At 60.3% G+C, this 57,671-nt stretch carries 50 protein-coding genes and 2 tRNA genes (1 of these 52 only partly in view); 42 read left to right on the top strand and 10 right to left on the bottom strand.

The annotated features are described in order from the left end of the window. Window positions 1-58 precede the first annotated feature (58 nt). The 4 genes from dapB (at window position 59) to greA (ending at window position 6,094) form a co-directional block, all read left to right on the top strand. Window positions 59-862 carry a 4-hydroxy-tetrahydrodipicolinate reductase gene (dapB, locus tag NJC38_RS18500; protein ID WP_253116384.1) on the top strand — a complete coding sequence of 268 codons (804 nt, stop codon included), beginning with the start codon at window positions 59-61 and terminating at the stop codon, window positions 860-862. Between the two features lie 250 nt (window positions 863-1,112). Then, window positions 1,113-2,249 carry a glutamine-hydrolyzing carbamoyl-phosphate synthase small subunit gene (gene carA / locus NJC38_RS18495; protein ID WP_045487702.1) on the top strand — a complete coding sequence of 379 codons (1,137 nt, stop codon included), beginning with the start codon at window positions 1,113-1,115 and terminating at the stop codon, window positions 2,247-2,249. A gap of 147 nt (window positions 2,250-2,396) precedes the next feature. Beyond that, complete coding sequence (carB, locus tag NJC38_RS18490) at window positions 2,397-5,618, top strand: carbamoyl-phosphate synthase large subunit (protein ID WP_253116382.1); 3,222 nt, start codon at window positions 2,397-2,399, stop codon at window positions 5,616-5,618. Beyond that, entirely contained in the window at window positions 5,615-6,094 is a 480-nt protein-coding gene (greA, locus tag NJC38_RS18485; protein ID WP_253116380.1) for a transcription elongation factor GreA, read from the top strand. The genes carB and greA overlap by 4 nt, the downstream gene beginning before the upstream one ends. Window positions 6,095-6,311: 217 nt before the next feature. Here the strand turns inward: greA and NJC38_RS18480 are convergent, their stop codons facing one another. Then, on the bottom strand, window positions 6,312-6,620 hold the full coding sequence (locus tag NJC38_RS18480; RefSeq protein ID WP_045487708.1) for a YhbY family RNA-binding protein: 309 nt from the start codon (window positions 6,618-6,620) through the stop codon (window positions 6,312-6,314). A gap of 104 nt (window positions 6,621-6,724) precedes the next feature. Between NJC38_RS18480 and rlmE the strand changes: the two genes are divergently transcribed. The 19 genes from rlmE to NJC38_RS18385 all read left to right on the top strand — a co-directional run bounded on the left by rlmE (window position 6,725) and on the right by NJC38_RS18385 (window position 26,925). Continuing rightward, entirely contained in the window at window positions 6,725-7,375 is a 651-nt protein-coding gene (gene rlmE, locus NJC38_RS18475) for a 23S rRNA (uridine(2552)-2'-O)-methyltransferase RlmE (protein ID WP_045487710.1), read from the top strand. 213 nt (window positions 7,376-7,588) lie between these two features. Beyond that, window positions 7,589-9,490, top strand: coding sequence for an ATP-dependent zinc metalloprotease FtsH (ftsH, locus tag NJC38_RS18470; RefSeq protein WP_045487713.1), 1,902 nt, complete (start codon window positions 7,589-7,591; stop codon window positions 9,488-9,490). An 8-nt stretch (window positions 9,491-9,498) separates the two neighbouring features. Next, a complete protein-coding gene (gene folP / locus NJC38_RS18465; protein WP_253116379.1) occupies window positions 9,499-10,350 on the top strand; it encodes a dihydropteroate synthase in 852 nt (283 codons plus the stop codon). A gap of 18 nt (window positions 10,351-10,368) precedes the next feature. Next, window positions 10,369-11,709 carry a phosphoglucosamine mutase gene (glmM, locus tag NJC38_RS18460; protein ID WP_045487719.1) on the top strand — a complete coding sequence of 447 codons (1,341 nt, stop codon included), beginning with the start codon at window positions 10,369-10,371 and terminating at the stop codon, window positions 11,707-11,709. Window positions 11,710-11,775: 66 nt separating this feature from the next. Continuing rightward, entirely contained in the window at window positions 11,776-12,531 is a 756-nt protein-coding gene (gene tpiA, locus NJC38_RS18455) for a triose-phosphate isomerase (protein WP_253116376.1), read from the top strand. Between the two features lie 4 nt (window positions 12,532-12,535). Then, complete coding sequence (gene secG / locus NJC38_RS18450; protein ID WP_084709964.1) at window positions 12,536-12,916, top strand: preprotein translocase subunit SecG; 381 nt, start codon at window positions 12,536-12,538, stop codon at window positions 12,914-12,916. 44 nt (window positions 12,917-12,960) lie between these two features. Further along, window positions 12,961-13,046, top strand: a tRNA-Leu gene (locus tag NJC38_RS18445). A 97-nt stretch (window positions 13,047-13,143) separates the two neighbouring features. After that, window positions 13,144-13,220, top strand: a tRNA-Met gene (locus NJC38_RS18440). Between the two features lie 169 nt (window positions 13,221-13,389). Further along, window positions 13,390-13,848, top strand: a complete 459-nt coding sequence (rimP, locus tag NJC38_RS18435; RefSeq protein ID WP_045494307.1) for a ribosome maturation factor RimP — start codon at window positions 13,390-13,392, stop codon at window positions 13,846-13,848. A gap of 60 nt (window positions 13,849-13,908) precedes the next feature. Further along, a complete protein-coding gene (gene nusA, locus NJC38_RS18430; RefSeq protein ID WP_045487725.1) occupies window positions 13,909-15,390 on the top strand; it encodes a transcription termination factor NusA in 1,482 nt (493 codons plus the stop codon). 27 nt (window positions 15,391-15,417) lie between these two features. Further along, window positions 15,418-17,979, top strand: a complete 2,562-nt coding sequence (infB, locus tag NJC38_RS18425) for a translation initiation factor IF-2 (protein WP_253116374.1) — start codon at window positions 15,418-15,420, stop codon at window positions 17,977-17,979. Window positions 17,980-18,114: 135 nt separating this feature from the next. Further along, a complete protein-coding gene (gene rbfA / locus NJC38_RS18420; RefSeq protein ID WP_253116372.1) occupies window positions 18,115-18,516 on the top strand; it encodes a 30S ribosome-binding factor RbfA in 402 nt (133 codons plus the stop codon). Window positions 18,517-18,519: 3 nt separating this feature from the next. Next, a complete protein-coding gene (gene truB, locus NJC38_RS18415; RefSeq protein WP_045487733.1) occupies window positions 18,520-19,437 on the top strand; it encodes a tRNA pseudouridine(55) synthase TruB in 918 nt (305 codons plus the stop codon). A 148-nt stretch (window positions 19,438-19,585) separates the two neighbouring features. After that, the gene (gene rpsO, locus NJC38_RS18410) at window positions 19,586-19,855 is read left to right on the top strand and encodes a 30S ribosomal protein S15 (RefSeq protein WP_027900329.1); all 270 of its coding nucleotides are present in this window, start codon (window positions 19,586-19,588) and stop codon (window positions 19,853-19,855) included. Between the two features lie 242 nt (window positions 19,856-20,097). After that, window positions 20,098-22,203 (top strand): polyribonucleotide nucleotidyltransferase, encoded by a 2,106-nt coding sequence (gene pnp, locus NJC38_RS18405; protein ID WP_045487737.1) that lies wholly within the window; start codon window positions 20,098-20,100, stop codon window positions 22,201-22,203. A 190-nt stretch (window positions 22,204-22,393) separates the two neighbouring features. Continuing rightward, a complete protein-coding gene (locus tag NJC38_RS18400) occupies window positions 22,394-22,909 on the top strand; it encodes a sigma-70 family RNA polymerase sigma factor (RefSeq protein WP_253116370.1) in 516 nt (171 codons plus the stop codon). Next, window positions 22,906-23,868, top strand: coding sequence for a FecR domain-containing protein (locus NJC38_RS18395; RefSeq protein ID WP_084710235.1), 963 nt, complete (start codon window positions 22,906-22,908; stop codon window positions 23,866-23,868). The genes NJC38_RS18400 and NJC38_RS18395 overlap by 4 nt, the downstream gene beginning before the upstream one ends. Window positions 23,869-23,946: 78 nt before the next feature. Continuing rightward, entirely contained in the window at window positions 23,947-26,328 is a 2,382-nt protein-coding gene (locus NJC38_RS18390; protein ID WP_253116368.1) for a TonB-dependent receptor, read from the top strand. Window positions 26,329-26,574: 246 nt separating this feature from the next. Further along, complete coding sequence (locus NJC38_RS18385) at window positions 26,575-26,925, top strand: BON domain-containing protein (RefSeq protein ID WP_253116366.1); 351 nt, start codon at window positions 26,575-26,577, stop codon at window positions 26,923-26,925. A gap of 157 nt (window positions 26,926-27,082) precedes the next feature. Here the strand turns inward: NJC38_RS18385 and NJC38_RS18380 are convergent, their stop codons facing one another. The 4 genes from NJC38_RS18380 to NJC38_RS18365 all read right to left on the bottom strand — a co-directional run bounded on the left by NJC38_RS18380 (window position 27,083) and on the right by NJC38_RS18365 (window position 32,116). Then, on the bottom strand, window positions 27,083-27,394 hold the full coding sequence (locus NJC38_RS18380; protein WP_253116364.1) for a DUF2845 domain-containing protein: 312 nt from the start codon (window positions 27,392-27,394) through the stop codon (window positions 27,083-27,085). 3 nt (window positions 27,395-27,397) lie between these two features. After that, a complete protein-coding gene (locus NJC38_RS18375) occupies window positions 27,398-30,349 on the bottom strand; it encodes a DUF748 domain-containing protein (protein ID WP_253116362.1) in 2,952 nt (983 codons plus the stop codon). 109 nt (window positions 30,350-30,458) lie between these two features. Further along, complete coding sequence (locus NJC38_RS18370; protein ID WP_253116360.1) at window positions 30,459-31,475, bottom strand: class I SAM-dependent methyltransferase; 1,017 nt, start codon at window positions 31,473-31,475, stop codon at window positions 30,459-30,461. Between the two features lie 95 nt (window positions 31,476-31,570). Next, on the bottom strand, window positions 31,571-32,116 hold the full coding sequence (locus tag NJC38_RS18365; RefSeq protein ID WP_045487759.1) for a DUF1523 family protein: 546 nt from the start codon (window positions 32,114-32,116) through the stop codon (window positions 31,571-31,573). Window positions 32,117-32,274: 158 nt separating this feature from the next. On the opposite strand from NJC38_RS18365, the gene NJC38_RS18360 reads away from it, so the two are divergent. The 13 genes from NJC38_RS18360 (at window position 32,275) to NJC38_RS18300 (ending at window position 43,993) form a co-directional block, all read left to right on the top strand. Continuing rightward, a complete protein-coding gene (locus NJC38_RS18360; protein WP_253116357.1) occupies window positions 32,275-33,273 on the top strand; it encodes an ATP-grasp domain-containing protein in 999 nt (332 codons plus the stop codon). A 58-nt stretch (window positions 33,274-33,331) separates the two neighbouring features. Further along, the gene (locus NJC38_RS18355; RefSeq protein WP_253116355.1) at window positions 33,332-34,474 is read left to right on the top strand and encodes a trypsin-like peptidase domain-containing protein; all 1,143 of its coding nucleotides are present in this window, start codon (window positions 33,332-33,334) and stop codon (window positions 34,472-34,474) included. Window positions 34,475-34,529: 55 nt separating this feature from the next. Beyond that, window positions 34,530-35,663, top strand: coding sequence for a phosphoribosyltransferase domain-containing protein (locus NJC38_RS18350; RefSeq protein ID WP_253116353.1), 1,134 nt, complete (start codon window positions 34,530-34,532; stop codon window positions 35,661-35,663). Then, window positions 35,656-36,414: a trehalose phosphatase gene (locus NJC38_RS18345; protein ID WP_253116351.1), complete on the top strand. Its 759-nt coding sequence runs from the start codon at window positions 35,656-35,658 to the stop codon at window positions 36,412-36,414. The genes NJC38_RS18350 and NJC38_RS18345 overlap by 8 nt, the downstream gene beginning before the upstream one ends. Before the next feature lie 16 nt (window positions 36,415-36,430). Then, complete coding sequence (locus NJC38_RS18340; RefSeq protein ID WP_253116406.1) at window positions 36,431-37,525, top strand: cysteine protease StiP domain-containing protein; 1,095 nt, start codon at window positions 36,431-36,433, stop codon at window positions 37,523-37,525. Continuing rightward, the gene (locus tag NJC38_RS18335; RefSeq protein ID WP_253116349.1) at window positions 37,525-38,475 is read left to right on the top strand and encodes an HpcH/HpaI aldolase/citrate lyase family protein; all 951 of its coding nucleotides are present in this window, start codon (window positions 37,525-37,527) and stop codon (window positions 38,473-38,475) included. The genes NJC38_RS18340 and NJC38_RS18335 overlap by 1 nt, the downstream gene beginning before the upstream one ends. Continuing rightward, window positions 38,476-39,216, top strand: a complete 741-nt coding sequence (locus NJC38_RS18330) for an HAD-IB family hydrolase (RefSeq protein WP_253116347.1) — start codon at window positions 38,476-38,478, stop codon at window positions 39,214-39,216. 47 nt (window positions 39,217-39,263) lie between these two features. Continuing rightward, complete coding sequence (locus NJC38_RS18325) at window positions 39,264-39,854, top strand: TerD family protein (RefSeq protein ID WP_045487778.1); 591 nt, start codon at window positions 39,264-39,266, stop codon at window positions 39,852-39,854. Then, the gene (locus NJC38_RS18320) at window positions 39,851-41,044 is read left to right on the top strand and encodes a TerD family protein (RefSeq protein WP_253116345.1); all 1,194 of its coding nucleotides are present in this window, start codon (window positions 39,851-39,853) and stop codon (window positions 41,042-41,044) included. Before NJC38_RS18325 ends, NJC38_RS18320 begins: the two co-directional genes overlap by 4 nt. A 215-nt stretch (window positions 41,045-41,259) precedes the next feature. Next, the gene (locus NJC38_RS18315) at window positions 41,260-41,709 is read left to right on the top strand and encodes a tellurite resistance TerB family protein (protein ID WP_045487784.1); all 450 of its coding nucleotides are present in this window, start codon (window positions 41,260-41,262) and stop codon (window positions 41,707-41,709) included. Between the two features lie 27 nt (window positions 41,710-41,736). Further along, on the top strand, window positions 41,737-42,774 hold the full coding sequence (locus tag NJC38_RS18310) for a TerC/Alx family metal homeostasis membrane protein (RefSeq protein ID WP_045487787.1): 1,038 nt from the start codon (window positions 41,737-41,739) through the stop codon (window positions 42,772-42,774). 27 nt (window positions 42,775-42,801) lie between these two features. Beyond that, window positions 42,802-43,377 carry a TerD family protein gene (locus NJC38_RS18305; protein ID WP_045487790.1) on the top strand — a complete coding sequence of 192 codons (576 nt, stop codon included), beginning with the start codon at window positions 42,802-42,804 and terminating at the stop codon, window positions 43,375-43,377. 37 nt (window positions 43,378-43,414) lie between these two features. Then, complete coding sequence (locus NJC38_RS18300; RefSeq protein ID WP_045487792.1) at window positions 43,415-43,993, top strand: TerD family protein; 579 nt, start codon at window positions 43,415-43,417, stop codon at window positions 43,991-43,993. A gap of 47 nt (window positions 43,994-44,040) precedes the next feature. On the opposite strand, the gene NJC38_RS18295 is transcribed toward NJC38_RS18300, so the two are convergent. The 3 genes from NJC38_RS18295 to nadC are packed head-to-tail and all read right to left on the bottom strand — an operon-like array spanning window position 44,041 to window position 47,286. Further along, window positions 44,041-45,288, bottom strand: a complete 1,248-nt coding sequence (locus tag NJC38_RS18295) for a VWA domain-containing protein (protein WP_253116343.1) — start codon at window positions 45,286-45,288, stop codon at window positions 44,041-44,043. Between the two features lie 41 nt (window positions 45,289-45,329). Then, entirely contained in the window at window positions 45,330-46,403 is a 1,074-nt protein-coding gene (locus NJC38_RS18290; RefSeq protein WP_253116342.1) for a TIGR00266 family protein, read from the bottom strand. Between the two features lie 34 nt (window positions 46,404-46,437). After that, complete coding sequence (gene nadC / locus NJC38_RS18285; RefSeq protein WP_045487801.1) at window positions 46,438-47,286, bottom strand: carboxylating nicotinate-nucleotide diphosphorylase; 849 nt, start codon at window positions 47,284-47,286, stop codon at window positions 46,438-46,440. Window positions 47,287-47,644: 358 nt separating this feature from the next. Here nadC and NJC38_RS18280 point away from each other — a divergent pair, with 358 nt between their 5' ends. The 3 genes from NJC38_RS18280 (at window position 47,645) to ampE (ending at window position 51,364) form a co-directional block, all read left to right on the top strand. Continuing rightward, entirely contained in the window at window positions 47,645-49,876 is a 2,232-nt protein-coding gene (locus NJC38_RS18280) for a DUF1631 domain-containing protein (protein ID WP_253116339.1), read from the top strand. A gap of 88 nt (window positions 49,877-49,964) precedes the next feature. Next, complete coding sequence (gene ampD, locus NJC38_RS18275; RefSeq protein WP_253116337.1) at window positions 49,965-50,531, top strand: 1,6-anhydro-N-acetylmuramyl-L-alanine amidase AmpD; 567 nt, start codon at window positions 49,965-49,967, stop codon at window positions 50,529-50,531. After that, window positions 50,528-51,364 (top strand): regulatory signaling modulator protein AmpE, encoded by an 837-nt coding sequence (ampE, locus tag NJC38_RS18270; RefSeq protein WP_253116335.1) that lies wholly within the window; start codon window positions 50,528-50,530, stop codon window positions 51,362-51,364. Before ampD ends, ampE begins: the two co-directional genes overlap by 4 nt. Window position 51,365: 1 nt before the next feature. Here ampE and NJC38_RS18265 read toward each other — a convergent pair whose 3' ends face one another. Both NJC38_RS18265 and cra read right to left on the bottom strand, forming a co-directional pair. Continuing rightward, window positions 51,366-52,175 (bottom strand): TatD family hydrolase, encoded by an 810-nt coding sequence (locus NJC38_RS18265; RefSeq protein WP_253116404.1) that lies wholly within the window; start codon window positions 52,173-52,175, stop codon window positions 51,366-51,368. Continuing rightward, window positions 52,172-53,155 (bottom strand): catabolite repressor/activator, encoded by a 984-nt coding sequence (cra, locus tag NJC38_RS18260; protein WP_045487817.1) that lies wholly within the window; start codon window positions 53,153-53,155, stop codon window positions 52,172-52,174. The genes NJC38_RS18265 and cra overlap by 4 nt, the downstream gene beginning before the upstream one ends. A 335-nt stretch (window positions 53,156-53,490) precedes the next feature. On the opposite strand from cra, the gene ptsP reads away from it, so the two are divergent. The 3 genes in view from ptsP to NJC38_RS18245 are tightly spaced (at most 15 nt apart) and all read left to right on the top strand, a layout consistent with a single transcriptional unit that may run on beyond the window. After that, window positions 53,491-56,355 (top strand): phosphoenolpyruvate--protein phosphotransferase, encoded by a 2,865-nt coding sequence (gene ptsP / locus NJC38_RS18255; protein WP_253116333.1) that lies wholly within the window; start codon window positions 53,491-53,493, stop codon window positions 56,353-56,355. Next, window positions 56,356-57,297: a 1-phosphofructokinase gene (gene pfkB, locus NJC38_RS18250; protein ID WP_253116331.1), complete on the top strand. Its 942-nt coding sequence runs from the start codon at window positions 56,356-56,358 to the stop codon at window positions 57,295-57,297. It begins immediately after the preceding gene. A 15-nt stretch (window positions 57,298-57,312) separates the two neighbouring features. Then, window positions 57,313-57,671 carry the start of a PTS fructose-like transporter subunit IIB gene (locus tag NJC38_RS18245; RefSeq protein ID WP_045487825.1) on the top strand. Its footprint extends 1,378 nt past the window's final position, so only the first 359 of its 1,737 coding nucleotides appear in the window; its start codon is at window positions 57,313-57,315; the stop codon falls past the right edge of the window.

Here is a 57,671-nt window from a genome sequence, read left to right as displayed (position 1 = left end):
CACCAACCAGAAGCCCTCGTGAGAGCGTCGCTTTCCCGAGGGCTGGCAGGAGCAGAATATGCGACGTATAGCTATTACCGGTGCCGCTGGGCGCATGGGCAAGATTCTTATCGAGGCGGTTGGTCAGGCGCAGGGTGCCGGGCTTACCGCAGCAGTTGATCGTCCTGACAGCACGCTGGTTGGTGCTGATGCCGGCGAGCTGGCTGGGCAGGGGCGCATTGGCGTGCCGCTGTCGGGCGACCTGGCTCGTGTGGCGGAAGAGTTTGATGTGCTGATCGACTTCACTCACCCATCGGTGACCCTGAAGAACCTGGCGTTTTGCCGCAAGGCTGGCAAGGCCATGGTCATCGGCACCACGGGTTTCAGCGCCGAAGAAAAGCAGCGTATCGAAGAGGCGGCCAAGGACATTCCGATTGTCTTTGCGGCTAACTACAGTGTCGGTGTCAACCTGTGCCTGAAGTTGCTGGATACCGCCGCGCGGGTGCTGGGGGATGAGGTCGATATCGAGATCAGCGAGGCGCACCATCGGCACAAGGTCGACGCACCGTCGGGGACCGCGCTGCGCATGGGTGAGGTGGTTGCCGCTGCGCTGGGCCGCGATCTCGAGAAGGTGGCGGTGTATGGTCGTGAAGGCCAGACAGGCGCCCGTGATCGGCAGACCATTGGTTTTGCGACCACCCGTGCCGGTGACATTGTCGGTGATCATACCGTGCTGTTTGCCGCTGATGGCGAGCGTGTGGAGATTACCCACAAGGCTTCCAGCCGGATGACCTTTGCCCGTGGTGCGGTGCGTGCTGCGCTGTGGCTGGACGGCAAGATACCCGGTCTGTATGACATGCAGGACGTGCTCGAACTGCGTTGAGCCGTTGTCATTTTTAGTGAAAAAACCAGGCCGTTCTTGATTCTTTGCTCAGTGACGGCCTTGTTTAACCAGTCTTGGGCCGATTGGTGGTAGACCAAAACAGCCCTTTTCTGTAAGCTACAGCTTTAGTGTGTCCACTAAAAGCGCGCAGATGAATCTATCCAAGAAAGCGGGGTGACGTATCGAAACGTCACTCCGCTTTTTTGCAACCTGCGAACGCCCTTTCAGGCTTTAACTACGGGAGGTCTTCTTGACTAAGCCAGCCATACTCGCCCTTGCTGATGGCAGCATTTTTCGCGGCGAAGCCATTGGAGCCGACGGCCAGACCGTTGGAGAGGTGGTGTTCAACACCGCAATGACCGGCTATCAGGAAATCCTTACCGATCCTTCCTATGCCCAACAAATCGTTACCCTGACCTACCCGCATGTCGGCAACACGGGCACCACGCCTGAAGACGCCGAGTCTGATCGTGTATGGTCGGCTGGCCTGGTCATTCGTGACCTGCCGCTGGTGGCCAGCAACTGGCGTAACAAGCTGTCGCTGCAAGACTATCTCAAGGCCAACAACGTGGTGGCCATTGCCGGGATCGACACTCGCCGCCTGACCCGCATCCTGCGTGAGAAGGGCGCTCAGAACGGCTGCATCCTGGCCGGCGACAACATCAGCGAAGAAGCGGCGATTGCTGCTGCGCGTGGTTTCCCTGGCCTCAAAGGCATGGACCTGGCCAAGGTTGTCAGCACCAAAGAGCGTTACGAGTGGCGCTCCAGTGTCTGGGAACTGAAAACCGACAGCCATCCGGAAATTCCGGCGGCCGATCTGCCTTACCATGTCGTGGCGTTCGACTATGGCGTCAAGGTCAATATCCTGCGCATGCTGGTGGCTCGCGGCTGCCGCGTCACCGTGGTGCCTGCCCAGACCCCGGCCAGTGAAGTGCTGGCGCTTAATCCTGACGGCGTGTTCCTGTCCAACGGCCCTGGCGATCCAGAGCCTTGTGACTACGCCATCGCTGCCATCAAGCAAGTGCTGGAAACCGAAATTCCGGTGTTCGGTATCTGCCTGGGTCACCAGTTGCTGGCCCTGGCTTCGGGCGCCAAGACCGTCAAAATGGGGCATGGCCACCACGGCGCCAACCACCCGGTCCAGGATCTGGACACTGGTGTGGTCATGATCACCAGCCAGAACCACGGTTTTGCGGTAGACGAAGCGACCCTGCCGGGCAACGTTCGCGCCATCCACAAATCGCTGTTCGACGGTACCCTGCAGGGTATCGAGCGCACCGACAAGAGCGCGTTCAGCTTCCAGGGTCACCCTGAAGCCAGCCCTGGCCCGACTGACGTGGCGCCACTGTTCGACCGCTTTATCGATGCGATGGCCAAGCGTCGCTGACCGGTTGCCTTGAGAATGAAGTAATCAGGTGTCAGGGTGGCCCCGGCAATCTCTGTAGCAGGAGTTGCGCCAGGCGCTGCCACCCGGTACCGCAATGAATTGATCAAGACGGCTTGCCGACTGACCTGCGGATTTGAGTGACAACCCATGCCAAAACGTACAGACATTAAAAGTATCCTGATTCTCGGCGCCGGCCCCATCGTGATCGGCCAGGCCTGTGAATTCGACTACTCCGGCGCCCAGGCCTGTAAAGCCCTGCGCGAAGAGGGTTACCGGGTTATCCTGGTGAACTCCAACCCGGCCACCATCATGACCGACCCGGCCATGGCGGACGCGACCTACATCGAGCCGATCAAGTGGCAGAGTGTTGCCAAGATCATCGAGAAAGAGCGTCCAGATGCCGTATTGCCGACCATGGGCGGCCAGACTGCACTGAACTGCGCTTTGGACCTGGAGCGCGAAGGCGTTCTGGAAAAGTTCGGCGTGGAAATGATCGGTGCCAATGCTGACACCATCGACAAGGCCGAAGATCGTTCGCGTTTCGACAAGGCCATGAAGGCCATTGGCCTGGCCTGTCCGCGTTCCGGTATCGCCCATTCCATGGAAGAAGCCAACGCGGTACTGGAGACGCTGGGTTTCCCTTGCATCATCCGTCCGTCCTTCACCATGGGTGGCACCGGTGGCGGTATTGCTTACAACCGTGAAGAGTTCGAAGAAATCTGCGCCCGTGGTCTGGACCTGTCGCCAACCAAGGAACTGCTGATCGACGAATCGCTGATCGGCTGGAAAGAGTACGAGATGGAAGTTGTCCGTGACAAAAAGGACAACTGCATCATCGTCTGCTCCATCGAAAACTTTGACCCGATGGGTGTGCACACCGGTGACTCGATCACTGTGGCACCTGCACAGACCCTGACCGACAAGGAATACCAGATCCTGCGTAACGCCTCGCTGGCGGTGCTGCGCGAGATCGGCGTTGAGACCGGTGGCTCCAACGTTCAGTTCGGTATTTGCCCGAACACCGGCCGTATGGTCGTGATCGAGATGAACCCGCGCGTTTCGCGTTCCTCGGCGCTGGCTTCCAAGGCCACCGGTTTCCCGATCGCCAAGATCGCGGCCAAGCTGGCTGTGGGTTACACCCTCGACGAGCTGCAGAACGACATCACTGGCGGCAAGACCCCGGCGTCTTTCGAGCCGTCGATCGACTACGTCGTGACCAAGCTGCCGCGCTTTGCGTTCGAGAAGTTCTCCAATGCCGACGCTCGTCTGACCACTCAGATGAAGTCGGTGGGTGAGGTCATGGCCATTGGTCGTACCTTCCAGGAATCCCTGCAGAAAGCCCTGCGCGGTCTGGAAGTTGGTGTCAGCGGTCTGGATCCGAAACTGGACCTGAGCCACCCGGAAAGCATGAGCACGCTCAAGCGTGAACTGACCGTGCCAGGTGCCGAGCGTATCTGGTACGTCGCCGATGCGTTCCGCGCCGGTTTCAGCGTCGAAGACATCTTTGGCATGAACATGATCGACCCTTGGTTCCTGGTGCAGATCGAAGATCTGATCAAGGATGAAGAGAAGATCAAGACCCAGGGTCTGTCGGCCATCGACCGTGACCTGATGTTGCGCCTCAAGCGCAAAGGCTTCTCCGATGCCCGTCTGGCCAAGCTGCTGGGCGTGACCGAGAAGAACCTGCGCACTCACCGCCAGAAACTGGAAGTGTTCCCGGTCTACAAGCGCGTTGACACCTGTGCGGCCGAGTTCGCCACCGACACTGCGTACATGTACTCCACGTACGAAGAAGAGTGCGAAGCCAATCCTTCGACGCGCGACAAGATCATGATTCTTGGTGGTGGTCCGAACCGTATCGGCCAGGGTATCGAGTTCGACTACTGCTGTGTGCACGCGGCCCTCGCGCTGCGTGACGATGGCTATGAAACGATCATGGTCAACTGCAACCCGGAAACCGTCTCCACCGACTACGACACCTCTGATCGCCTGTACTTCGAGCCAGTGACCCTGGAAGACGTGCTGGAAATCGTCCGTGTCGAGAAGCCAAAAGGTGTGATTGTCCAGTACGGTGGCCAGACGCCGCTGAAACTGGCGCGTGCCCTTGAAGCTGCCGGCGTGCCGATCATCGGCACCAGCCCTGATGCCATCGACCGTGCTGAAGACCGTGAGCGCTTCCAGCAGATGGTTGAGCGCCTGAACCTGCGCCAGCCACCAAACGCCACCGTGCGCAGCGAAGACGAAGCGATTCGTGCAGCGGCCAAGATCGGTTACCCGCTGGTGGTGCGTCCATCCTATGTATTGGGTGGGCGTGCGATGGAAATCGTTTACCAGGAAGAAGAGCTCAAGCGCTACCTGCGCGAGGCCGTTCAGGTCTCCAACGACAGCCCGGTGCTGCTCGATCACTTCCTCAACTGCGCAATCGAGATGGACGTCGATGCCGTCAGCGACGGCACCGATGTGGTGATCGGTGCGATCATGCAGCACATCGAGCAAGCCGGTGTTCACTCCGGTGACTCGGCCTGTTCGCTGCCACCGTACTCGTTGCCGGCCCATATCCAGGACGAGATGCGCGACCAGGTCAAGAAGATGGCCCTTGAGCTGGGTGTCGTCGGTCTGATGAACGTGCAGTTGGCGTTGCAGGGCGAAGACATCTACGTCATTGAAGTGAACCCGCGTGCTTCGCGTACCGTGCCGTTCGTTTCCAAGTGCATCGGTGTATCCCTGGCAATGATCGCAGCCCGCGTCATGGCCGGCAAAACCCTGAAAGAGCTGGGCTTCACCAAGGAAATCATTCCTGACTTCTACAGCGTCAAGGAAGCGGTGTTCCCGTTCGCCAAGTTCCCGGGTGTTGACCCGATCCTTGGCCCGGAGATGAAATCCACCGGTGAAGTGATGGGCGTGGGCGACACCTTCGGCGAGGCATTTGCCAAAGCCCAGATGGGTGCCAGCGAAGTGCTGCCAACGGGCGGTACTGCGTTCATCAGCGTGCGTGACGACGACAAGCCGCTCGTGGCGGGTGTCGCCCGTGACCTGATCAGCCTTGGTTTCGAGGTGGTCGCTACCGCTGGTACTGCCAAGCTGATCGAAGCTGCGGGCCTGAAAGTGCGCCGGGTCAACAAGGTGACCGAAGGTCGCCCGCACGTTGTCGACATGATCAAGAACGACGAAGTGACTTTGATCATCAACACCACTGAAGGCCGTCAGTCGATCGCTGACTCCTACTCCATTCGTCGCAATGCGCTGCAGCACAAGATCTACTGCACAACCACCATTGCGGCCGGCGAAGCGGTCTGTGAAGCGCTCAAGTTCGGTCCGGAAAAGACCGTGCGTCGCTTGCAGGACCTCCATGCAGGAATGAAAGGATGAGTACCAAGTACCCAATGACCGTCGAGGGCGCTCGCGCGCTCGAAGAGGAACTGGCCCACCTGACCAAGGTGGTCCGGCCAAAACTCAGTCAGGACATCGGCGAAGCACGCGAGCTGGGTGACCTGAAGGAAAACGCCGAATACCATGCCGCCCGTGAGCAGCAGGGCATGGTTGAGGCGCGCATCCGTGACATCGAAGGCCGCATGCAGAACGCTGTGATCATCGATGTCACGACCATCCCGCATACCGGCAAGGTGGTGTTCGGCACTACCGTGGAAATCGCTAATGTCGAAACCGACGAAAGCGTGATCTACAAGCTGGTAGGTGAGGATGAGGCAGATGCCAAGCAGGGCAAGATTTCTGTCACTTCGCCAATTGCACGTGCCTTGATCGCCAAGGAGGAAGGTGACACCGTGGTGGTGAAGGCCCCCGGTGGTGATGTCGAGTACGAAATCATCGAGGTTCGTCACATCTGACACCTCGGGCCAGTACTGATGTAACAGGCAGGCTGTTCATCCTCAGGGGTGAGCGGCCTGTTTCATCTATCCAGTCCCGATTTTCAGGCAGCTTGCTGCGCAGTGTCCTCGGACCCTGTAAGGTAGCTGAATGAAGGTTTTGCCAAGTGCGTGAAGCAGGCCGACCGTTGGTCGAAGGGTAGCAGGGCGCGCGATTGCGGCCCTGACGATGCGCGAATCAGCCGGCGCGATGAACGTTGGACAGGTTCTTGTTCGGCTTGGGGTTCTTGCGGTAGATCAGTGCCATCTTGCCGATGACCTGAACCAGCTCTGCCGAGCCGCTCTTGCACAGCTCTGCGATGCTCTGCAGTCGGCTTTCGCGATCCAGGATGTTGAGCTTGATCTTGATCAGCTCGTGGTCGTTCAGAGCGCGTTCCAGCTCGGCGAGCACACCTTCGGTCAAACCATTGTCAGCCACGATCAGAACCGGCTTGAGGTGGTGGCCAATGGATTTGTACTGTTTCTTCTGCTCTTGAGTGAGCGGCATAATCTGACCCCTGCGTCTGGTCTGGTGAAAAACGGCGGCTAGTTTACCCGAGCAAGTCCGAGACCGCCCATATAATCGCGACCCGTTTAAAATTGAGGTGCCCCGTGGCCCGTTCCAAATCAAGCCAAGGCTGGCTTAAAGAACATTTCGACGATAAATACGTGAAGATGGCGCAAAAAGACGGCTATCGTTCGCGCGCCAGTTACAAGCTCCTGGAGATCCAGGAGAAGGACAGGATCATTCGTCCCGGCATGACCGTGATCGACCTGGGAGCGGCCCCGGGCGGCTGGTCTCAGGTCACCAGTCGGCTGATTGGTGGTCAGGGCAAGCTGATCGCTTCGGACATTCTGGAAATGGACAGCATTCCGGATGTCACTTTCATTTGCGGCGACTTTACCCAGGACGCCGTGCTGGCGCAGATCCTCGAGGCGGTAGGTAATACGCAAGTAGACCTTGTTATTTCCGATATGGCCCCCAATATGAGTGGATTGAGCGCTGTGGATATGCCTCGTGCCATGTTCCTCTGTGAGCTGGCGCTGGACCTGGCAGGGCGTGTGTTGCGTCCAGGTGGCGATTTCCTCATCAAGATTTTCCAGGGTGAGGGCTTCGATACCTACCACAAGGACATCCGTCGGCTGTTCGACAAGGTGCAGATGCGCAAGCCGTTGTCATCGCGTGACCGGTCTCGCGAGCAATACCTTCTGGCCCGTGGCTTCCGTGGTCTGGAAGGTTCGGCCAGCGAAGAGCGTCTTTGATCCGGTACCGGGCGCTTTTGGTGTGGTGCGATAGTTTTTTTCAAATGGCGTGCAGATGTCGCCTGAATGAACATCTTGTAGCTAATGTTTCACAAAGGGTTACAGACGGCGCCTGCCACATTGGGGGGTTCTGTAGTAAGTTAGGGCGGTGATTATCATGCGAGGCACGCTTGCTGCGTGGAGCTTGCTTCAGAGGGTAGCTAATTGAACGATATGGCAAAGAATTTGATCCTGTGGTTGATCATCGCGGCTGTCCTGGTGACGGTGATGAACAACTTCTCCAGCCCGAACGAGCCGCAGACCCTCAACTACTCCGAATTCATCCAGCAGGTGAAGAGCGGCAAGGTCGAGAAAGTCTCTGTGGACGGCTATGTCATCACAGGCAAGCGCAGTGACGGCGATACCTTCAAGACCATCCGCCCTGCCATCCAGGATAACGGCCTGATCGGTGATCTGGTCGACAACAACGTGGTCGTCGAAGGCAAGCAGCCTGAGCAGCAGAGTATCTGGACCCAGTTGCTGGTGGCCAGCTTCCCGATCCTGGTGATCATTGCTGTCTTCATGTTCTTCATGCGGCAGATGCAGGGCGGCGCCGGCGGTAAAGGCGGGCCGATGAGTTTCGGCAAGAGCAAGGCGCGCCTGCTCTCTGAAGATCAGGTCAAGACCACCCTGGCCGACGTTGCAGGTTGCGACGAAGCCAAGGAAGAAGTCGGCGAACTGGTCGAGTTCCTGCGTGATCCGGGCAAATTCCAGCGTCTGGGTGGCCGGATCCCGCGCGGCGTACTGATGGTCGGTCCTCCGGGCACCGGTAAGACCTTGCTCGCCAAGGCCATTGCCGGTGAAGCCAAGGTGCCGTTCTTCACGATTTCCGGTTCAGACTTCGTCGAGATGTTCGTCGGTGTCGGTGCCAGCCGGGTCCGTGACATGTTCGAGCAGGCCAAGAAGCACGCGCCATGCATCATCTTCATCGACGAAATCGATGCGGTCGGTCGTCATCGCGGTGCTGGCATGGGCGGTGGTCACGATGAGCGCGAGCAGACCCTCAACCAGTTGCTGGTAGAGATGGACGGCTTCGAAATGAATGACGGCATTATCGTCATTGCAGCGACCAACCGTCCCGACGTTCTTGACCCGGCGCTGCTGCGTCCAGGCCGCTTCGACCGTCAGGTGGTCGTCGGCTTGCCGGATATCCGTGGTCGCGAGCAGATTCTCAAGGTCCACATGCGCAAAGTGCCGATGGGCGAGAATGTCAATCCGGCGGTGATCGCACGCGGTACTCCTGGCTTCTCTGGTGCCGACCTGGCCAACCTGGTCAACGAAGCGTCACTGTTTGCCGCGCGCAGCGGCAAGCGCCTGGTCGAAATGAAAGAGTTCGAGCTGGCCAAAGACAAGATCATGATGGGCGCCGAGCGCAAAAGCATGGTCATGTCCGAAAAAGAGAAACAGAACACCGCTTATCACGAAGCAGGTCACGCGATCGTTGGTCGCCTGGTGCCAGAGCATGACCCGGTCTACAAGGTTTCGATCATCCCGCGTGGTCGTGCCCTCGGTGTCACCATGTTCCTGCCTGAAGAGGATCGCTACAGCCTCTCCAAGCGTGCGCTGATCAGCCAGATCTGCTCGCTGTATGGCGGCCGTATCGCTGAGGAAATGACCCTGGGCTTCGATGGGGTCACCACCGGCGCTTCCAATGACATCATGCGCGCCAGCCAGATTGCCCGGAACATGGTGACCAAGTGGGGCCTGTCCGAGAAGCTTGGCCCGCTGATGTACACCGAGGACGAGGATTCAGGTTACCTGGGTCGCGGTTCGAGCCAGAACACCAGTTTCTCCGGTGATACGGCCAAGCTGATCGACTCTGAAGTGCGCAGCATCATTGATCTTTGTTATGGCACGGCCAAGCAGTTGCTGACCGATAACCGTGACAAGCTCGATGCCATGGCTGATGCGCTGATGAAGTACGAGACCATCGACAGCGATCAGATCGACGACATCATGGCCGGTCGCACGCCGCGTGAGCCTCGTGATTGGGAAGGTGGTTCCGGTACCAACGGTACGCCAATTCCCGAGCCTCGTCCTGAAGCGCCTATCGGCGGCCCTGCTGCCGATCATTAAGGTCTGACATGACTTCAACGCTGTATCCGACCCGGTTGCCTTGCGGCAACCGGGTTCTTGATTTGGCCCGGACGCATGTCATGGGCATTCTGAATGCGACTCCCGACTCTTTCTCCGATGGCGGCCGCTACAGTCAGCTTGATGCTGCGCTGCGTCACGCCGAAGCGATGGTGCTGGCTGGCGCGACTCTGATCGACATTGGCGGTGAGTCCACTCGTCCCGGTGCGCCACCTGTTTCTGTGCTCGAAGAGCTGGAGCGGGTTGCGCCGTTGGTCGAGCGGGTCGCTCAAGAACTGGATGTGGTGATTTCCGTAGATACCTCAACCCCTGAGGTGATTCTGGAAACCGCACGTCTGGGGGCGGGGCTGATCAACGACGTCCGCTCGCTGCGCCGTCCTGGTGCTCTGGAGGCGGCTGCGCAGACCGGTTTGCCGGTTTGTCTGATGCACATGCTGGGCGAGCCTGGCGATATGCAGGATAATCCGCACTATCGCGACCTGGTTCAGGAAGTCAGTGATTTTCTGGTCGAGCGTATGAAGCAGTGCGCAGCCGTCGGTATTGGCGCTGAGCGCATTATTCTCGACCCCGGGTTTGGCTTCGCCAAGACACTGGATCACAATCTCAGCCTGTTCAAGCACATGGAAGTTCTGCATGCGCTGGGGCGTCCACTCTTGGTGGGTGTCTCGCGCAAGAGCATGATTGGCGGTGTGCTGGGGCGTGCGGTGGATGAGCGCCTGTATGGCGGTCTGGCCCTGGCGGCTCTGGCGATGAGCAAGGGCGCGCGGATCCTGCGTGTGCACGATGTTGCCGAGACGGTCGACGTCGTGCGCATGATTACAGCTGTCGAGTCAGCTGAATAAGAACACTGTGGAGCACCCATGACTACCAAAAAATATTTCGGCACCGACGGCATTCGCGGTCGTGTTGGCCAGTACCCGATTACCCCTGATTTCATGCTTAAGCTGGGCTGGGCAGCGGGCATGGCGTTTCGCCGTATGGGCGCCTGCCGAATTCTGGTGGGTAAGGACACTCGTATTTCTGGCTACATGTTCGAATCCGCCCTGGAGGCCGGTCTTTCGGCTGCCGGGGCCGATGTCATGTTGCTCGGTCCGATGCCTACGCCGGCGATCGCCTACCTGACGCGCACCTTTCACGCAGAAGCCGGTATCGTGATCAGCGCATCGCACAATCCGCATTACGATAACGGCATCAAGTTTTTCTCGGGGCAGGGCACCAAGCTGCCTGACGAGATCGAAATGATGATCGAAGAATTGCTCGATGCGCCGATGACCGTCGTGGACTCGGAGAATCTGGGCAAGGTGTCGCGGATCAACGACGCGGCCGGCCGTTATATCGAGTTCTGCAAGAGCAGCGTGCCGACGGGCACCAGCTTTGCCGGGCTGAAACTGGTGGTCGATTGTGCTCATGGGGCTACCTACAAGATCGCGCCCAGCGTGTTTCGCGAGCTGGGTGCGCAGGTCAGTGTTCTGGCTGCGCAGCCCAACGGCCTGAATATCAACGAAAACTGCGGTTCCACGCACCTTGAGTCCTTGCAGGCCGCCGTGCTGGCCGAGAAGGCCGACCTGGGCATCGCCTTTGACGGCGATGGTGACCGGGTGCTGATGGTCGACCAGACCGGTGCGATAGTCGATGGCGATGAGTTGATGTACATCATTGCCCGCGACATGCATCAGCGTGATCGCCTCAATGGCGGTGTCGTCGGTACATTGATGAGCAATCTGGGGCTTGAGCTGGGGCTGGCCGAGCTCGGCATTCCATTTGTTCGGGCCAATGTCGGTGACCGCTACGTGATTGCCGAACTGCTGGAGCGCAATTGGCTGCTCGGCGGTGAGAACTCCGGACATGTGGTATGCATGCAGCACACCACGACCGGGGATGCCGTTATCGCCGCGCTGCAGGTGTTGATGGCCCTGCGTCGTGCAGGTGAAAGCCTGGCTCAGGCGCGCCAGAAACTGCGTAAATGCCCTCAGGTGTTGATCAATGTGCGCTTCGCCGGCGGCCTGGATCCGGTCGCTCATCCGTCCGTGCAGCAGGCTTGTGCCCGGGTAACCGACGAAATGGCCGGGCGTGGTCGGGTGTTGTTGCGCAAGTCCGGGACCGAGCCGCTGGTGCGTGTCATGGTCGAAGGTGAGGACGAAGTGCGGGTCCGGGCCTATGCCGAAGAACTGGCCAGGCTGGTCGATGAAGTTTGTTCCTGAAAACGGCTTGCCAGCTTTGAAATGGTTGGGTAATATCTGCGCCCACTTTGACCGACGAGGTAAAGCATGCGTCGCCCTATGGTAGCTGGTAACTGGAAGATGCACGGTACCCGCGCCAGCGTCGCTGAGCTGGTCGAGGGACTCGCAGCGCAGGACCTGCCTGGCAGTGTTGATGTTGCAGTGATTCCTTCGAGTCTGCATATCGGTCAAGTGGTCGACGGGCTCCAAGGTACGTCGATCGTCGTGGGAGCCCAGGATGCAGCCGTTCAGGCTGAGCAGGGCGCCCTGACAGGCGAGACGGCATCGGTTCAGTTGGTCGATGCGGGTTGCAAGCTGGTTCTGGTTGGTCACTCCGAGCGACGCCTTTTGTTGGGCGAGTCTGACGAAGTGCTCAATCGCAAGTTTGCGGCCATTCAGGCAAGTGGTCTGGTGCCGGTGTTGTGTGTTGGGGAAACTCTTGCACAGCGCGAGGCGGGTCAAACTCTTGAGGTGGTCGGGCAGCAGCTTGACAGTGTCATCAAGGCGTTTGGTATCCAGGCGCTGGTCAATGCCGTTGTTGCCTACGAGCCTGTATGGGCCATTGGCACCGGGTTGACGGCAACACCTGAGCAGGCGCAGGAGGTGCACGCAGCAATACGTGCGCAACTGGCCGAAAATGATTCTGGGGTTGCACAAGGTGTGCGACTTCTCTACGGCGGCAGTGTAAAGGCGGCCAATGCGGCTGAGCTTTTCAGTATGCCGGATATCGATGGGGGGCTTGTTGGTGGAGCTTCCCTGAATGCAGATGAGTTCGGTGCGATCTGTCGCGCCGCGGGAAACTGACAATATGCTGGAAACAGTCGTAATCGTTTTTCATCTGCTGGGTGCCCTGGGTGTTGTAGCCCTGGTTCTGATGCAGCAGGGTAAGGGTGCTGAAGCAGGTGCTTCATTTGGTGCGGGTGCATCAAATACTGTCTTCGGAAGCCAAGGAAGTGCTACCTTTCTTAGTAAGTTTACTGCTATACTTGCAGCATGTTTTTTCTTGAGTAGCTTGGGTTTAGGTTACTTTGCTAAAGAAAAAGCTCAAGAGCTGAATCAGGTAGGTTTGCCAGATCCAGCGGTAATGGAAATCAAGCAAAAGCCGGCATCCGACGATGTTCCTATGCTTGACGGCCAGAAGCCCGCAGCTACTGTACCGGCCGATGTTCCTCAGGCTCCGGAAAAGTAAGCAAGAATTCGACGATGTAGTTGATATCGTCAAAGTGTTGTAATGCCGAGGTGGTGGAATTGGTAGACACGCAACCTTGAGGTGGTTGTGCCCATAGGGTGTAGGGGTTCGAGTCCCCTTCTCGGTACCATATAAAACAAGATGGCCCGCATTAGCGGGCTTTCTTGTAGGTGGATGTTCGATTGACCTGTCAAGTAATCGATCGTATAATCCGCCCCCAGCTTTGTCGCGGGGTGGAGCAGTCTGGTAGCTCGTCGGGCTCATAACCCGAAGGTCGTTGGTTCAAATCCAGCCCCCGCAACCAGTTTTAGCGGAGCCCCTATCAAGGGGCTTTTTGTTAGCTGGACAGAACGGATCTCTCTAAAGATGCGATTTTTAGAGGTTTCCGAACATGACGTCGGTGTTCAGCGGCGTTTTCACTGATGGGCTTGTGCCCATTTTTTTATTTTCAAAGCATGCACGAGGGGGTTCAGATGTCGAGCAAGCTGGAACAGTTGCAGGCCATGCTGGCCCCAGTGGTCGAAGCACTTGGCTACACATGCTGGGGGATCGAGTTCGTTTCCCAGGGCCGGCATTCAATGCTGCGCATTTTTATCGATAAGGAAGGCGGCGTCCTGGTGGAAGACTGCGAAATCGTCAGTCGTCAGGTCAGTGGCATATTGGATGTAGAAGATCCAATCAGCTCTGAGTACACGCTGGAAGTGTCGTCTCCCGGCATGGATCGCCCACTGTTCACACTTGAACAGTTTGCTTTGCACACTGGGAACCAAGTGAAAATTAAGCTGCGTTCGCCATATGAAGGACGTCGCAACTTTCAGGGCCTTCTCCGCGGGGTGGAGGAGCAGGATGTCGTGGTGCAGGTTGATGACCATGAGTACCTGTTGCCGATCGACATGATCGACAAGGCCAACATCATTCCCACGTTTGACTGAAGACGTGCCAGATACTGCGGATCCCGCGGATCCAATGGCTTGCGAAAGGCGAGGCGTACGATGAGCAAAGAAGTACTGCTGGTTGTTGAGTCGGTGTCCAATGAAAAGGGCGTACCGGCGGGTGTTATTTTTGAAGCGCTGGAGCTGGCACTGGCTACCGCGACAAAAAAACGCTATGAAGATGAAGTCGATGTGCGTGTTGAAATCAACCGTCACACCGGCAATTACGAGACATACCGTCGCTGGACTGTGGTCGAGGACGAAGACCTTGATGATCCGGCACACCAGTACGCGGTAGATCAGGCCCAGGCGCACAAACCGGGCGCTGTGGCTGGCGAAGTCATCGAGGAGAAGATCGAGTCCATCGAGTTCGGTCGTATCGCCGCGCAGACCGCCAAGCAAGTCATTGTCCAGAAGGTTCGTGAAGCCGAGCGCGCCCAGGTGGTTGACGCTTACCGTGAGCGTCTGGGTGAAATTATTTCCGGCACCGTCAAGAAGGTCACGCGTGACAGCGTCATCGTCGACCTGGGCAACAATGCCGAAGCACTGCTAGCACGTGAAGACATCATCTCCCGTGAGACTTTCCGGGTTGGTGTCCGCCTGCGAGCGCTGCTAAAAGAAATCCGCACTGAGAACCGTGGCCCGCAGCTGATTCTGTCGCGTACTGCGCCAGAAATGCTGATCGAGCTGTTCCGTATTGAAGTCCCGGAGATCGCCGAAGGGTTGATCGAAGTGATGGCTGCTTCCCGTGATCCGGGGTCGCGAGCCAAGATTGCTGTTCGCTCCAAGGACAAGCGTATTGATCCGCAAGGTGCCTGTATTGGCATGCGCGGTTCGCGTGTCCAGGCTGTTTCGGGCGAATTGGGCGGTGAACGTGTGGATATCGTGCTGTGGGACGACAACCCGGCACAATTCGTGATCAATGCAATGTCCCCTGCTGAAGTGGCGGCAATCATCGTTGATGAAGACGCTCATGCAATGGACATCGCGGTTGGCGCGGACAACCTGGCTCAGGCCATCGGTCGTGGTGGACAGAACGTACGTCTGGCCAGTCAATTGACCGGCTGGACTCTGAATGTAATGACCGAGTCGGACATTCAGGCCAAGCAACAGGCGGAGACCGGAGATATCCTGCGCAATTTCATCGACGACCTTGAAGTCGACGAAGAGCTGGCTCAGGTTCTGGTCGACGAAGGCTTTACCAGCCTCGAAGAAATCGCCTACGTACCGCTGGAAGAAATGCTCAACATCGACGGCTTTGACGAGGACATCGTCAATGAGCTTCGTGCTCGCGCCAAGGATCGCCTGTTGACCAAAGCCATCGCTACTGAGGAAAAACTGGCAGACGCCCAACCAGCCGAAGACCTGCTCTCTCTTGAGGGTATGGACAAGGACCTGGCGATGGAACTGGCGGTGCGCGGCGTCCTGACCCGCGAAGACCTGGCCGAGCAGTCGATTGACGACCTGCTCGACATCGACGGCATCGACGACGATCGTGCCGGCAAGTTGATCATGGCCGCCCGTGCCCATTGGTTCGAGTAACAAGGCGCGGCCTGAGGAGAGAAGTGCATGACGCAAGTCACGGTGAAAGAACTGGCCAAGACGGTTGACACACCGGTAGAGCGCCTGCTGCAGCAGATGCGTGAGGCAGGTCTGCCGCACACCGCCGCCGAGCAAGTAGTGACCGATAACGAAAAACAGGCGCTGTTGGCGCATCTGAAAAGCGGTCACAAGAGCAAGGCGGAAGAACCGCGCAAGATTACCTTGCAGCGTAAGACCACCAGCACTCTGCGTGTGGCCGGTAGCAAGAGCATCAGCGTAGAAGTTCGCAAGAAGAAAGTTTTCGTACAACGCAGCGCTGAAGAAATTGAAGCCGAGCGCAAGCGCGAGCTCGATGAGCGCCGTGCAGCCGAAGCGGCTGTTCGTCAGAAAGCTGAAGCAGAAGAAGCCAAGCGTCGCAGCGAAGAAGATGCACGTCGCCCTGCGAACGTTGAAGCCAAGGCGCAGCCGGTGGCCGACAAGCCTAAGCCGGTCGAGGCAGCGGTCGAGCGTGCTGCTGCGCCTGAGCCTGTGCGTGAAGCACCGGTTGCAGCACCCGCCAACAACACCCCGGCGACCACGACCATTGAAGTGCGCAAGCGCGAAGAGCGTCGTCCCGAGAAGACCCATCGCAGCGAGGACCGTCCGGCCCGTGGCAATGGCGACGGTGAGCGCAAAGGCGCCGCCCACCGCCCTGCTGCCAAGGACAAGGCGCCAAATGCGCGCGTTGCACCGCGTACCTCCGATGAAGAAAGCGATGGCTTCCGTCGCGGTCGTGGTGGCAAGTCCAAGCTCAAGAAGCGTAATGCTCACGGCTTCCAGGCACCGACCGGTCCAGTCATCCGTGACGTGGCCATTGGTGAAACCATTACTGTCGGCGAACTGGCGGTGAAGATGTCGGTCAAGGCGGCCGAGGTCATCAAGTTCATGTTCAAGATGGGCACCCCGGTGACCATCAACCAGGTACTGGACCAGGAAACCGCGCACCTGATCGCTGAAGAACTGGGTCACAAGGTCACTCTGGTCAGCGACAACGCGCTGGAAGAGTCCCTGGCTGAGTCCCTGAAGTTCGAAGGTGAGACCTTCTCGCGTGCTCCGGTCGTTACCGTCATGGGTCACGTTGACCATGGTAAGACCTCGCTGCTCGACTACATCCGTCGTGCCAAGGTAGCGGCTGGCGAAGCCGGCGGCATTACCCAGCACATCGGTGCGTACCACGTTGAAACCGAGCGTGGCATGGTTACCTTCCTCGACACCCCTGGTCACGCGGCGTTTACTGCCATGCGTGCTCGCGGTGCCAAGGCGACTGACATCGTGATCCTGGTGGTTGCAGCCGACGACGGCGTGATGCCGCAAACCATCGAAGCGGTTCAGCACGCAGTAGCGGCTGGCGTTCCGCTGGTGGTTGCAGTGAACAAGATCGACAAGCCAGGCGCTGATCTGGACCGTATCCGCAGTGAGCTGTCGGTTCACGGCGTGACGTCTGAAGAGTGGGGCGGTGATACGCCGTTCGTTCCGGTTTCCGCGAAAATGGGTACCGGTGTTGACGAACTGCTCGAAGCCGTACTGCTGCAGGCCGAGGTTCTGGAACTCAAGGCTACGCCATCGGCCCCGGGTCGTGGTGTGGTGGTCGAGTCGCGTCTGGACAAGGGCCGTGGCCCGGTGGCCACCGTTCTGGTTCAGGACGGTACCCTGCGTCAGGGCGACATGGCTCTGGTGGGCTCCAACTATGGCCGTATCCGCGCCATGCTCGACGAGAACGGCAAGCCTGTGAAGGAAGCCGGTCCGTCGATCCCGGTCGAGATTCTCGGTCTGGATGGCACCCCGGAGGCCGGTGACGAGATGACTGTACTGGCTGACGAGAAGAAGGCCCGTGAAGTTGCGCTGTTCCGTCAAGGCAAGTTCCGCGAAGTCAAACTGGCTCGCGCTCATGCCGGCAAGCTGGAAAACATCTTCGAAAACATGGGCCAGGAAGAGAAGAAGACGCTCAACATCGTCCTCAAATCCGACGTCCGTGGTTCGCTCGAGGCGCTGCAAGGTGCTCTGGGCGGTCTGGGTAACGATGAAGTGCAGGTCCGGGTCATCGGTGGCGGTGTCGGTGGTATCACCGAGAGCGACGCCAACCTGGCACTGGCCTCCAACGCTGTCCTGTTCGGCTTCAACGTGCGTGCCGATGCCGGTGCGCGCAAGATCGTCGAGCAGGAAGGTCTGGACATGCGTTACTACAACGTGATCTATGACATCATCGAAGACGTCAAGAAGGCCCTGACCGGCATGCTTGGCAGCGATGTTCGCGAGAACATCCTCGGTGTTGCCGAAGTCCGTGACGTGTTCCGTTCGCCGAAGTTTGGTGCGATCGCCGGCTGTATGGTTATCGAGGGTACTGTCCACCGTAACCGTCCGATCCGCGTTCTGCGCGAAGACATCGTTATCTTCGAAGGCGAGCTGGAGTCGCTGCGTCGCTTCAAGGATGACGCCTCTGAAGTGCGTAACGGCATGGAATGTGGTATCGGCGTCAAGAGCTACAACGACGTCAAGGTCGGCGACAAGATCGAAGTCTTCGAGAAAGTCCAGGTGGCCCGCAGCCTCTAAATCGCGGGTTTCGGGCACGGCGTTGTTACCGTGCCTTGCGCTGAACGCAACGCCCGGTCTGACCTACGTCAGGCCGGGCGTTTGCCGCTTTCAGACCTTCAGGGTTTCGCCCAGGGTCAGTAACAGGTATCAAAAATGGCCAAAGAATATAGCCGCACCCAACGTATTGGCGATCAGATGCAGCGCGAGCTGGCGCAACTGATCCGTCGTGAAGTCAAAGACCCGCGCCTGGGGCTGGTCACCATCACTGCTGTAGATGTCAGCCGTGACCTGAGCCATGCTCAGGTGTATGTCACGGTCATGGGGCGGGACGGCAATGATGAAGTTGCCCAGAGCATCAAGGTGCTCAACACGGCGGCCGGCTTTCTGCGCATGCAGATCGGTCGTGAAATGAAGCTGCGTACCGTACCGCAGTTGCATTTCCGTTATGACGAGAGCGTGTCGCGTGGTGCGCACCTCTCGGCCCTGATCGAGCGCGCCGTGGCTGAGGACAGCCAGCACCAGCCTGGCTCCGCCTCAGACGATTCCAAGGAGTGACGGGTGGCTCAGGTCAAACGTATCCGCCGTAACGTCAGCGGTATCATCCTGCTCGACAAGCCGCTGGGCTTCACGTCCAATGCGGCCCTGCAGAAGGTGCGCTGGTTGCTCAATGCCGAGAAAGCCGGCCATACCGGTAGCCTCGACCCCTTGGCCACTGGCGTCTTGCCGCTGTGCTTTGGTGAAGCCACCAAGTTTTCGCAGTACCTGCTCGATTCCGACAAGTCTTACGAGACTCTGGCGCAGTTGGGCAAGACTACGACCACCGCAGACTCCGAAGGCGAGGTTTTGCAAACCCGTCCGGTGACCGTTGGTCGCCAGGATATCGAAGCGATCCTGCCGGATTTTACCGGTCAGATCAGCCAGATACCGCCGATGTACTCGGCTCTCAAGCGTGATGGGCAGCCGTTGTATAAACTGGCGCGTGCAGGGGAAGTAGTGGAGCGCGAGGCGCGTTCTGTTACTATTGCGCGCCTGGAGTTGCTGGCGTGCGAAGGCGAGACTGCACGACTGGCCGTGGATTGCAGCAAAGGCACCTATATCCGTACCCTGGTGGAAGATATTGGTGAGCGTCTTGGCTGCGGTGCCTACGTCGCCGAGTTGCGCCGCACCCAGGCCGGCCCTTTCAGTCTGGCCCAGACGGTCACGCTGGAAGAGCTTGAGCAAGCCCATGCCGAAGGCGGCAACGAAGCCATTGATCGCTTCCTGATGCCCTCAGACAGCGGGTTGCTCGACTGGCCATTGCTGAAGTTCTCGGAGCACAGCGCTTTCTACTGGCTGCATGGTCAGCCAGTCAGGGCGCCGGACGCACCGAAGTTCGGCATGGTCCGGGTACAGGATCACCAGGGCCGCTTCATCGGTATCGGTGAAGTGAGCGAAGACGGGCGTATTGCGCCGCGTCGACTGATTCGGTCAGAGTGACCGAAATCCGCATGGCTGGTGTCAGGCATGCGGGCGAGGGTGGCTGTCAACAGGCACGGTCACATCTCTTTTTTAAATACGAGGCTTTGGCCTTGGCCTGTTGGAATCGTCCCGCAAGGACGGCTCCTTGACTTGAAGGATTGCCCAAATGGCACTCAGCGTTGAAGAAAAAGCTCAGATCGTAACCGACTACCAGCAAGCTGCCGGTGATACTGGTTCGCCAGAAGTGCAAGTTGCACTGCTGACCGCCAACATCAACAAGCTGCAAGGCCACTTCAAGGCCAACGGTAAAGACCACCACTCCCGTCGTGGTCTGATCCGCATGGTAAACCAGCGCCGCAAGCTGCTGGACTACCTGAAAGGCAAAGACGTGAGCCGTTACAGTGCTCTGATCGGCCGTCTGGGTCTGCGTCGCTAATCACGGCGTGGTGACTCTCTTTCCGCCAAGCCTGGTTGCGTCAGTCACTGACGGGCCAGGCGTCTGGCCGGAAAGAAATATGAGGTTGGTAGCCTGTCTGGGCATATCGGTCAAACCGATGTGTCTGGCAGGCTTCCAGCCTCAAGTTTTATCTGGACTGCCATCGGGGCCGATTCCCCGTGCTGCCCAAGAATTCGCAAGAAGACATTTTCCCCAGAGCCACAAATGAAAGGTAGGAAACCGTGAACCCGGTAATCAAGAAGTTTCAGTTCGGTCAATCGACCGTAACCCTGGAGACAGGCCGCATTGCCCGTCAGGCCTCAGGCGCAGTACTGGTCAGCGTTGACGACGACGTCAGCGTTCTGGTGACCGTAGTCGGTGCCAAGCACGCCGACCCAAGCAAGGGCTTTTTCCCGCTGTCGGTGCACTATCAGGAAAAAACCTACGCGGCCGGCAAGATCCCGGGTGGCTTCTTCAAGCGTGAAGGCCGTCCTTCCGAAAAAGAAACCCTGACCTCGCGTCTGATCGACCGTCCGATCCGTCCTCTGTTCCCGGAAGGCTTCCTGAACGAAGTGCAGGTCGTCTGCACCGTGGTTTCCACCAGCAAGAAGACTGATCCGGACATCGCTGCGATGATCGGTACTTCCGCGGCCCTGGCCATCTCCGGCATCCCGTTTGACGGCCCGGTGGGCGCTGCCCGTGTGGCCTACCACCCGGAAACCGGCTACCTGCTCAACCCGACTTACGAGCAGCAGACTGCTTCGAGCCTCGACATGGTCGTGGCGGGTACTGCAGAGGCTGTACTGATGGTTGAATCGGAAGCCAAAGAGCTGACCGAAGACCAGATGCTGGGTGCCGTACTGTTCGCCCACGACGAATTCCAGGCCGTGATCAACGCCGTCAAGGAATTCGCTGCCGAAGCCGCCAAACCAACCTGGAACTGGCAGCCAGAAGCCGAGAACACTGTCCTGCTCAATGCCATTCGCAGTGAGTTCGGCGAAGCCATTTCCCAGGCTTACACCATCACCGTCAAGGCCGACCGCTATGCTCGCCTGGGCGAGTTGCGTGACCAGGTTGTTGCCCGTCTGGCCGTTGAAGAGAATGGCCCGTCGGCTGGCGAAGTCAAAGCTGCTTTCGGTGAAATCGAATACCGCACCGTGCGCGAGAACATCGTCAACGGCAAGCCGCGTATCGATGGCCGTGACACCCGCACCGTTCGCCCGCTGAACATCGAAGTCGGCGTTCTGCCAAAGACTCACGGTTCGGCGCTGTTCACCCGTGGCGAAACCCAGGCGCTGGTGGTTGCAACCCTGGGTACCGCCCGTGATGCACAACTGCTCGACACCCTGGAAGGCGAGAAAAAAGACAGCTTCATGCTGCACTACAACTTCCCGCCGTTCTCGGTGGGCGAGTGTGGTCGCATGGGCGGTGCCGGCCGTCGCGAGATCGGTCACGGCCGTCTGGCACGCCGCAGCGTACAGGCCATGCTGCCTAGCGCTGACCAGTTCCCGTACACCATCCGCGTGGTATCGGAAATCACCGAATCCAACGGTTCCAGCTCCATGGCTTCGGTCTGCGGTGCTTCGCTGGCGCTGATGGACGCCGGTGTGCCGGTCAAGGCGCCGGTGGCCGGTATCGCCATGGGTCTGGTCAAGGAAGGCGAGAAGTTCGCAGTCCTGACCGACATCCTCGGTGACGAAGACCACCTGGGTGACATGGACTTCAAGGTTGCCGGTACTGCCAACGGTGTTACTGCTCTGCAGATGGACATCAAGATCAAGGGCATCACCGAAGAGATCATGGAGATTGCCCTGGGTCAGGCCCTGGAAGCACGCCTGAACATCCTCGGTCAGATGAACCAGATCATCGGTCAGTCGCGCAGCGAGCTGTCGGCCAACGCGCCGACCATGCTGGCGATGAAGATCGATACCGACAAGATCCGCGACGTGATCGGCAAAGGTGGTGCGACCATCCGTGCCATCTGCGAAGAAACCAAGGCTTCGATCGACATCGAAGACGACGGCTCGATCAAGATCTTCGGTGAAACCAAAGAAGCCGCTGAAGCAGCCCGTCAGCGCGTACTGGGTATCACCGCAGAGGCCGAGATCGGCAAGATCTACGTCGGCAAGGTCGAGCGTATCGTTGACTTCGGTGCGTTCGTCAACATCCTGCCTGGCAAGGACGGTCTGGTTCACATCTCGATGCTCAGCGATGCGCGCGTAGAGAAAGTGACCGACATCCTCAAGGAAGGTCAGGAAGTCGAAGTGCTGGTACTGGACGTGGACAACCGCGGCCGTATCAAACTGTCGATCAAAGACGTGGCGGCTGCCAAAGCTTCCGGCGTCTGATTCAGGCGTGAGTCGGGCTGCCCGCGGGTAGCCCGGTTGCCTGCGAAAATCCGCGCTCAGCAATGAGCGCGGATTTTTTTCGCCTGCAGATTTTGCAGCAATCAGCCTGAGAGGTTGTACGACGATTGCTGGCACCGGGCCGGAGTGTATAAACTGAGATACATTCTCATCAGTAAAGCTTACTCATTCCATGTCTACACCCGCAGACTATGCGCCTGTCCAACGCCTCTACACTGCTCATCATGCGTGGCTGACCGGTTGGTTGAGCCGTCGTGTGCATGACCGCAGTGATGCCGCAGACCTGAGCCAGGATACTTTTCTGCGCGTACTGAGTGTCCCGCATCAGGCTGAAGATCTGCGTGAGCCGCGCGCCTATCTGGCGACCATTGCCAAGCGTCTGCTGGCCAACCTGTATCGCCGTCGTTCTCTGGAAGACGCCTGGCGCGATGCGCTGGCCAGCTTGCCGGACGAACAGGCGCCCAGTGCTGAGTCTCAGGCCGCCATCCTCGAAGCCCTCAACGAGGTCGATCAGGTGCTTTCCAAGCTCTCGGCCAAGGCCCGTCAGGCGTTCTTGATGTCGCAGATCGAGGGCTATAGCCAGGAAGAAATTGCCCTGACCTTGAATATCAGCGTGCGTACCGTGCAGCGTTATCTGTTACAAGGTTTCGAGGAATGTATCGTCCTGGCTTCGAGTGAATGGCTGTGAGTGCAAAGACTGTCCCGATTGACCGTGAGATTGCCCGCCAGGCGGCGGCCTGGATCCTGCGGCTGCAGGCTGCGGACGTAACCGAGCAGGATCACCAGAATTGCGCCCACTGGCGACGCCAGCACGCCGAGCACGAACGTGCCTGGCAACTGGCCAACCGCTTCAGCGAACAACTGCAGAGTATTCCTCCGGCAGTCGGGCGCTCGACCCTGTATCGCAGTGCCAACCTCAAACGGCGCCTGGCACTCAAGAGCTTGACCACCATGATCGTCGTCGGCTCGCTGGGCTTTGCCGCATCGCGCAGCCCGGCGGTGGTTTCGCTGGTGGCGGACATCAGTACCGGCGTAGGCGAGCGCCGCACCGTCAGCCTGTCTGACGGCACTTTGGTGCAACTCAATACCGACAGTGCAATCGACGTACGCTACACGCCGGCTGAGCGCATGCTGGTGCTGCGCAAAGGCGAGATTTTCGTCACCACCGGCCGAGCCGATGGCCGACCGTTTTCGGTGGAGTCCGGGCTTGGCAATTACCGGCCGATCGGCACGAAGTTCTCGGTTCGCCAGTTGGCTGACCACGACCTGCTGCAAGTGCTGGAGGGGCAGGTGGCCGTCGTGCCGCACCAGGCGCCTGGCGTGCGCCTGGACGTCGCTGCCGGCCAGCAGGCGCGTGTCACGACCCGCACGGTCCAGGCGTTGCCTGAGCCGGTGCGGGGCATTGACTGGCTGGACGGCGTGCTGCGGGTCGAACGCATGCCGCTGGCTGACTTTGTCGCCGAGCTGGGGCGCTACCGGCGTGGCTGGACCCGCTGTGAGCCGCAAGTGGCCGGGCTGTTGATTTCCGGTGCCTTCCAGCTACAGGACACTGACAGCGTCCTGGCGGCAGTGGCGTTGACCCTGCCGGTGAAGGTCAGTTATGTGACGCGGTATTGGGTCACGCTGGGGCCGCTGCAAAAAAGTTGATAAACCCTGTCGTGTTTTTTGCCGGTGGCGTGTCCTCCCTCCTGAAAACGCACTTACACGCCATCAGGAAACCCCTTCATGCCCGCATCATCGCTGTTTCGTGTCGCTTTGCTCGCCAGGGCCATCGGCGCTCCGGCGCTGGCTTTGAGCTGCATCGCCGTGGCGCCGCAGAGCCATGCCCAGCAAGCTACGCAGTACTATGATGTTCCCGCCGGCCCGCTGAGCGAAAGCCTCGCCGCCTTCGCTGCCAAAGCCGGGGTGACTCTGCCGATTGACCCGGTCGTGACCCAGAACCTGCGCAGCGACGCACTCAAAGGCGAGTGGACGATCAGTCAGGGATTCGGGCAACTGCTGCGTGGCAGCGGCCTTGAGGCGGTGCCACAGGCTGGCAACACCTACACATTGCGTGCGTTACCGGCCAGCGGTTCGGCACTGCAGCTCGATGCCACCAACATTTCCGGGTGGCATTCAGGCAGCCAGGCGATTGGCACGGTTGAAGGTTATAGTGCGGCGCGCAGCGCTACCGGAACCAAAACCGACACACCGTTGCGCGATATCCCCCAGTCGATTCAGGTGGTCACCCGCCAGGTGATCGAGGATCAACAGATCACCAGCCTGGGCGATGCCTTGAGTAACGTCAGCAGTATTCAACGCGGCAACACTCACGGCGGCACCACTGAGAGCTTCTTCATTCGCGGTTTTCAGAACACCACTTATGCGGTGGACGGGATGATGACCAACTCGCTGGTGGTCCGCCCGGAAATCCTCAGCGACCTGAGCAACATCGAGCGCGTTGAAGTGCTCAAGGGGCCGGCCTCGGTGTTGTACGGGCGTGGCAACCCCGGCGGTTTAATCAACCTGGTGACCCGCAAGCCGACCTATACGCCGCAAGGCCAGCTCAAGGCGCAGGTCGGTTCCTGGGACATGCGCCGCTTGCAGGCCTACCTCAGCGGTCCGCTGGACAGCCAGCATGCTCTTGCTGGCGGGCTGGCCATTGCGACGCAGACCGAGGGCAGCTTCCGCGACCTGTACCGCGACAGCCACCGGCGCTTCATCGCGCCGACGTTGCTCTGGGAGCCAAGTGAGCTCACTCGGGTAGAGATGGGCCTGGAGTACACCGAAACCGACGCCCAGTACGACCGCGGCCTGCTGGCGCTCAATGACAAGGTCGACTCGCGGCATAAACTGTTTCTTGAAGAGCCCTGGTCCAGAGCTGAAAGCGACAAGACTGCTGCCTGGGTACGCATCGAGCATCAAGCCAACGACTGGCTGACCCTGCGTCAGGTCACTCGCTGGGATGAATCGAGCAAGCACATGCTTAACGTGTCCCAGCAATCGCTGCAAAGCGATGGCCGCACGACCAATCGGCGGGCGACGGATTTCGACGAGTCGGCCCGTTCGCTGAGCGCCCAGTTCGAAGCCATTGCCGATTTCTCGCTGTGGGGGCTGCAACATCAACTGCTGGGCGGCTTCGAGACGGTCAATGGCAGGCGCCAAGTTCGGATGCTGCGCGCCAATCTGGCAGCGCTGGACATCTTCAACCCTGTGCATGGCGCACAGCCTGGCCCGTTCAGCTTTGGTGAAGACACTCGGGTGCGGCAGAACAGCTACGGGCTGTATCTGCAAGACCAGATTGACCTCAGTGAGCAATGGAAACTGCTGCTTGGTGTGCGCTGGGACAAGGTCGAGCAGCGCAACCGCAACTACACGGCAACCGGCAGCTACAGCGATATCAATATCGAGCCGTCGGACACTTCGCCGCGGGCCGGCATCGTCTATCAGCCGACTGACCGGCTGGCCTTGTATGCCAGCTACAGCACGTCCTTTGCGCCGCAAAACCGGCTGACCCGCGATGGCAGCGTGCTGGACCCGGAAACCGGCGAACAGTACGAGATCGGCGCCAGGTACGAGCTGATTCCCGAGCGCATGAGTGCCACCCTGTCGGCATTTGAGATCCGTCGTGAGAACCTGTCCACCACAGACCCTGCCGATAGCAACTATTCGATCCAGACCGGTCAGCAGCGGGTGCGCGGCGTCGAACTGGATGTAAGCGGCGAGATCAGCGATGGCTGGAACCTGATCGGCAACGTGGCCGTGCTCGATGCCAAGTTGATCAAGGACACCCAGCTTGAAGAAGGCAATCGCCTGGAAGGTATTCCGGTGCTCAGCGGCTCGCTATGGTCCAGCTACCAGTTGCAGAGCGGCCCACTGCAAGGCCTGGGGATCGGCGCCGGGGTGATTTATGCCGGCAAGCGTTATGGCAACCTGGCCAACAACTACAGTGCCAGCGGTTATGCGCGCATCGACATGAGCCTGTTCTACGACATCAATGAACAGCTGAGGGTATCGCTCAATGCCCGCAACGTGACCGACCGCGATTACATCGAGACGGTCGCCAGTGCCGGTAACTATGCCGGCGAACCGGCCTCCGTGACCGCAACCTTGAGCATGGGCTTCTAGCGCTGAGCCGCCAGATGCTGACCCGCTCCAGGAGCAACCTGTCAGCTGGGTGTAACACTTGCAACTTGCAAGCGTCCTGAGCAGCCGAGCGGGCAATCTGCACGATGCGCAAATTGCAATAATTTTATAACTACTTGATTGATAAGGAAATTATCAGTGGTAAAAAGTTGGCACAGCGCTTGCGATATACCTGTTAACCCTCGCTAGACATTGGCGCGGTTTTTCAGAAAAACAGGAGTTCATCGTATGAAGAAGTTCGCTATCGCTGCTGCTGCCGCTGCTCTGACTCTGTCCATGACCGGTGGCGCATTCGCCCAGACCGCTACCCAGGCTCCGCTGATGCTGGCTGCCAACACTACTGTTGAAAACGCCAAGCAAGAAGGCAGCGACACCTGGATCACCACCAAGGTGAAAGCTGACCTGCTGACCGAAAAAGGCATTCCGGGCTCTGACATCAAAGTAGAAACCGCTAACGGCGTGGTTGCCCTGTCTTCGGACGTCAAAGTGACCGAGACTCAGAAGAAAACTGCCGTGAACATCGCCAAGAACATCAAAGGCGTGAAGTCGGTGACTGCTGAAGCGCTGAAAGCTGAATAATTCGGTTCGACTATGAGCATCTGACACGGGTTCTGGCCAGGGAGGCCGGAACCTGGTGTAGAAAGTTCATGCGATCGGCCATATGGATGTGGCCATTACAGGCCCCGGCTCTTGAGTCGGGGCCTGTTCTATTTCGAGTCTTGAAAAGTCACTGGCGCTATTGGCCGCGCTTGCTGTCAATGCGTATCAATCGTCCGCCTTCAAAGCGCAGGTAACGATACATGCCGTGATCAGGGCCGTAGATCCACTCCTCGATTCGTACCTGTTCCGAATACCGATAGTTGCCGCTAAAGCTCTCCTTCGAGCCGATCACCGCCTGGCTGACTGGCGTGCCGCACTTTCTTTCGACCTCGAAGGCATGGTCACCGAGGCTGATCAACTGGCTGCCGCAGCGCATGGTCGAGGCCTGTGCCGGGCTTGCCAACAGTGCGGTCAGGGTCAGGATGGCGCAGGTCAAAGAGCGGCTCATGGGTTATTCGCTGTCCAGATGCAGGGGGGTGATGACCTGGCCATCGGCCTGGGCCTTGCCGAGTTGCGCGTCGATGAAGTACACCCGATCATCTTCCAGTCCTGCTTTGCCCACCAGATAATCCTTGATGCTGCTCGCCCGGTCCTGACCGAGCTCGCGTAACAGCACTTCATTGCTGCTCCAGAACTGCAGCATGGCATTGCGCAACTGATTGGTGCGGGCTTCCTGACCAAGCTGTTCCCACTGTGCCGGTGGTTGCTGCTTGAGCCGGGCGCGATAAATGCCTTCGAGCATCGGCGCCTTTTCGTCTTCCGGCACCTGCAACAGGCTGGCGTTGGCCGGGACCTTGTCACCGCGGCGCTGCATGATCTTGTAGTAGGTCAATTGATACTCACGCTCCAGACGCTGGCGCGCGATCAAAGGGCCGTCACTGCTTTGGGCACTGGTGCCCTCGATTTCCAGACGCAGTGTCGGACGCTCCTTGAGGGCCGCGGCGAGTTTGTCGAGCGCCTGTTGCGCTGTACCTGACAAGTTGCTGGAGCCAGGCGCAAACTGGATACTGCCCAGATCCTGCGAGCCACCACCGGCCACCAGCCCACCGATAAATTTGAACGGCGACTGGGCGGCGCGTACCACCAGATTGCGCAGGGTCTGCCAGACAATCGGCATGACACTGAACTGCGGATTATTCAGGTCACCCTCCACCGGCAGCTCCAGAGAAATCCGCCCTTGGGGATCTTTGAGCAGTGCCACCGCCAGCCGAATCGGCAGGTCCAGGGCATCCGGGCTGTCGACCCTCTCGCCCAACTGCAACTGTTCGACCAGCACCGTATTCTCGGCCTTGAGCCGGCCTTCGCTGATCTGATAATGCAGGTCGAGGTTCAGCCGGCCCTTGCGGATGCGAAAGCCTGCGAACTTGCCCGAGTAAGGGGTCAGGGTGGTCAGTTCGACGCGTCTGAAACTGGTCGCGATGTCCAGGCTGGACATCGGGTTGAACGGATTGAGGCTGCCGTGGATGACCACCGGGGCGTAGCGGTCGACCTTGCCCTGGATGTTGACGGGTGCCGGTTTGTTGTGGCTGTTATCGATCGGGCCGATCCGGCCGTTGAGTTGTTGCACGGCGGTGGCGAAGTTCGGCGTCAGGGTGAAGTCAGCGAAGTACGCCGAGCCATCATTGATGTTCACTTCCCCGACCCGGATACCCAGCGGCTTTTGCGCGCTGGCGCTGCTTTTGCTGCGGGTAGCGGTTTTTGGCTCGGCCGGCTGTGGGATCAACAAGTCATCGACGTTGGTGGTGCGGTCTTCGTTGATCATGAAGCGCGCATAGGGTTGCAGCAGGTCGACCCGGTCGATGGACAGGCTTTGCCCATGCTGATAATTCAGGCCGCCCAGCAGCAGTTGCTGCCATTTGACGAAGTCACGCTGTTTGAGCGTGTCGAGGGCGTGCAACTGATTGACCTGCGCCTTGCCGGTGACGCTCAGGGCCAGCGGCTCGGTGCTCTTGAGATCCACCGCCAGGTCGCTGCCGAGCATGCCGCTGCGCAGTTCCAGACGGATGAACGGGCTGATATAGGCCTGGGCGATGCGCAGGTCGAGGTCTTCACTGGTGACATTGAGCCTGGCGCTGACCGGGGCCAGATTCACTTCGCCGGCGGCGGTCAGCTTGCCCTGTTTACCCAGGCCGGTATCGAGCCTGAGCTTGAAGGGCGACTTGTTCAGGCTGTCGAAATTTTGCAGGTCGAGGTTCAGCGGGCCCAGTTCCAGAGCGACGGGGTCGCTTGGCACCCGGTCGGCGAGATGGACCTGATAGTTGCGCAGTTGTACATCGCGCACCAGTACCTGCCAGGGCCGCGAAGCTTCAGCGGGTTTGCCCGGTGCGGCTGGCGCCGCAGGCTCGGCCGCTTTGTCGTCAACGGCGGGCTTGGCGGCGGCGGGCTTTTTGGGGGCAGGCTGGCCGGCGAACAGTTTCTGCCAGTCCAGTTGCCCGTCTGCTTCACGGGCCGCCCAGGTTTCCAGTTTCTGGCTGCGCACTTTACCGACTACTACCTGCTGCTTGACCAGATCCAGGCTTGTGTCACTGACCTCCAGGTGTTGCAAACGCACCAGCGAGCGGCCATCCGGGGCGTTGAGTGCCAAGGCTGTCACGTTTGCCCGGGTGTTGCTCAGTTGCAGCTCAGTGTTCTTGGCCAGATTCAATTTGTAGCCGGTTTCCAGGCTCAGTCGGCCATCCTGCAAGGCCAGCGGCACGGCGTCACGTACATAGGGCCACCAGAGCTTCATCTTGCTGTCGGTGACCTTGAGGGTGCCTTCGGAGGCAATCGGCGCCAGGCTGAAGCGGCCCTGCCAGTCGATCTGCCCGCCGTCAGGGCCGGCCGCCACCAGGGTGGCATCAGTATTGTCTTCAGGCAGGGTGCTGAGATTTTTCAGTTCCAGGTTCAACTGGTCGTAGAGAAACTCGATCGGCTCGCCGGGACGCAGGTCACGAAAGTGCAGGTAGCCGTCGACCAGCCTGATGCGGTCAATGCGCAGGGCAAAGGGCTTGCCAGCAGGTTCGGCTGCAGGCGATGGCTCAGTGGCAGGCAGCTTGAACAACTGCGTGAGGTTCAATTGGCCGCTCTTGTCGAACAGCAGTTCGGTTTTCGGCTTTACCAGCTCGACGTCAAGCAAATGCAGGGCACCGCTCCACAGGCTGTCGATCTGCAGGTTGGCGTAGAGCTTTTCCAGGGCTACCTGCTCCTGGCCCGGTGTGCCGATATTCAGCCCCCAGAGCTTGAGTTCCAGGCTGTAGGGGTTGAACTCCAGGCGCTCGATGCGGGCCGGTACGCTGGCGTACTCGGCCAGTTGCTGATTGGCAATGCGCAGTGCGACGCCCGGCAGGATAAAAAAGCCCAGCAGGCTGTACAGCACGAAGACCGCCACCAGGGCGCCAATAATACGTTTAAGACCTTTGGGCATTGGTGCAGCGCTCTCTCTGGCAGGAGGTGCTTGGAGTATGGCATGCGCTTTCGGTTCACAAGCCAGTGCCGACCAGCTTCGTAGGAAAATTCCCTATATTTGCCTGCATTCAGAACTGCAGAACCAGCGTTTTGAGCGGTGGCTGATTATCCAGTGACGGAAAATCATCGGCCGGTCGGATGACTTGCCACTCGCGCACGGGGCGTCCGGCCTTTTCAGCGCAACGCAGCACCTGTTCTTGCCATTCATCCATCGGCACCTTGGCGAGGTTGTTACAGCAGATCAGCACGCCATCTTCGGCAGTCGCCAGCAGTGCCGGTTTGAGCAGGCTTTGATAATCACGCCACAGATCGACCGTACCAAAGGCGCTTTTGGCCCAGGCGGGCGGGTCGAGCAGGACCAGGTCATATTGGCGTGGCAAAAGACGCGGATAGGCTGGCAGCTTCTGCCCGCGCCGGGCGGTGACCGGCAGGCCCGCCAACTGACGGATCGCCGGAAAGTAATCGGACTGGATGAACTGCATCGGTGGCAGTTGCGGATTGAGCATGCCGTTCTCGCGGCCGACTGCCAGGTTGCCCTCGGCGAAATCCAGGTTGCACACCTCGCGGGCGCCGCCGGCTGCTGCGCTGAGGCCGACCCCGCAGGTATAGGCGAACAAATTCAATACACTCTTGCCGGCGCTGTGTTGGCGCACCCAGCTGCGGGCATTGCGCAGGTCGAGAAACAGCAGCGGGTCCTGGCCTGGGTGTCTGGCACGGACCCGGTACTTCAAGCCGCCTTCATGGCCGACGCCATCCTGCAAGGCCGCTTCGCTGGCCTGAAATATACTGTCTTGGCGATCAATGCGGGAGTTGCCGCCCGAGCGGTCGTTGTACACCGGCAGCAGTTCAAGCCCAAGATGGCGCTGGACGGTATCGATCAACCCCGGTACGACGTCGCTCGCCAGGCTTTCATGGAAGCTCTGAATCAGCAACTGGGGGCCGTAGCGGTCGATGGTCAGACCCGCGGCACCTTCCTGGCTACCATGGAACAACCGGTAGCAATCGGTGCCTTGCGCATGCAGTTCAGCCAGCAGCGCTTGACGACGGTCGAGGGCGACGCTGAGCGCCTGGTTCAGGAAGGACATGCAAAGCGCCTCGGGCAGGAACAGGAATGAGGCGCGGGAGTTTATCAGTTACGCAGCCGGCACGGAGGGCTCTGCGTGCCGGCATGCCGGAGCGGTCAGCTGCGAACCACGCCATCGACACGTGGCTTGCGCACCCGGCGGCGGATGAAGAGGGCGCTGAACAGCACGATCAGGATCAGCACCGTGAAGAACACGGTGTTGAACACCGGGAAGGGCTCGTCACGGCTGCTGGTCGACTCAACGGCGGTGATGTTGGGGAACATCGACAGGATCTGGATACGCCAGCCGTAATGACGGATCAGGACCAGTTGCTGTGCGTCACGCGAGTAGCCTTGGGCTTTGGCCTGCAGGTCGGCCGAGTCGAACTTGAAATACCACGGGAAGCTCCAGCCGGTGTCTTCGTTGCGGTAAACCACGACTTTCTTGGTTTGCGGGTCTTCAGTGTTGATGAAGTAAACGTCACGGGTCGGGCCGTCTGCCGGGTTCTCGGCGTTGATCACGCCGTCAGCGTCCATGCGTTTGACTTCAACGCCAGTGACCAGCACCACATCATGCCGTGGCAGCAGGTAATGCAGGCTCAGTGCGCCCACGCCCACAACCAGAAAAACCACCAGCCAGATCGACCGTCTGAGCCACTTCATGTCATTGTCCTCTTTGAAGAATTGCTTGAGTGTCAGGAATCTGCGGCTTTCTACTAGAAATCGCGCGACTTTGCTTGAATTCCAGTATTTTGCAGCAAATCAGTTATTACAAAATTCGACAAGGCCATCACGGATGGCTGCAAACGACGGAGAGTTGCATGATCTGGTTCCTGGAAGGGCAGTCCAGCCAACGTGAAATCATCATGGGCGCACGCGAAGCCTTGCCAGCGTCGGTACGTATCGTTGCCTCGCATCGCCAGGAGCGTCCGGAGATCACCAGCCAGGCTGACATCGCCCTGCGCGAGCCGCACAACAGCGCCGAGCGAATCGACTGGGTGATCAGTACGGCCCGGCAACTGGGGGTAAAGGTGGTGGTGGCCGGACGCATTGGCAGTGTTTATGAAAACCATCGTCAGCGTTTCGCTGAAGCCGACCTCGATCTGGTCACCGGCGGCCTGTCGCCGCAAACCTTCCACAGCGTAGACGACAAGAGCTGTTTTACCGCCGCCGCCGAGCAGGCCGGGCTGGCCTGTATACCGGGCATCACGGTAACCAATGCCGAGCAATTGCAAGAGGCCTACGCCGCGTTGAGTGTTTACGGTGAGGTATGCATCAAGCCAACGGTCGGCATCTTTGGTCATGGCTTCTGGCGCTTCAAGGACGGCGTTGATGCGTTCCGCTGTTTTGCCAACCCTGATGCGCGCGAGACCACCTTCGACGCTTATCTGCAGGCCTATCGGCAACCTGGCGAGCGCCCTGCGATGTTGGTCATGCCGTACATGGCGGGCAGTGAGTGTTCGGTGGACCTGATCTGTGAAGGCGGCAAGGTGATTACCGGGGTCGGGCGGCGCAAGCAGGGCCTGCATCAGAGTTTTGAGCGCGATACGCCAGCGGTGCAGCTGGCGATGCAGGCAGCCGAGCACTTCGGCTGCGACGGCCTGGTCAATGTACAGACCCGCGATGACGCGCAGGGCAAACCGCACCTGCTGGAAATTAACCCGCGTTATTCCGGCGGTATCGGTTATACCCGTGAAACAGGCGTCAACTTGCCCGGTATTTTTGCGTGTCGACGTCTTGGCCTGAAAGAACCGGAAACAAATTGGTTGCCAAATATGCGCGTGAAGGCCATTACGGTGGCTGTACGGGCTCTCGCGTGATCGTGAATAATAGATTTTTACTATTAGTCAGTCTTTCAGCCCATCAAGGAGGACCGGTATGAAAGTGCTGGCACCTGGCGCAAACATCGCTCTTGCCAATGCCCGCTGCTCCTGGAATCTGGAGAGCGGCAAGGCTTCGGTTTTCGGCGACTTTGCCGCCGTTGCGCTGCTGCCGGTCAACGAGAAGCGCCAGCCTACCGGCGACGCCGCGTTGCTGCATGATGAGCAGCGCTGGATGGAATGGAGCGGCGGCCCGGAAAACGTCGGCTGCACCCTGACCCTCGACAACCTTCCGGGCGGCAGCGACCGGGTGCTGTTGATGGTTTATGTCTATGCAGCGGCCGGCCCGGTCAGTGACGTCAGCAGCCTGGCCCTGCAGATCGACAACGACATCGAGTATCGCCTTGACCTGCGCGACAACGGCGAAGCCTCGATCATCATCGGTGAGTTCTACCGCCGCAATGAGCAATGGAAATTTCGTGCCCTGAGCGAAGGCTCGGCCTATGGCCTGGCGGCATTCGGGCGCAACATCGGCCTGACGGTCAGCGATTACCACCCGCGGCGCGGTGCCAATAGCGGTGGCCAGAACGAACCGCGACATCAGTCAGCGACCGGCACGGCATTCGCGGTGGGGCCGGCGCACTTGATGACCTGTGCGCATGTCATCGAAGACATGAGCGTACTGCATATCAGCTCTCTGGAGGGCCGCTACAAGGTCGAACCGGTGGTGGTTGACCGACGCAATGACATTGCCTTGCTGCGCGTGCAGGGGGCCTCGCCGCTCCACTCATTGCCGTTTCGCGAAGGGCCGGGCTGCGAGGCGGGTGACAACGTCGTGGCACTGGGTTATCCGCTGGCGTCGATTTCCGGTGGCAGCCTGCAGGTCACCCAAGGCGGTATTTCCAGCCTGTTCGGCCTGCACAGCGATGCCAGCCTGTTGCAATTCACCGCACCGATCCAGCCTGGCTCCAGTGGCAGTCCACTGTTCGACAGCGGCGGCGCGGTGGTCGGCATGGTCACCTCCAGCGTGCCGGACGCACAGAATATGAACTTTGCAGTCAAATCCGCGCTGCTGGTGGCGTTTCTACAAGCCTGTCGGGTACCAACGACGTTGCTGCGCCCGGAAAGAACCTACAGCACAACTGAAATATCCCGTACCGCACAGTCGGCGTTATGGCTGGTCGAAGCCTCCCGTAGCTGACTCTGATTGGTCGGTACACCCCGATACACTTGCTTCTCCAACCAGGATTTGATCGATGAACAGCCGTCAGGCGCTTCCCCAACCGACCATGCTGCATGCCCAATTGATGCGTGGACGCCTCGATGTGACGGTGGATGCCTCCTCCATTGCCCCTGATTCGCTGTTCGGCTTTGCCGAGCGGCGTAACCCCAAGCGTGCCTTTCTGTTCGTCTCGCGAGTACTGGGCCGGCACATTCCTGTGCGCCCGGCGGTCATGCAGCAGAGTTTCGAAGACCTTGCAGCGCGGATTCCTGCGGACCTGCCGGGGCCGGTCCTGATCATCGGCATGGCAGAGACTGCCGTCGGCCTTGGTGCCGGGGTGCACCGCGCCTACAGCCAGGCCCGCGACGATGTGCTGTACATGGTCAGCACCCGGCATCCAACTGGTACTGAGTTGTTCGCCCGTTTCGAAGAAGAGCACAGCCATGCCAGTGCCCACCTGATTCACCAGCCTGTCGACCCGCTCCTGCGCGAAATGATGCTTGCCGCGCGTTCGCTGGTGCTGGTCGATGACGAAGCCTCGACCGGCAAGACCTTCATCAACCTGCATCACGCGCTGGTCGAGGCCGGCCTGACGCGGATCGAGCGATTGGTGACCTGTGTGCTGACCGACTGGTCGGCAGGCGCGGTCAGCCGCAGCGCAAACGTGCAGACCGAGCAGGTTTCGCTGCTGCAGGGTAACTATCACTTTGCCGAAGACCCTGAGGCGCCATTGCCTGAAATGCCTCAGGTAGGCACCGTGGCGGCGGGTGACTGGTCATTGTCGGCAGATAATGACTGGGGCCGCCTGGGGGTGCGTTCGGTCAACGACAGCCTGGCGCCGGACCTGCAAGTCAAGGCCGGGGAGAAAATCCTCGTGGTGGGTACCAGTGAGTTCGTCTGGCGGCCGTTCCTGCTGGCTGAGCGGCTGGAGCGGGCCGGTGCCGATGTGCATTTCAGTTCCACCAGCCGTTCGCCGATTGCTTTGGGCCATGCCATCGGCCATGCCTTGTCGTTCGCTGACAACTACGGGCTGGGGATTCCCAACTTTCTCTACAACGTCCGCCCCGGGCACTACGACCGGGTACTGATCTGCACCGAAACACCGGCTCAGGCCGTCGCTGCCGAACTGGTCGAAGCACTCAATGCCGAGGTCATCTGTGATGAGTAATCCACGCCCCCTGATTCTCGTCGACCTTGACGACACCCTGTTTCAGACCGCGCGCAAGACCGCGCCGGGTATCGAAAAGCACCCCGCGACCGTGGATATCAGCGGCAACCCCAACGGCTACATGACCAACGTGCAGCAATCGTTCGTCAACTGGATGCTGGCCAATGCCGACGTGGTGCCGGTGACCGCCCGCAGTGTCGAGGCCTACAGCCGGGTGAAGCTGCCATTCACGCAGGGCGCCATCTGCTCGCATGGCGGGGTGATGCTCGATGCCGGCGGCCGGGTGGATCAGGACTGGAACGAGCAGATGAAGCAAACCCTGGCGGCCTACCAGATGCGTTTGCATGAGCTGTGCGCCGCGACCCTGGCGATTGGTCAGGAACTGGGCTTTTCGTTGCGCGGCTGGGTGGTGGAGGAGGCGCGCCTGTTCCATTACGTGGTCACCAAGCACAACCAGAGCGACGACCGGATCCTTGAGCGGGTGCTGGCTGAAGTTCAGAGCCGTGGCCTGCTCGACGGCATGCATGTGCATGGCAATGGCAACAACCTGGCATTCTTGCCCGATGGCCTGGCCAAGCGCTACGCCGTGCAGGAATGGTTGCGCCGCGATCGGGCGGTGCATGGCGAGCGCCCGATACTGGGCTTTGGCGACAGCATCACTGACCTGGGCTTTATGAACGAATGTCACTGGTGGGCAACCCCGGCCCGCAGTCAGCTGGCCCGGGTGTTTCTGGAGGCGACCGGTGAGTAACCCGCGGCACGGCGCGGTGCGCGCTCCGATCCAGGGCATGCCCACCGTCGGCAGCGGCAGCTACCGTGAAGACGACGTGCAGTTTCTGCTGCGCAGTGTCGACATCGAAGTCACCGGCGTCGAAGAAAAAGAGCGGCTGATCCAGACCCGGCAAAAGCACTATTCGGAAATGATCAGCCAGGAACAGGCGCCGACGCCTGAGCACCAGCAGCTGTATGAGCGCGCCCTGGCGTACAACGGTCAGCGTATGGCCGAAGATGTCCAGGCACTTGCCCAAGCCCTTGACCGGGAGTGCCACGGGCCGCAGATCGTGCTGGTGTCGTTCGTGCGTGCCGGCCTGCCGCTGGGCGTGCTGCTGGGCCGCGCCCTGCGCGACCTGGGGCGCCAGGCCTGTCATTACGGCATCAGTATCATCCGCGACCGGGGCATCGATCAGCTTGCCCTGGAGACGATCATCGAGGCTCACGGCGCGCAGTCGATCGTGTTCGTCGACGGCTGGACCGGCAAAGGCGCAATCAGTGCTGAGGTACAACGTAGCCTGGCGCAAGACCCGCGTTTCAGCGGGCCGCCCCGGCTGGTGGTGCTCGCCGATCCCTGCGGCCGCGCCTGGCTGGCGGCCTCCGCCGAAGACTGGGTCATTCCTTCCGGGATTCTCGGTGCTACCGTTTCCGGGCTGGTCTCGCGCTCCATCTGGCCGGCTGAGGCCGGTTTGCATGGTTGTGTGGTCTACGATCATTTGCAGGCCCACGACGTGACCCGGCCGTTTGTCGACCGGATTGACGGCCTGCGTCGGCAGTTGCCGGCCGTGACCACGGCGCAGCCATGGTCGGCAGACCAGGCCGGGCAGCTGCAGGCGGCGGCGGGACAGGCCATTGATGGTCTTGCGGCGCGGTTTGCAGTGAGCAACTTCAACCGGATCAAACCGGGTATTGCGGAAGCGACGCGGGCCGTCATGCGCCGGGTACCTGATCATGTACTGGTGCGCGACGAGCGTGACAGTGACGTGCAGCTACTGTTGCATCTGACCGAACGGGCGGGTGTCCCGGTCGAGCAGGTTGGCGCTGCCCTTGGCCCCTATCGGGCGGCAACCATTATTCGGAGTCTCAGCTGATGGCCCTTTTTTCGCCTTATGCGCTGGGCGCGACCCTCTACATGCCGGCCACCCGGGAAGACATTCTCGAGGTGGTGTTCGGCCGCAAGATTCCCGAACTCCGCTCGTTGGTGGTGTGTCTGGAAGATGCCGTGGCGCCGGTTGATGTGACCACGGCGCTGGATAACTTGCGTGAAGTGCTGCTGCGTATCGAGACCGTTGGCGGGCGTCCCGAGAATGGCCCGTTGCTGTTCGTGCGGCCTCGTGATGCGCAAATGGCGGCGGTGCTCAACGACTGGCCGCTGATGCGCCATGTTGACGGTTTCGTGGTGCCCAAGCTGTCGCTGGGCAACCTGCGCAGTTGGGAGCAGGCAGTGACCAATCCGGCGCTGGCGCTGATGCCGACCCTGGAAACGCCTGAGGTTTTCAATCCGCAGGCCATGGCTGACTTGGGCCAGGCGCTCAAGGGCAGCCTCGATCAGCGCATCATTGCCCTGCGCATCGGTGGCAATGATCTGATGGGCTGTCTGGGGTTGCGACGCAATCCGGCCATGACGCTGTATGGCACGCCGATGGGCTATGTGATTCCGATGCTGGCGGGGGTCATGGGGTCGCTGGGTTTTGCCCTGACCGCGCCGGTCTTCGAACAACTGGCAACCCCGGAGATTCTTGAGCAGGAGCTTGCACTGGACATCTCCCATGGCCTGGTGGGCAAGACCGCGATCCATCCTTCGCAGATCACCACCATCCAGAACGCCTTGCGGGTCAGCCTGGAAGATATGAATTCTGCACGGATGATATTGAACTCTGCGGCGGCTGCGGTGTTCAAGTACAACGACGCGATGTGTGAGCCGGCCACCCATTACCAGTGGGCAACCCGCATCATGGAGCGCGCCAAGTGGCATGGCGTGTTGCCGGCGCCGGCTGCAATCGTGGATGCCAGCATTCGACTCGCTGAGGCGGTTAGCTAAATGACAGAGCCAGTGATAGAACCCGATCTGGAAGTTGAGGTGCAGGAGCGCCTGTTGGCGGTGTTCGATTTTGACGGAACCCTGACCCGGCATGACAGCTTCGTACCTTTTCTGAAGTTCGCCTTCGGTCAGCGGACATTTTCCTCGCGCATGGCGCGCATGGTGCTGCCCGGTCTCGGTTATCTGGCGCGGCGCGTGACCCGCGACGAGTTGAAAGCGCGATTGATCAAAGCTTTCCTCAGCGGCGTCGAAGCCCAGTGGGTCGAGGAAAAGGCCCAGGCCTTCTGCGACGCGTGGTGGGATCGCCTGATGCGCCCGACCGCCTTGGTTTCGGTGGCAGCCGAGCTTGAAAAGGGCGCCATTGTGACGCTCTGCTCGGCATCGCCGGAAATCGTGCTGCGCCCGTTTGCCGATCGTCTCAAGGTCGAGCTGATCGGCACCAGCCTTGAGATTGTCGATGGCAAGCTGACCGGGCTGATCGAAGGCAGCAATTGCCGACGTGATTCCAAGGTCAGCCGTCTTGAAGGTGTTTACGGCCCGCTGAGCCAGTTCCGGGTGCGCGCCTGGGGCGACACCAGTGGTGACCACGAATTGCTCGCCGCCGCCCAGGATGCCCATTGGCGACATTTCCATCCGGCGTGGCAGCGGGGGCGCTACAAGGCCCTGCCCAAGACCACGTCCAAGGCGGCCATTAACGCCAAGTTACACAATCGAGATGGCTTTGATGAGCCATCGCGGTAACGCTGTCACGCTTTTAATCCGACTACCGTAGTTCAAGGGAGCGAAAAATGGCACTCACGTTGGCAAAAAACCAGACAATCTCGCTGGAAAAGACCGCCGGCACGGGCCTTAAAAAGGTCAGCATGGGCCTGGGCTGGGATCCCGAGAAAGCCAGCGGGTTCTTCGGCAAACTGCTCGGCGGCGGTGGCGAGATCGACCTTGATGCCTCGTGCATCATGCTCGACGCCGACAAAAAGCCGCTGGACCTGGTCTGGTTCCGTCAGTTGCAATCGCGCGACGGCGCCATCCAGCACTCCGGCGACAACCGTACCGGCGAAGGCGCCGGTGACGACGAAACGATCAGCGTCGACCTGGAGCGTCTGCCGGGCACCGTCAAGTACCTGGTGTTCACCGTCAACTCGTTCACCGGGCAGACCTTCGAGAAGGTCGCCAACGCCTATTGCCGTATCGTCGACAATGGCTCGCGCAACGAGCTGGGTCGCTTCGACCTGTCCGAGAAAGGTCATCACACCGGTGTGGTCATGTCCTACCTGACCCGTACCGCAAGCGGCTGGGACTTCACCGCAGTCGGTCAGGTGACCAACGGCCGTACCGCTGACGATCTGGTCGATCTGGCCATTGGAGCGATTCGCGCATGACCCAACTTGTCCCAGGCGCCAACGCGCCAGTAGCGGCCGGCCCATTGACGGTCGACGTCGAGTACTCGCCTCTGGCAGGTGCGGAAATCGACATCTCTGCATTTTTGCTGACCAATACCGGCAAGGTGCGTGGCGACCAGGACATGTGTTTCTACGGCCAGACCAGCGTCAACGGCGGCGCTGTGCAACTGACCGACAGCGCTACCGGCAAGGTGCGCTTCAATCTGGACCTGGCGCGACTGGACCCGGCGATCGAGAAGGTTGCACTGACCGCAACCATCCACGAGAACAAGGCCAGTTTCGATAAGGTCTCGCGTTTGCAGGTGAGCATCAGCGGCGGTCTTGAGGCGGCAATTTCCACCTCGGGCATGCAGGAAACCGCACTGATTCTTGGTGAGTTCTATCTGCGTCAGGGCGCCTGGAAATTCCGCTGCGTTGCTCAGGGCTTTGCTGGCGGCCTGGAGCCACTGGCGAAGAACTTCGGGGTTGAAGTGGCGGCTCCCGAGGTGCAGCCTCCAGCTCCAGCTCCAGCTCCAGCTCCAGCTCCAGCTCCAGCTCCGGCACCTGCGGCCAAACCCACGGTCAGCCTGAGCAAGATCACGCTGGACAAGACACGCGCCTCGATCAGTCTGGAAAAGACCAGTGCCGGTTTCGGCGAAATTCGCGTCAACCTGAACTGGAACCGCCGCAGCGAAGGTTCGGGCGGTTTTTTCTCGCGGCTCAAAAGCAATGCCATCGATCTCGATGTCGGCTGCCTGTTCGAGCTGCAGGACGGTTACAAGGGCGCCGTGCAGGCGCTGGGCAATGCCTTCGGTTCGCTGCAGGAAGAGCCTTACATCAAGCTGATGGGCGACGACCGTACCGGTTCTGTCAGTGAGGGTGAGTGGTTGCATATCAATGGCAGCCACTGGAGCAAGATTCGCCGGATCCTGATCTACGCCTTCATTTACGAGGGCGCACCGAACTGGAAGGAAACCGACGGGGTGATCACGATCCACGTGCCAGGCCAGCCACCGATCGAGGTGCGTCTGAACGAGGAGGGCGGTCGCCAGGGCATGTGTGCGATCGCCCTGCTGGAAAACGACAACGGCGCGGTCAAGGTGACTCGCCGGGTTGATTTCCATAACGGCCACAGCAATATGGACAAGGCTTACAACTGGGGTATGCGCTGGGCGGCTGGCTCGAAGTGAATGTCGTTGATGTCAGTGGGTGCCTCTAAAAACGTAGGCGAGGCAGCCAGCGCCAGGCGAAATCAGGCTAAAAAGCGGAGCTTACGGGTTGTAAGTGAGCACTTTTAGCCTGATTTCAACAACGCGATGGCCACGCAGGTAGTTTTTAGAGGTGCCCACGTGGATTCCGTAATTAAGAGTGTTGGGGCGGCCGTGCCGCTCCAAAGGGGGATAGAATGCTGGACTGGTTGAAAAGCAATGCAACAGCGGCGCGTGACAAACTCGCCTCTGAGGTCTCGAAGTACAAGAACCGCGAATTCCTTGATGCGGTCGTGTCGGGATGTGCGCTGGTCGCGGCTGCTGATGGTGATATCAGCTCCGCCGAGAAGCAGAAGATGGCGGGTTTCATCCAGAACTCCCAGGAACTCAAAGCCTTTGACATGAAAGATGTCATCAAGGCCTTCCAGGATGCTTGCTCCAAGTTCGAATTCGATGTCGAGATCGGTCGTGCCGAAGCACTCAAGACCATTGGCAAGATCAAGAACAAGGAAGATGCTGCGCGTCTGTTGATTCGCGTCTGCTGCGCCATTGGTGGTGCCGACGGCAGTTTCGAAGAAAGCGAGCGCCAGGTGTGCCGGATCATTTGTCGCGAACTGGGCCTGAACCCGGCCGACTTCGATCTGTAATCTATATCCCTCGAGGTACTCTGTTAAATGGAAAGCAGCACTGCTATCGGCTTCCCGCCCCTGACAATGACCGTATTTATCGGTCTTGCCGTTGGCGCGATGATCATCGACCTCTTTTCGCACCGCGGCAACAAGCCGATCACCCTGACCCAGGCCTCCCTGTGGTCGATCTTCTGGGTCGCCATCTCGGTGGCGTTCGGCGTGTTCCTGTACTTCCAGCACGGCTCAGAAGTTTCGACCCTGTTCTTTACCGGCTATGCGCTGGAAAAAGTCCTCAGTGTCGACAACCTGTTCGTGTTCATGGCCCTGTTCGCCTGGTTCAAGATTCCCGATGGCCTGCGCCATCGTGTTCTGTACTGGGGCATCATGGGCGCCATTGTGTTCCGCGGCATCTTCGTGGCCATCGGTACCGGCCTGCTGGCCCTGGGCCCATGGGTCGAAGTGGTGTTTGCGATCATCGTTGCCTGGACCGCAATCATGATGTTGCGTGCCGGCGATGACGACGACGAAGAGATCGACTACTCGCAGCACATGGCTTACCGCTTCGCCAAGAAACTGTTCCCGGTCTGGCCAAAGCTGCACGGCCACAACTTCTTCGTGCGCCGTTCGGTACTCGAAGAAGAGATCAAGAAGCCTGAAAACGCCGGTATCACTCTGGCGGCCAAAGGTGCTCTGTTTGCAACCCCACTGTTTCTGTGTGTGGTTGTGGCCGAGATCTCCGACGTGCTGTTCGCTTTCGACTCGGTACCGGCGATCATCGCTGTCAGCCGTGAGCCGCTGATCGTCTACTCGGCGATGCTGTTCGCAATCCTGGGCCTGCGTACCCTGTACTTCGTCCTCGAAGCACTCAAGCGCTACCTGGTGCACCTGGAAAAAGCAGTTATTGCGTTGCTGTTCTTCATCGCCTTCAAACTGGGCCTGAACGCAACCGATCACATCTTCGGCCACGGCTACGGCATCAGCCCGAACACCAGCCTGATCGTCGTCATGGTTGTACTGGCCATCGGTATTCTGGCCAGCGTACTGTTCCCGGCCAAAGACGAAGAACCGGCTGCAAAAGCGTAAATACTGGAAAAAGGAGATTACCCAATCATGGCTTTGACTCTGCAAAAAGGTGGCAACCTTTCGCTGTCCAAGACTGACCCGAGCCTGACCAATGTGTTGATCGGCCTGGGCTGGGATCCACGCGCCACCGACGGTCAGGAGTTCGATCTGGACGCCAGTGCTTTTCTGATCGGCGCCAGTGGCAAGGTCCGCAGTGAAGCGGATTTCATTTTCTACAACCAGCTCAAGAGCGCTGATGGCTCCGTCGAGCACACCGGTGACAACCGTACCGGTGCCGGTGACGGCGACGACGAAGTGATCAAGGTCGACCTGAGCCGCGTACCGGCCGACGTCGAGAAAGTCGTGTTCGTGGTCACCATCCATGACGCCGATTCGCGCAAGCAGAACTTCGGTCAGGTGGGTGGTTCGTTCATTCGCGTGGTCAACGAGAAAAGCGGCAGCGAGATCGTACGTTACGACCTGGCTGAAGATGCCTCGACCGAAACCGCCATGCTGTTCGCCGAACTGTACCGCAACAATGGCGAGTGGAAATTCCGCGCTGTCGGCCAGGGTTATGCCGGTGGCCTGCGCGCTGTTGCCAACAATCTCGGCCTGAATTTCTGATTCAGGCTTTATCTGTATTCACTGGAGGAACACGCAAATGGCTGTAAGTCTGAGCAAAGGCGGCAACGTCTCTCTGTCCAAAGAAGCTCCTGGTCTGTCGGAAATCACTGTTGGCCTGGGCTGGGACCCTCGCGTGACTGACGGTACCGAGTTCGACCTCGACGCTTCGATCTTCGTCGTTGGTGAAAATGGCAAGGTGCTGAACGACAGCGGCTTCATTTTCTACAACAACAAGAAGTCGGCTGATGGCTCGGTCGAGCACCTGGGCGACAACCGCTCCGGCGCTGGCGAAGGCGACGACGAGTCGGTACTGGTCAAGCTGACCGGCCTGGCTGCCGACGTGAAGAAGCTGGTGTTCGCTGTGACCATCCACGACGCCGATGCACGCAAGCAGAGCTTCGGTCAGGTTTCCAACGCCTACATCCGCGTTGTGAACAAGGCTGACGGCAAGGAAATCGCCCGTTACGACCTGTCGGAAGATGCTTCCACCGAAACCGCGATGATCTTCGGTGAGCTGTATCGTCACAACGACGAGTTCAAGTTCAAGGCCATCGGCCAGGGCTTCGCCGGCGGCCTCAAGCCACTGGCTGAAGCTCATGGTGTATCGATCGGCTGATCCTGATCGGTAAACAAAAACCGCCATCTTCGATGGCGGTTTTTTTATTAGAGAATTCCTGCGCTTTTGGCTGCCTTCAGCCAGTCAGGAAACTCCTCCATCAGCAGGTCATAGAGTTTCTCTTCAGCAATCTCGTCCAGTCGGTCGAGGGCGAAGAAATTGCAGTTATCCACCACTCGGCCTTCCATGTCGTCGAGCTTCTCCAGAACTCCGTAACCATGCCCGCCCAGGCCGACAAACTGCCAGAAGATCGGTAGCCTGGCGGCTTCGCTCATCAGTTTGATGATCTCGCGGTTCTGCGATACGCCGCCATCGCTGATGAACAGGATATACACCGGGGTACGGTCGCCAGACTGCTTGTAGAAGTCGATCACCTGACGCATGACCTTGGGTTCGTTATTGACCCGTGAACCCAGTTCCCAGTCGCGCCAGCCGCCATGGTCGGTCTTGATGAAATCGCGGAAGTTGCTCAAGGTGACCGGCGTCAAGCGCATTGGCTTTGCGGCAAAGGCCCAGCAATCCAGCGCGCCGTCATCGTCAAAATGCACTGCCAGCGGCAACAGACGGTCAACGACTTCCTGGACATGGCCTCTGGAGTACTGGCCGTTCATGGAGCCGGAAGCATCCAGCACCAGCCCGACCCGGGCGCGGGTATCGGTCAACTGCGCCTTTTCCAGACTGACCTGGGCTTTCTTGGCCAGGCTGACCAGTTGTGGGGCCGCCTCGGCCACTTTCTTTTCCAGAGAAATTTTCGCGGTCGCCACGACAGGTGCCGGTGCCGGAGCAGGCTCATCGGCGACCTCGCCGCCAAAATGCACCACCAGGGCATCGAGCCCTGCGTTGTAGCCCTGCAGGTTGGAAGCCAGCCGCCACTCACCGTTCTTGCGATACAGGTCAATGACCATGATCGCTTTTTCGGCGTTGAAGCTGCTGCCGGAGAACTCGCCGCGGGCAACCTCGCGACCCGCCTGGCCGATACTGAAGTGGCTGGCGCGGATCTGCTGCATGGTGCCTGCACCATCGATCGAGGCGGTGAACACCAGCCGATCAATGCTGGCCGGCAGGCTGCTCAGGTTCAGGCGAAACTCATTGCCTTGCTGCTGGATGCTATTGCACGGGCTGGCCGGCTGATTGAAGAAGATCATGTAGCGATCATCTGACAGCTTGCCGTTGGCGTCGACGCCGAAGCACACATAGTCAATGATATGTGGCGAGTCGATGGCGAGGGTCAGGGTCAATGTCTGGCCCGAGATCAGGTTCGACAGCGGGACACGTTGTCCTTGGGAAATCAGCATGGCGCCTCCTGGAGTTTGATGTGGACGTTTGACCGCAGCGATCAGCGTTCGCTGCGGCCCACACTGCCAGCCGGCAGGGCCGCCAGCATGCGTCCAGCCAGGCGCGAGAAGGGCAGGCTCTGCAGCCAGACGGTGCCAGGACCGGTCAGGCGGGCGAAAAACACGCCTTCGCCACCGAACAGCATCGACTTGATACCGCCGACCATGCGGATGTCGTAATCGACGTTCTGGGTCATGGCTGCCAGGCAACCGGTGTCGACATCCAGCGATTCCCCAGGTGCCAGCTCGATACGCCTTACCGTACCGCCGGTATGCACGAACACCCAGCCGTCACCTTCGAGTTTCTGCAGGATGAAGCCTTCACCGCCGAACAGCCCGGTGAGGATCTTTTTCTGGAACTGGATGCCGATGGACACGCCCTTGGCCCCGGCCAGAAAGCTGTCTTTCTGGCACACCAGCTTGCCGCCGAAATCGCGCAGGTTGAGCGGCAGAATGGTGCCGGGGTAGGGTGCAGCGAAGGCCACCCGGCCTTTGCCTGCGCCCTGTTGCGAGAACACCGTGGTGAACAGGCTTTCGCCGGTGAGCATGCGCTTGCCGGCACCGAACAATGAACCGAGTAGCCCGGAGGACTGACTGCTGCCGTCGCCGAAGATGGTTTCCATCTGTACGTCGCAGGTCTTGTACATCATCGCCCCGGCTTCGGCCACGGCGCTTTCACCACGGTCCAGCTCAAGCTCGACAAACTGCGTCTCGCTGCCGTACAGCTTGAAGTCAACGCCCTCGGTCACTGCCAGGCCGCCATAACCACTGGAGGCACCAGACGCCGGGCTGGGCGCCGCTGGAACCGGTTGGGCGGAGGGCTGCGCGAGCGGTGCGCTGTGCGGCGGCGCAACCGTGGGCCGAGGCTGCAGCATGTCGGCAGTCGGGGCGGGGAAAGGCGTGATGCCGTCCTTTTTCATGGCACGCACCTGTGGCACCTGATAGATCGGCTGCCAATCGGCCATGCCTGCGGTCCAGCACCAGGCGCCCGGCGCTTCGCGGGCAATCAGTCGAGCCGCTGCGTCATCCATCGGGCCCAACTGCTTGCCCGCATTCACTACCAACCACTGTTGCATGGTGCTGACTCCTGCTATAGATGCGTTGGCTGCCTTACAGGCTCAGGCGCATGGACAGGTCCACTGCCTTGACATCCTTGGTCATCGAGCCGATAGAGATGTAGTCCACCCCCGTTTCTGCAATCACCCGCAAGGTCTGCTCGCTGATGCCGCCGCTGGCTTCGAGCTTGGCGCGGCCATTGTTCAGGCGCACCGCTTCGCGCATGTCATCCAGGCTCAGCTCGTCGAGCATGATGATATCGGCGCCGGCGTCCAGCGCTTCGCGCAGCTCATCAAGGCTTTCGACTTCCACCTCGACCGGTTTGCCTGGCGCGATCTTGTGTGCGGCCGCAACGGCCTGAGGGATGCCGCCGCAGGCGGCGATGTGGTTTTCCTTGATCAGGAATGCATCGTAAAGGCCGATGCGGTGGTTATGGCAGCCACCGCAGGTAACTGCATATTTTTGTGCCAGACGCAGGCCCGGCAGGGTCTTGCGGGTGTCGAGCAATTGCACTTGGGTGCCGTTTACCAGGTCGGCGAAGAACCGCGCGCGGGTGGCGACACCGGACAATAGCTGCAGGAAGTTCAGCGCACTGCGTTCACCGGTGAGCAATGAACGGGCCGGCCCCTCAAGATGAAACAGAATCTGGTCAGCGTTGACCCGGTCACCGTCGGCAACTTGCCAGTGCACTGCAACCCGTGGATCAAGCTGGCGGAACACGGTATCGACCCAGGCCGTGCCGGATATCACCGCATTATCGCGAGAAATGATCGTGGCCTTGGCCAGACGGCTCTCCGGGATCAACTGGGCAGTGATGTCGCCGCTGCCGACATCCTCAAGCAACGCACGACGGACGTTGGCTTCGATTTCAGCGGTCAGGGCAGCAAGTCGTACATTCGGCATAGCGGGCTCCACTCACAAAGTCGGCCGAGTATAAGGCACGCCACTGCCGCTACCCACCCATGGCTGGCCTTGACCGGCGATTTTTTGCCGGGGCGGCGCATGACAGTTGGTCGGTTTCAGGGCGCTGTTTGCGACAGATCAGCAAATTTGTGGTCTACGGGGGGAGGCAGGGATTCCCCTATGGAATTGCGAACGGATCTTGCAAGATAATCACGACTTGTAATTGACGTCATGAGATTGACATTGGTTGTGGGTTTGAGCTGCCAAGGCCGAGCGCAGTCGTTTCACACAGCCTCTGCGGGTGTAACGCCAGCAGTTTCCAGGTGCACCCGAGAGCCAATTCCTGTCAGGAGATACAATGCAGAGCGACGAAAAGGTTGTGCCACTGAGCAAAGCGGTGCCGTTGCAGGCGACCCAGACGCCATTGGCTCGCTTGCCTGTCGTGTTGTTGCAGGTGCGCGACAAGGCTGCGCAGCAGCTCAAGGACGCCTTGCAGAGGCTGTTCGACAATGCTGACGACACCCTCTTCGAGATGGCTGATCGGGCGCGTAACAACAGCGAGCAGAACCACTTCTTCGAGGCCATGCGTGATCTGCGCCTCAAGCGCAAGAGCATCGAGCGAACCTTCGTCGACAAGTTCTACGAAGCGTTTCTGGTTCTGGGCCAGTACCAGGTCGCCGAGCCTGTGCTGCCGGGGCCAGTGGTCTTCGACAAGCTGGAACTGGTCAATAATGACGATCTGGAGCGCACCGTGGCGGTTGATGCCATGGTGACCAAGGTCATGAGCCGCGACAGCCTGGCCCTTGGTCAGTTGACCGCGCGCCTGAACCAGTTGGTCCCCCAGCCCATCACCGACCAGAGCAATCCGCTGGGGCCTATGCTGCTGTGCGATTTCTTTCTGCAATCGGCGCGCAGCTTCGGGGTGGAAATTCGGGTCAAGCTGATCATCCTCAAGCTGTTCGAGAGATACGTTCTGGCCGATGCCGATCAGCTGTACGCAGAAGCCAACCAGTTGTTGATCGCCACGGGCATCCTGCCTGACATGAAAGCCCTGCCGGCGCGGCGCATGACCGATCGCGGGCAGCGCGAGCAGCGTACGGCGCGGCTGGAAGATCCGGTGCTGGCCCAGGCCACCGAGAAACTCGACAAAGGCGTCCAGGAGGTCTTCGAGGCAATGCAGGAACTGCTGGCGCATTTGCGTGGCAGCCTGGCACCTCGACATGATTCCAATGCCGAAATCCGGCCGATTTCCAGTCAGGACCTGCTGCGCCTGTTGTCGCACCTGCAGCAGTACGTGCCGTCTGGCGAGGAGGTCGAAGACTTCGACCTGCGTCAGCAGCTTGAACAACTGCTGACCCGCGTCAGCGTGCGCAGCGGCAAGTCACGGATCGTCGGTGGCGGCGATGAAGACGTTATCAACCTGATCTCGATGCTGTTCGAGTTCATCCTGGACGACCGCAATCTGCCGTCTTCGCTGCGTGCGCTGATCGGCCGGTTACAGATCCCGATGCTCAAGGTCGCGGTGCTCGACAAAAGCTTTTTCAGCCGTGGCAGCCATCCGGCGCGTCGTCTGCTCAACGAGATCGCGTCTGCCGCGCTGGGCTGGGGCGGGCGTGATGACTATCAGCGTGATTCGCTGTACTTGCGGGTCGAGCATATCGTCCAGCGGCTGCTCAACGACTTTGTCGACGACACGGCGATCTTCTCCGAGCTATTGGCGGATTTCCTCGCCTTTACCAGTGATGAGCGGCGCCGCAGCGAGTTGCTTGAACAACGCACCCGCGATGCCGAAGAAGGCCGTTCGCGCGCTGAGCTGGCCCGTCAGCGCGTGCAGCAGGAGCTGAACCTGCGGCTGCTGGGCAGAACCCTGCCGCAGGTTGTTGTGCGCCTGCTTCAGGAAGCCTGGAGCAAGGTGCTGCTGCTGACCTGCCTCAAGCACGGTGAGGTCTCCCAGGAATGGCAGGCCGGCCTTGATGCCGTGGACGATTTGATCTGGAGCGTCGAGCCGCACGAGGAACCCGAGGCCCGCCAGCGTCTGCTTGAGCAGGTACCGGGGCTGCTCAAGGTGTTGCGCGAGGGGCTGGCCAGTGCGGCCTTCGACCCTTTTGCCACCAGCGAATTTTTCAGCCAGCTGGAAGTGCTGCACATGCAGGCACTGCAGCGTCTGTCGCGGCATCAGCAGGGGGCGAGCGAAGCGCCGCTGGCAACTGATGACGCTGCGCCGATGATCAATGTGGTCGAAGAAATCGTCCTTATTGCGCCGGAAGAACAGCTGTTCAGCGAGCCGCTTCAGTCATTGCCCGTCGATGACGCCGGTCTGCTGCAGGTCAATCGGCTTAATGTCGGGATGTGGGTCGAGATTCAGGAGGATGAAGAGCACAAGCTGCGTTGCAAGCTGGCCGCCATCGTCGAGCCGGGTGGCCGCTATGTGTTCGTCAACCGCACTGGCATGAAAGTCCTGGAAAAGACCCGTATGGGCCTGGCGGTGGAGTTCCGCCGCGGCTCGGTGCGGGTGCTGGACGATTCCTTGTTGTTTGACCGTGCGCTGGCCTCGGTCATGGGCAACCTGCGCAGGGGCAAGGGCGCCTGAACACAAGTGGAGGGCGTTCTGCAACTGTCGCAAAACGCCCTGGCAAGGGCATACTGGCGGCTGTCCAAACGTCCATCAAGGAGTGTTCATGCAACTGGACTCCGCAAGCGGTTGGTGTCGCGGGATCAACCACTGCCCGTCGCCCAACTTCAATGCGCGGCCCGCAGGCGAAATCTCGCTGCTGGTAATCCACAATATCAGCCTGCCGCCCGCCTGTTTCAAGACCGGCCATGTCCAGGCCTTGTTCCAGAACCGTCTGGACCCAGGCGCGCATCCGTATTTCGAAGGCATTGCCGAACTGCGTGTTTCAGCGCACTTTCTCATCGAGCGTGATGGTGAAGTCAGCCAGTTCGTGTCTTGTCTGGAGCGTGCCTGGCACGCCGGAGTGTCAAGCTTCGAGGGGCGTGAGGGCTGTAATGACTTTTCCATCGGCATCGAGCTGGAAGGCACTGACGATCAGCCGTTCACCGATCTGCAATATACGGCGCTGATCGAGCTGACCCGGCAACTGCGCCAGGCCTGGCCGGGCATCACCGTCGAGCGTATCTGCGGGCATAGTGATATCGCCCCGCAGCGCAAGACCGATCCGGGGCCGTGCTTCGACTGGGAGCGTTTTCGACAGGCTGTGCAGCAAGTGCGTGGGGGTAACGAATGAGTTTTCTGGTGTTGTTGCTGGCAATTGTGATCGAAAAATTTTCTGCTCTGCGCCGACAGGTCCAGCGTGACGGTGCCTGGCTCAAGCAATTGGCACGGCTCGAAGCGGCGCCGCGTACCGCGCGGCAGCCCTGGCTGGTACTGGCGCTGGTGGTATTGCTGCCGGTGCTGGTGTTGCACCTGGCCATGCTGATCATTGGTTCGGTGGCCTACGGCTGGATGCTGTTGCCGGTGCACCTGCTGGTGCTGATCTACAGCCTGGGCCGCGGTGATGTGCTCGCCGCATTGGGGCCGTTTCGTGATGCCTGCCGACGCGGTGATGCGCAGGCGGCGGTGCATGTCGCCGAACGGGATCTGCAGGTCCAGGCCGACAATGAACAACAGCTGATCTCCGGCGTGCAGGCGCAACTGCTGTGGCAGGCCTACCAAGGGTTTTTCGCGGTGATTTTCTGGTATGCCCTGCTCGGTCCGGTGGCTGCGCTGGCGTATCGCTTGTTGGCGCTGAGCGCCGAGAAGGCCACCAGCAAGCCGGTGGCCGAGCGCGCCGGGCAATTGCGCCATGCCTTCGACTGGATCCCGGTACGCCTGCTGGCGGCCAGCTTCGCGCTGGTCGGCAACTTCGCCGCCGTCAGCCGGGAACTGTTGCAGGAACTGCTTAACTGGAACATCAGCGCGGCGCGTCTGGTGGCCCGCATCGGTTGCGTGGCCAGTGAAGTGCCGGCGCCAACTGTCGGGATCAGTGCGGTCAACAGCCTGGATCTGATCTGGGAGTTGCTGGTGCGCTCGGCCATCGTCTGGTACGCAGGTTTTGCCCTGTGGACACTGCTGTTCTAAATCACTGCCGGGGTGTTTGAGACTGGCTGGCCCAGCCCAGTATCTGCATGGCATTGGCGGTGCTGGCTTGGGCCAGTTGCTCGGCGCTGATGCCTATCAGCTCTGCCAGCGCCCGGCAGATATCGGGCAGGTGTTGCGGGCTGTTACGCTGATGCGCATGCATGGCCGGCGCCATGTCCGGTGCGTCGGTCTCCAGCACCAGGCTGTCGAGCGGTAACTGCGGCAGCACCCGATGCATGCGCAGCGCCTGCGGCCAGGTGGCGGCGCCGCCCAGGCCCAGCTTGTAACCCAGCCTGATGTACTCCCGGGCTTGTTCGATACTGCCGGCGAAGGCGTGCACGATACCGCTGCGTTTGAGTTTGTAGCGCTTGAGGGTGGCGATTACTTCGGCATGGCTGCGGCGCACGTGCAGCAGCACCGGCAGATCAACATCCGCAGCCAGGCCCAGTTGCGCTTCGAATAGCGCTTGCTGACGCTGACGATCAAGCTCGGGCAAAAAGAAGTCCAGGCCGATTTCACCCACCGCGCACAACTGCCCATGGCCTTTGAGGCGCGTCAGCCAGTCGCCCAGCTCGTTGAGGTGTTGCGGCCGGTGTTCGTCGAGATACACCGGATGCAGGCCAAAGGCCGCGTACAGCGCCGGATTGGCCAGGCACAGTTCCCACAGCCGCTGCCAATTGCGTTGATAGACCCCAAGCACCACCATGCGCTGCACGCCCAGACTCAGGCTGTGGCGCAGCACCGCCGCGCGGTCGGCGTCAAACTCTGGAAAGTCCAGATGGGTGTGGGTATCGATCAACTGCACGCTCAGACCTCGCCAATCCGCTGCTTGAACGTGCGCGGTATGGCGTGTACGCCGGGCTGGTAGTGTTCCTGCTCGATGGCGCTCAGGGCCAGTTCCAGTGCCTTGTCGGCGATCAACTGGTGTTGCTGAGCCATGGCGTTGACCGGCAGCGGCAGGAAATCCAGCAACTGGGTGTCGCCAAAGGTGCCCAGATGCGGTGTCGCATGGCGCGGCAGGGCATCAAATACCCCTTGCAACAGTACGTAGGAGGTGGTCACCAGCGCGTCAGGCAGGTGCCCGAGGCGTTGCAGCAGTTCCTCGGTCAGGCGTTGTCCGCAGGCGCGGCTAAACGCATCACCCTGTTCAATGATGACCTGGCCGCTGAAGCCTTCCAGCGCCTGACTGAAACCGGCCGCCCGTTCGCGGCTGACGCTCAGTTCCGGGCGTGCGCCGATCAGGGCGATGTGCTGCGGGCGGGTCTTGAGCAGGCTTTGGGTCAGTTGCTGGCTGGCTTGCTGGTCATCGCTGACCACTGAGCAGAACAGCTCACGGTCCATCTCGCGGTCGATGGCAATGATCGGTATGCCCTGGCTTTGCAACTGGCGGTAGCTATCATCACTGGCCGGCAAGCCGCTGGCGACCAGCAGCGCGTCGCAGCGGCGGGCGCGGAACAATTGCAGCAATTGCAGCTCACTGAGCGGGTCATCGTCGGAGCTGGCGACCAGTAACTGGTAGCCGCGGGCGCGGGCACCTTGCTCCAGCAGCTTGGCAATGCGTGCGTAGCTGGGGTTTTCCAGGTCCGGAAGGATGAAGCCCAGGGTGCGACTGTGCCGGCTGCGCAAGCCTGCCGCCTGGGGGTTGGGGCGAAAGTCGTGTTGTTCGACCACCGCCCGCACTCGCTCCACAGTGGCCGGGCTGATGCGTTGTTGCTCAGCCTTGCCGTTGATCACATAGCTGGCGGTCGTGACTGAAACCCCTGCCAGACGCGCGATATCACTAAGTTTCACCGAAGATTCCTTTGTCTTGGTTGCCTCATGGCCGCAGGGATTCTCTCCCAAGCGGCGTGATCTTTACAGCAGACCATGGGTGACGACGAATGCTCGAACTATTTGACGAGCGTCGCAGCGAATCGGCCCGGTGGGCTTCAACCTGTGCAAAGAATCGAGTAATGTGCCGCATAAGTTTAGATTAAACGTTTCAGCAGGCAAGTTTTTACGTTAATCACTTATCGCTGAAACTGTCAGGCGGACGGTGAATCTGTTCTCTACGCTGTCGGTATTTGTGCAACAGAATTTCTAAAACAAGAATCAAGCGGCGTATTGGCGCCAAACAGGAGTCAGGCATGCTCGAACTCGCTCTGGAGCAGATTTCCATGGCCCAGGTGGCAGCGGACAAATCCGCAGCCCTGCAACTGTTGGCCGATCATCTGGTGGCTGACGGTCTGGTTGCCCCTGGGTATCTTCAAGGCTTGCAAGATCGCGAGCAACAGGGCTCGACCTTTCTGGGGCAGGGCATTGCCATCCCTCACGGCACCCCGCAGACCCGTGATCAGGTGCACACCACCGGGGTGCGTCTGATGCAGTTTCCCGAGGGGGTGGACTGGGGCGATGGGCAGATCGTCTATCTGGCGATCGGTATCGCGGCCACCTCCGATGAGCACCTGCGCCTGCTGCAATTATTGACCCGGGCGCTAGGCGAAGATGATCTGGGACCGTCATTGCGTGCCGCCAGAACGCCAGAGGATCTGCTCAAGCTATTGCAAGGCGCCCCGCAGGAACTGGCCCTGGATGCGCAGATGATCAGCCTGGGCCTGTCGGTGGAGGATTTCGAAGAGCTGGTCTGGCGGGGCGCGCGGTTATTGCGCAAGGCCGATTGTGTCAATAACGGTTTTGCCGCAATCCTGCAGCAGGTCGAAGCCCTGCCACTGGGTGACGGCCTGTGGTGGTTGCACAGTGAGCAGACCGTCAAGCGTCCGGGGCTGGCGTTTGTAACCCCGGACAAGCCTCTGCGCTACCTGGGCCAGCCGTTGACTGGCTTGTTCTGTCTGGCCAGCCTGGGCGAGGCGCACCAGGCGCTGCTTGAGCGTCTATGTGCCTTGCTGATCGAGGGCCGTGGCCAGGAACTGGGTCAGGCCACCAATAGCCGCACGGTGTTGCAGGCGCTGGGGGGCCAGGTGCCGCCCGAGTGGCCTGCTGCACAGATCGTTCTGGCCAACGCCCACGGTCTGCATGCCCGACCGGCCAAAGCGCTGGCGCAACTGGCCAAGGGCTTTGATGGCGAGATTCGCGTGCGGGTACTGGAAAGTGCCGAAACCGCGGTGTCGGCGAAGAGCCTCAGCAAGCTGCTGAGCCTGGGGGCTCGCCGTGGTCAGACCCTGGAGTTCGTGGCTGAGCCGAGTATTGCCAGCGATGCCTTGCCGGCGTTGCTGGCGGCTGTGGAGCAGGGCTTGGGCGAGCAGGTCGAGCCGCTGGCTGCCGCACCTGCAGCGGCGCCCGTGTTGCAGGCGGCTACGCCTCTTAGCGTAGCGGCGCCGTCGGCCGGTGCCGTGATCGCCGCGGTGGCGGCGTCACCGGGCATTGCCTTGGGGCCGGCCCATGTGCAGGTAACGCCGACCTTCGACTACCCGCAGCAAGGCCAATCGCCGGCTGCCGAGCGCGAGCGTCTGCACAACGCCCTGGCTCAGGTGCGCGAAGAGCTTGGCCAACTGATTCAGCGCAGCCAGGCCAAGGCGATCAGCGAGATTTTTGTTACCCATCAGGAAATGCTCGACGACCCGGAACTGAGCGCCGAGGTATTGCGATGCCTGGACAGCGGTGCCAGCGCCGCCGCCGCCTGGGATGGCGTTATCGAGTCGGCGGCCTCGCGCCAGGAAGCACTCAATGACGCCCTGCTCGCCGAGCGGGCTGCTGACCTGCGCGACGTCGGTCGGCGGGTGTTGGGCCATCTGTGCGGTGTGCGGCAGGTCGCCGAACCGCAGCAACCTTATGTGCTGGTGATTGATGAGGTTGGCCCGTCCGATGTGGCGCGCCTCGACCCGCAACGGGTAGCCGGCATTCTTACCGCACGCGGTGGCGCCACGGCGCATAGCGCGATTGTCGCTCGTGCGCTGGGCATCACCGCGCTGGTGGGCGCCGGTGAGCAGGTGCTGTTGATCGAGCCGGGCACGCCGTTGCTGCTCGATGCGCAACGTGGCCGCCTGACCGTGGCACCGGATCAGGCTGTGGTGCAGCGCGCCCTTGATGAGCGTGACGCCCGCGAGCAGCGCCTCAAGGCTGCCTTCGCTGCACGCTTTGAGCCGGCCCAGACCCGCGACGGTCATCGGGTTGAGGTCTGTGCGAACATCGGCGACAGCAGCGGCACACCGGCAGCCGTGGAGCAGGGTGCTGAGGGTATTGGCCTGTTGCGTACCGAGCTGTTGTTCATGGCTCATGACCAGGCGCCCGACGAAGCGACCCAAGAACTCGAATACCGGCGGGTGCTGGATGATCTGGGGGGCCGTGCGCTGGTGGTGCGCACGCTGGATGTTGGCGGCGACAAACCGCTGCCGTACTGGCCCATCGACAAGGAAGAGAACCCGTTCCTCGGCGTGCGCGGCATCCGTCTGACCTTGCAGCGCCCGCAGATCATGGAGGCGCAATTGCGTGCCCTGCTGCGCGCTGCCGATAACCGTGCGCTGCGTATCATGTTCCCGATGGTCGGCAGTGTCGAAGAATGGCGTCAGGGCCGCGACATGGTTGAGCGCCTGCGCCGCGAGATTCCGGTCAGCGATCTGCAAGTGGGCATCATGGTCGAGGTGCCATCTGCCGCCCTGCTGGCCCCGGTACTGGCCCAGGAGGTGGACTTCTTCAGCGTAGGCACTAATGACCTGACCCAGTACGCGCTGGCCATCGACCGGGGGCACCCGACGTTGTCAGCCCAGGCCGACGGCCTGCACCCGGCGGTCCTGCAATTGATCGACATGACCGTCAAGGCGGCGCATGCCCAAGGCAAGTGGGTCGGCGTGTGTGGCGAGCTGGCCGCCGATCCGCTGGCCGTGCCGGTGCTGGTCGGTCTTGGGGTGGATGAGCTGAGCGTTGCGGCGCGCAGCATTGCCGAGGTCAAGGCCTGCGTGCGCGAACTCAGCCTGTCGAGCGCTCAGGCGCTGGCCCGGGAGGCGCTGAAAGCCAGCAGCGCCACACACGTGCGTACACTGGTGGAGGCTCTCTGAATGGCGCGGATTCTGACCGTTACTCTCAATCCGGCACTGGACCTGACCGTCCAGCTGGGGCAACTGCGTATCGGCGAGGTCAATCGCAGCGAGGCGATGCACACCCATGCGGCGGGCAAAGGGCTCAACGTCGCCCAGGTGTTGGCTGATCTGGGCCATCAACTGACCGTGTCGGGGTTTCTTGGCCTGGATAACCCTCAGGCGTTTGATCGATTGTTCGAGCAACGCGGCTTTGTCGATGCGTTTGTCCGGGTGCCGGGCGAGACGCGCAGCAATCTCAAGCTGGCCGAAGCCGATGGGCGAATCACCGATATCAACGGGCCGGGTCTTGAGGTCGGTAGCGAGGCGCAGCATGCGCTGTTTGAGCGTATCGAGCGGATCGCCGGACAGTTCGACGCGGTGGTGGTGGCCGGCAGCCTGCCGCGCGGCGTAACGCCACAGTGGTTGCAACGCTTGCTGGGCATGCTCAACAAGCAGGGTGTCAAAGTGGCCCTCGACACCAGTGGCGAGGCGCTGCGCGCCGGTCTGCAAGCTGCGCCGTGGCTGATCAAGCCCAACACCGAAGAGCTGGCCCAGGTGCTTGCTGTGCCGCTTGACTCCGTTGCCGCGCAGACGGCGGCGGCCCGCGAGCTGCAGCGCCACGGTATCGAGCATGTGGTGATTTCCCAGGGTGGCGAGGGGCTGTGCTGGTTCCGCGCTGGCGCAGCGCTGCATGCGCGACCGCCCAAGGTTCGTGTGGCCAGTACGGTGGGGGCCGGTGACTCATTGCTGGCGGGGCTGTTACACGGCCTGCTCAATGGCCATGAGCCGCAACAGGCGCTGCGCACCGCCACGGCAGTCGCGGCGTTGGCGGTGACCCAGATCGGGTTCGGCATCAGCGATGCCGCACAACTTGAATCGTTGGCGAGCGGCGTGACCGTGCGCAGCCTGAGCGAAGAATAACAAGAGGAAAGGGTAATGAAATTAGCCATAGTCACGGCCTGCCCCAACGGCAAGATCAGCAGCGTACTCAGCGCCCGCTTGCTGGACGCGGCAGCCCAGCGCCTGGGTTGGTCGACCTGCGTCGAGGTGGTCGACCCGCACAAGCCGCAGCGTTGTCTGTCGGCGCAAGACATCGAGCAGGCCGATCTGGTGGTTGCCGTGTACACCGGCCCTCTGGATCTGAGCCGGTTTGCCGGCAAACGCTTATACCAGGCTGCGCCCGCTCAGGCGTTGCAGGATGCCGAAGGGTTTCTCAAGGGCGCCGCCGCGCAGGCACAACCTTTCCAGCCGGCGAGCAGCCCGGCGGCGGCCGTGCAGTCAGCCGCGCAGGGCGC

This window comes from Pseudomonas sp. 21LCFQ010, assembly GCF_024129905.1.
Taxonomy (GTDB): domain Bacteria; phylum Pseudomonadota; class Gammaproteobacteria; order Pseudomonadales; family Pseudomonadaceae; genus Aquipseudomonas.
This window is presented reverse-complemented; position numbering and strand designations above follow the sequence as displayed.

Coding starts and splice junctions, on each gene's coding strand:
- dapB (WP_253116384.1), top strand. CDS start 59: ATGCGACGTATAGCTATTACCGGTGCCGCTGGGCGCATGGGCAAGATT.
- carB (WP_253116382.1), top strand. CDS start 2,397: ATGCCAAAACGTACAGACATTAAAAGTATCCTGATTCTCGGCGCCGGC.
- greA (WP_253116380.1), top strand. CDS start 5,615: ATGAGTACCAAGTACCCAATGACCGTCGAGGGCGCTCGCGCGCTCGAA.
- NJC38_RS18480 (WP_045487708.1), bottom strand. CDS start 6,620: ATGCCGCTCACTCAAGAGCAGAAGAAACAGTACAAATCCATTGGCCAC.
- ftsH (WP_045487713.1), top strand. CDS start 7,589: ATGGCAAAGAATTTGATCCTGTGGTTGATCATCGCGGCTGTCCTGGTG.
- folP (WP_253116379.1), top strand. CDS start 9,499: ATGACTTCAACGCTGTATCCGACCCGGTTGCCTTGCGGCAACCGGGTT.
- glmM (WP_045487719.1), top strand. CDS start 10,369: ATGACTACCAAAAAATATTTCGGCACCGACGGCATTCGCGGTCGTGTT.
- tpiA (WP_253116376.1), top strand. CDS start 11,776: ATGCGTCGCCCTATGGTAGCTGGTAACTGGAAGATGCACGGTACCCGC.
- secG (WP_084709964.1), top strand. CDS start 12,536: ATGCTGGAAACAGTCGTAATCGTTTTTCATCTGCTGGGTGCCCTGGGT.
- rimP (WP_045494307.1), top strand. CDS start 13,390: ATGTCGAGCAAGCTGGAACAGTTGCAGGCCATGCTGGCCCCAGTGGTC.
- nusA (WP_045487725.1), top strand. CDS start 13,909: ATGAGCAAAGAAGTACTGCTGGTTGTTGAGTCGGTGTCCAATGAAAAG.
- infB (WP_253116374.1), top strand. CDS start 15,418: ATGACGCAAGTCACGGTGAAAGAACTGGCCAAGACGGTTGACACACCG.
- rbfA (WP_253116372.1), top strand. CDS start 18,115: ATGGCCAAAGAATATAGCCGCACCCAACGTATTGGCGATCAGATGCAG.
- rpsO (WP_027900329.1), top strand. CDS start 19,586: ATGGCACTCAGCGTTGAAGAAAAAGCTCAGATCGTAACCGACTACCAG.
- NJC38_RS18400 (WP_253116370.1), top strand. CDS start 22,394: ATGTCTACACCCGCAGACTATGCGCCTGTCCAACGCCTCTACACTGCT.
- NJC38_RS18390 (WP_253116368.1), top strand. CDS start 23,947: ATGCCCGCATCATCGCTGTTTCGTGTCGCTTTGCTCGCCAGGGCCATC.
- NJC38_RS18385 (WP_253116366.1), top strand. CDS start 26,575: ATGAAGAAGTTCGCTATCGCTGCTGCTGCCGCTGCTCTGACTCTGTCC.
- NJC38_RS18380 (WP_253116364.1), bottom strand. CDS start 27,394: ATGAGCCGCTCTTTGACCTGCGCCATCCTGACCCTGACCGCACTGTTG.
- NJC38_RS18375 (WP_253116362.1), bottom strand. CDS start 30,349: ATGCCCAAAGGTCTTAAACGTATTATTGGCGCCCTGGTGGCGGTCTTC.
- NJC38_RS18370 (WP_253116360.1), bottom strand. CDS start 31,475: ATGTCCTTCCTGAACCAGGCGCTCAGCGTCGCCCTCGACCGTCGTCAA.
- NJC38_RS18365 (WP_045487759.1), bottom strand. CDS start 32,116: ATGAAGTGGCTCAGACGGTCGATCTGGCTGGTGGTTTTTCTGGTTGTG.
- NJC38_RS18360 (WP_253116357.1), top strand. CDS start 32,275: ATGATCTGGTTCCTGGAAGGGCAGTCCAGCCAACGTGAAATCATCATG.
- NJC38_RS18355 (WP_253116355.1), top strand. CDS start 33,332: ATGAAAGTGCTGGCACCTGGCGCAAACATCGCTCTTGCCAATGCCCGC.
- NJC38_RS18350 (WP_253116353.1), top strand. CDS start 34,530: ATGAACAGCCGTCAGGCGCTTCCCCAACCGACCATGCTGCATGCCCAA.
- NJC38_RS18345 (WP_253116351.1), top strand. CDS start 35,656: ATGAGTAATCCACGCCCCCTGATTCTCGTCGACCTTGACGACACCCTG.
- NJC38_RS18335 (WP_253116349.1), top strand. CDS start 37,525: ATGGCCCTTTTTTCGCCTTATGCGCTGGGCGCGACCCTCTACATGCCG.
- NJC38_RS18330 (WP_253116347.1), top strand. CDS start 38,476: ATGACAGAGCCAGTGATAGAACCCGATCTGGAAGTTGAGGTGCAGGAG.
- NJC38_RS18325 (WP_045487778.1), top strand. CDS start 39,264: ATGGCACTCACGTTGGCAAAAAACCAGACAATCTCGCTGGAAAAGACC.
- NJC38_RS18320 (WP_253116345.1), top strand. CDS start 39,851: ATGACCCAACTTGTCCCAGGCGCCAACGCGCCAGTAGCGGCCGGCCCA.
- NJC38_RS18315 (WP_045487784.1), top strand. CDS start 41,260: ATGCTGGACTGGTTGAAAAGCAATGCAACAGCGGCGCGTGACAAACTC.
- NJC38_RS18310 (WP_045487787.1), top strand. CDS start 41,737: ATGGAAAGCAGCACTGCTATCGGCTTCCCGCCCCTGACAATGACCGTA.
- NJC38_RS18305 (WP_045487790.1), top strand. CDS start 42,802: ATGGCTTTGACTCTGCAAAAAGGTGGCAACCTTTCGCTGTCCAAGACT.
- NJC38_RS18300 (WP_045487792.1), top strand. CDS start 43,415: ATGGCTGTAAGTCTGAGCAAAGGCGGCAACGTCTCTCTGTCCAAAGAA.
- NJC38_RS18295 (WP_253116343.1), bottom strand. CDS start 45,288: ATGCTGATTTCCCAAGGACAACGTGTCCCGCTGTCGAACCTGATCTCG.
- NJC38_RS18290 (WP_253116342.1), bottom strand. CDS start 46,403: ATGCAACAGTGGTTGGTAGTGAATGCGGGCAAGCAGTTGGGCCCGATG.
- nadC (WP_045487801.1), bottom strand. CDS start 47,286: ATGCCGAATGTACGACTTGCTGCCCTGACCGCTGAAATCGAAGCCAAC.
- NJC38_RS18280 (WP_253116339.1), top strand. CDS start 47,645: ATGCAGAGCGACGAAAAGGTTGTGCCACTGAGCAAAGCGGTGCCGTTG.
- ampD (WP_253116337.1), top strand. CDS start 49,965: ATGCAACTGGACTCCGCAAGCGGTTGGTGTCGCGGGATCAACCACTGC.
- ampE (WP_253116335.1), top strand. CDS start 50,528: ATGAGTTTTCTGGTGTTGTTGCTGGCAATTGTGATCGAAAAATTTTCT.
- ptsP (WP_253116333.1), top strand. CDS start 53,491: ATGCTCGAACTCGCTCTGGAGCAGATTTCCATGGCCCAGGTGGCAGCG.
- pfkB (WP_253116331.1), top strand. CDS start 56,356: ATGGCGCGGATTCTGACCGTTACTCTCAATCCGGCACTGGACCTGACC.